41 protein-coding genes and 1 tRNA gene are annotated in these 46996 nt (G+C 60.3%); 23 read left to right on the plus strand and 19 right to left on the minus strand.

The window, feature by feature from the left end; all coding sequences use genetic code 11:
• Positions 1–9: 9 nt before the first annotated feature.
• Genes AC559A_RS08590 through AC559A_RS08600 form a run of 3 tightly spaced genes read right to left on the minus strand, consistent with a single transcriptional unit; the run spans position 10 to position 2617 of the window.
• Entirely contained in the window at positions 10–333 is a 324-nt protein-coding gene (locus tag AC559A_RS08590; protein ID WP_028572068.1) for a nucleotidyltransferase domain-containing protein, read from the minus strand.
• The gene (locus AC559A_RS08595; RefSeq protein ID WP_051434505.1) at positions 306–758 is read right to left on the minus strand and encodes a HEPN domain-containing protein; all 453 of its coding nucleotides are present in this window, start codon (positions 756–758) and stop codon (positions 306–308) included. The genes AC559A_RS08590 and AC559A_RS08595 overlap by 28 nt, the downstream gene beginning before the upstream one ends.
• Positions 755–2617 (minus strand): UbiD family decarboxylase, encoded by a 1863-nt coding sequence (locus AC559A_RS08600; protein WP_498817473.1) that lies wholly within the window; start codon positions 2615–2617, stop codon positions 755–757. The genes AC559A_RS08595 and AC559A_RS08600 overlap by 4 nt, the downstream gene beginning before the upstream one ends.
• Before the next feature lie 344 nt (positions 2618–2961).
• Here AC559A_RS08600 and AC559A_RS08605 point away from each other — a divergent pair, with 344 nt between their 5' ends.
• The 3 genes from AC559A_RS08605 to AC559A_RS08615 all read left to right on the plus strand — a co-directional run bounded on the left by AC559A_RS08605 (position 2962) and on the right by AC559A_RS08615 (position 4852).
• Positions 2962–3984, plus strand: a complete 1023-nt coding sequence (locus tag AC559A_RS08605) for a deoxyhypusine synthase family protein (protein ID WP_498817475.1) — start codon at positions 2962–2964, stop codon at positions 3982–3984.
• A 55-nt stretch (positions 3985–4039) separates the two neighbouring features.
• On the plus strand, positions 4040–4411 hold the full coding sequence (locus AC559A_RS08610; RefSeq protein WP_084031964.1) for an MliC family protein: 372 nt from the start codon (positions 4040–4042) through the stop codon (positions 4409–4411).
• 231 nt (positions 4412–4642) lie between these two features.
• Entirely contained in the window at positions 4643–4852 is a 210-nt protein-coding gene (locus AC559A_RS08615; RefSeq protein ID WP_498817477.1) for a hypothetical protein, read from the plus strand.
• On the opposite strand, the gene AC559A_RS08620 is transcribed toward AC559A_RS08615, so the two are convergent.
• The gene (locus AC559A_RS08620) at positions 4813–5517 is read right to left on the minus strand and encodes a 16S rRNA (guanine(527)-N(7))-methyltransferase RsmG (protein WP_498817479.1); all 705 of its coding nucleotides are present in this window, start codon (positions 5515–5517) and stop codon (positions 4813–4815) included. The genes AC559A_RS08615 and AC559A_RS08620 overlap by 40 nt on opposite strands.
• Before the next feature lie 136 nt (positions 5518–5653).
• Between AC559A_RS08620 and AC559A_RS08625 the strand changes: the two genes are divergently transcribed.
• From AC559A_RS08625 to AC559A_RS08650, 6 genes are all read left to right on the plus strand, one after another.
• On the plus strand, positions 5654–6613 hold the full coding sequence (locus AC559A_RS08625) for an ACP S-malonyltransferase (RefSeq protein WP_498817481.1): 960 nt from the start codon (positions 5654–5656) through the stop codon (positions 6611–6613).
• Positions 6614–6883: 270 nt separating this feature from the next.
• Positions 6884–8542 (plus strand): arginine--tRNA ligase, encoded by a 1659-nt coding sequence (argS, locus tag AC559A_RS08630; RefSeq protein ID WP_498817483.1) that lies wholly within the window; start codon positions 6884–6886, stop codon positions 8540–8542.
• A gap of 12 nt (positions 8543–8554) precedes the next feature.
• Entirely contained in the window at positions 8555–9268 is a 714-nt protein-coding gene (locus AC559A_RS08635; RefSeq protein WP_498817485.1) for an SPOR domain-containing protein, read from the plus strand.
• Between the two features lie 50 nt (positions 9269–9318).
• On the plus strand, positions 9319–9867 hold the full coding sequence (locus AC559A_RS08640; RefSeq protein WP_084031963.1) for a pyruvoyl-dependent arginine decarboxylase: 549 nt from the start codon (positions 9319–9321) through the stop codon (positions 9865–9867).
• Positions 9868–9983: 116 nt separating this feature from the next.
• Positions 9984–11117: a deoxyhypusine synthase family protein gene (locus AC559A_RS08645; RefSeq protein WP_051434503.1), complete on the plus strand. Its 1134-nt coding sequence runs from the start codon at positions 9984–9986 to the stop codon at positions 11115–11117.
• Entirely contained in the window at positions 11114–12310 is a 1197-nt protein-coding gene (locus tag AC559A_RS08650) for an NAD(P)/FAD-dependent oxidoreductase (RefSeq protein WP_498817487.1), read from the plus strand. The genes AC559A_RS08645 and AC559A_RS08650 overlap by 4 nt, the downstream gene beginning before the upstream one ends.
• A gap of 6 nt (positions 12311–12316) precedes the next feature.
• Here the strand turns inward: AC559A_RS08650 and AC559A_RS08655 are convergent, their stop codons facing one another.
• Both AC559A_RS08655 and AC559A_RS08660 read right to left on the minus strand, forming a co-directional pair.
• On the minus strand, positions 12317–13792 hold the full coding sequence (locus AC559A_RS08655) for a response regulator (RefSeq protein WP_498817489.1): 1476 nt from the start codon (positions 13790–13792) through the stop codon (positions 12317–12319).
• Positions 13793–13841: 49 nt separating this feature from the next.
• On the minus strand, positions 13842–15011 hold the full coding sequence (locus AC559A_RS08660; protein ID WP_028572056.1) for an EAL and HDOD domain-containing protein: 1170 nt from the start codon (positions 15009–15011) through the stop codon (positions 13842–13844).
• Between the two features lie 629 nt (positions 15012–15640).
• Here AC559A_RS08660 and AC559A_RS08665 point away from each other — a divergent pair.
• The gene (locus AC559A_RS08665) at positions 15641–16498 is read left to right on the plus strand and encodes a PilZ domain-containing protein (RefSeq protein ID WP_498817492.1); all 858 of its coding nucleotides are present in this window, start codon (positions 15641–15643) and stop codon (positions 16496–16498) included.
• 148 nt (positions 16499–16646) lie between these two features.
• Here AC559A_RS08665 and AC559A_RS08670 read toward each other — a convergent pair whose 3' ends face one another.
• The 11 genes from AC559A_RS08670 to AC559A_RS08720 all read right to left on the minus strand — a co-directional run bounded on the left by AC559A_RS08670 (position 16647) and on the right by AC559A_RS08720 (position 26930).
• The gene (locus tag AC559A_RS08670; protein WP_498817494.1) at positions 16647–17897 is read right to left on the minus strand and encodes an EAL and HDOD domain-containing protein; all 1251 of its coding nucleotides are present in this window, start codon (positions 17895–17897) and stop codon (positions 16647–16649) included.
• A 159-nt stretch (positions 17898–18056) separates the two neighbouring features.
• Positions 18057–18710: a lactate utilization protein gene (locus AC559A_RS08675; protein WP_498817496.1), complete on the minus strand. Its 654-nt coding sequence runs from the start codon at positions 18708–18710 to the stop codon at positions 18057–18059.
• A gap of 68 nt (positions 18711–18778) precedes the next feature.
• The gene (locus AC559A_RS08680) at positions 18779–19183 is read right to left on the minus strand and encodes a phage holin family protein (protein WP_028572052.1); all 405 of its coding nucleotides are present in this window, start codon (positions 19181–19183) and stop codon (positions 18779–18781) included.
• A 22-nt stretch (positions 19184–19205) separates the two neighbouring features.
• Positions 19206–19571, minus strand: coding sequence for a MerR family transcriptional regulator (locus AC559A_RS08685; protein ID WP_498817498.1), 366 nt, complete (start codon positions 19569–19571; stop codon positions 19206–19208).
• A gap of 145 nt (positions 19572–19716) precedes the next feature.
• Positions 19717–22152 carry a phenylalanine--tRNA ligase subunit beta gene (gene pheT, locus AC559A_RS08690; RefSeq protein ID WP_498817500.1) on the minus strand — a complete coding sequence of 812 codons (2436 nt, stop codon included), beginning with the start codon at positions 22150–22152 and terminating at the stop codon, positions 19717–19719.
• A 165-nt stretch (positions 22153–22317) separates the two neighbouring features.
• Positions 22318–23382 (minus strand): phenylalanine--tRNA ligase subunit alpha, encoded by a 1065-nt coding sequence (pheS, locus tag AC559A_RS08695; RefSeq protein WP_051434500.1) that lies wholly within the window; start codon positions 23380–23382, stop codon positions 22318–22320.
• A gap of 2 nt (positions 23383–23384) precedes the next feature.
• Positions 23385–23738 (minus strand): 50S ribosomal protein L20, encoded by a 354-nt coding sequence (rplT, locus tag AC559A_RS08700; protein WP_028572049.1) that lies wholly within the window; start codon positions 23736–23738, stop codon positions 23385–23387.
• Positions 23739–23839: 101 nt separating this feature from the next.
• Positions 23840–24040: a 50S ribosomal protein L35 gene (gene rpmI / locus AC559A_RS08705; RefSeq protein ID WP_028572048.1), complete on the minus strand. Its 201-nt coding sequence runs from the start codon at positions 24038–24040 to the stop codon at positions 23840–23842.
• Between the two features lie 192 nt (positions 24041–24232).
• A complete protein-coding gene (gene infC / locus AC559A_RS08710; protein WP_245590023.1) occupies positions 24233–24787 on the minus strand; it encodes a translation initiation factor IF-3 in 555 nt (184 codons plus the stop codon).
• Complete coding sequence (gene thrS, locus AC559A_RS08715) at positions 24744–26681, minus strand: threonine--tRNA ligase (protein WP_498817503.1); 1938 nt, start codon at positions 26679–26681, stop codon at positions 24744–24746. The genes infC and thrS overlap by 44 nt, the downstream gene beginning before the upstream one ends.
• Positions 26682–26855: 174 nt before the next feature.
• A tRNA-Val gene (locus AC559A_RS08720) sits at positions 26856–26930 on the minus strand.
• A 328-nt stretch (positions 26931–27258) separates the two neighbouring features.
• Between AC559A_RS08720 and AC559A_RS08725 the strand changes: the two genes are divergently transcribed.
• From AC559A_RS08725 to acs, 4 genes are all read left to right on the plus strand, one after another.
• Entirely contained in the window at positions 27259–28152 is an 894-nt protein-coding gene (locus AC559A_RS08725) for a formate dehydrogenase accessory protein FdhE (protein WP_498817505.1), read from the plus strand.
• Between the two features lie 67 nt (positions 28153–28219).
• Positions 28220–28846 (plus strand): molybdenum cofactor guanylyltransferase, encoded by a 627-nt coding sequence (mobA, locus tag AC559A_RS08730; RefSeq protein ID WP_498817507.1) that lies wholly within the window; start codon positions 28220–28222, stop codon positions 28844–28846.
• A gap of 51 nt (positions 28847–28897) precedes the next feature.
• Positions 28898–29761, plus strand: coding sequence for a LytR/AlgR family response regulator transcription factor (locus tag AC559A_RS08735; protein WP_028572043.1), 864 nt, complete (start codon positions 28898–28900; stop codon positions 29759–29761).
• A gap of 190 nt (positions 29762–29951) precedes the next feature.
• Complete coding sequence (gene acs / locus AC559A_RS08740; protein WP_028572042.1) at positions 29952–31868, plus strand: acetate--CoA ligase; 1917 nt, start codon at positions 29952–29954, stop codon at positions 31866–31868.
• A gap of 117 nt (positions 31869–31985) precedes the next feature.
• Here acs and AC559A_RS08745 read toward each other — a convergent pair whose 3' ends face one another.
• Both AC559A_RS08745 and AC559A_RS08750 read right to left on the minus strand, forming a co-directional pair.
• Complete coding sequence (locus AC559A_RS08745; RefSeq protein WP_498817510.1) at positions 31986–33575, minus strand: methyl-accepting chemotaxis protein; 1590 nt, start codon at positions 33573–33575, stop codon at positions 31986–31988.
• Between the two features lie 149 nt (positions 33576–33724).
• Positions 33725–34174 carry a pyridoxamine 5'-phosphate oxidase family protein gene (locus tag AC559A_RS08750; RefSeq protein ID WP_028572041.1) on the minus strand — a complete coding sequence of 150 codons (450 nt, stop codon included), beginning with the start codon at positions 34172–34174 and terminating at the stop codon, positions 33725–33727.
• A 99-nt stretch (positions 34175–34273) separates the two neighbouring features.
• On the opposite strand from AC559A_RS08750, the gene AC559A_RS08755 reads away from it, so the two are divergent.
• The 9 genes from AC559A_RS08755 to AC559A_RS08795 all read left to right on the plus strand — a co-directional run bounded on the left by AC559A_RS08755 (position 34274) and on the right by AC559A_RS08795 (position 46749).
• A complete protein-coding gene (locus AC559A_RS08755) occupies positions 34274–35545 on the plus strand; it encodes a glutamate-5-semialdehyde dehydrogenase (protein WP_498817512.1) in 1272 nt (423 codons plus the stop codon).
• A 193-nt stretch (positions 35546–35738) separates the two neighbouring features.
• The gene (gene nadD / locus AC559A_RS08760) at positions 35739–36497 is read left to right on the plus strand and encodes a nicotinate (nicotinamide) nucleotide adenylyltransferase (protein WP_498817514.1); all 759 of its coding nucleotides are present in this window, start codon (positions 35739–35741) and stop codon (positions 36495–36497) included.
• Between the two features lie 160 nt (positions 36498–36657).
• Positions 36658–38565, plus strand: a complete 1908-nt coding sequence (locus tag AC559A_RS08765; protein WP_498817516.1) for an MASE3 domain-containing protein — start codon at positions 36658–36660, stop codon at positions 38563–38565.
• Positions 38562–39995, plus strand: coding sequence for a sigma-54-dependent transcriptional regulator (locus AC559A_RS08770; RefSeq protein WP_498817518.1), 1434 nt, complete (start codon positions 38562–38564; stop codon positions 39993–39995). Before AC559A_RS08765 ends, AC559A_RS08770 begins: the two co-directional genes overlap by 4 nt.
• Before the next feature lie 408 nt (positions 39996–40403).
• Positions 40404–40835, plus strand: a complete 432-nt coding sequence (locus AC559A_RS08775; protein WP_498817520.1) for a response regulator — start codon at positions 40404–40406, stop codon at positions 40833–40835.
• Positions 40832–42871, plus strand: coding sequence for a methyl-accepting chemotaxis protein (locus tag AC559A_RS08780; protein WP_498817522.1), 2040 nt, complete (start codon positions 40832–40834; stop codon positions 42869–42871). The genes AC559A_RS08775 and AC559A_RS08780 overlap by 4 nt, the downstream gene beginning before the upstream one ends.
• Before the next feature lie 126 nt (positions 42872–42997).
• The gene (locus AC559A_RS08785; protein ID WP_498817523.1) at positions 42998–43501 is read left to right on the plus strand and encodes a chemotaxis protein CheW; all 504 of its coding nucleotides are present in this window, start codon (positions 42998–43000) and stop codon (positions 43499–43501) included.
• A 92-nt stretch (positions 43502–43593) separates the two neighbouring features.
• Positions 43594–45843 (plus strand): sensor histidine kinase, encoded by a 2250-nt coding sequence (locus AC559A_RS08790; RefSeq protein ID WP_498817525.1) that lies wholly within the window; start codon positions 43594–43596, stop codon positions 45841–45843.
• A 69-nt stretch (positions 45844–45912) separates the two neighbouring features.
• On the plus strand, positions 45913–46749 hold the full coding sequence (locus AC559A_RS08795) for a CheR family methyltransferase (protein WP_498817527.1): 837 nt from the start codon (positions 45913–45915) through the stop codon (positions 46747–46749).
• Positions 46750–46996: the final 247 nt, after the last annotated feature.

Genomic DNA, 46996 nt, shown 5'->3' on the forward strand with positions numbered 1-46996 from the left:
TTCATGCTCCTAAATGAGCCGTGCACCGGTTGCCATGATCTCTTGAACAAATGGGTCCGGATGTTCAAGGTCTTTGCGTGAAAACGAATGAGGCTCGATGCATACGTTCATCTGCCGTGTTAGTTTCATTAAGCGTACGTCTTCATCATAACCGTCAATCTCATCCTTGTCCCAGAAGACGGCCAGGTCAATGTCACTGTCTGCCTTGGCCGTTCCTTTTGCATGAGAACCAAAAAGATATAAGCTTTGGATCGGAACACTATTTTTACGTAGTATCTGTATATACTCTTTGATGCTATTTTCGATCAGCGCTGCAATTTGTTTTTGAGCCATCGACGCATCTCCTTTATCTGGGCTACTCTTTGTAATGTGAAATCAAGACCTGCCTTGCGTGCAAATTGCTTCTTGTAATCCGGATATCTCCCTTTGATGTTGTATGTCGTCACCTCAAGTAGAAAATTTTCCTGATCAACTGTCATTTCTAAACCTGCATCTCGGGCTATTTTGAGCAGATGGTGAATACGCGGAACTTCTTTGTCAATATTTTGTACGTAAATTGCCTTGAGAAGTTTTTCAAGGACTAGATGGCCGACAAAAAGTGCCCAAGTGAAATGACCATTATCCAAAAGACTGGTCATGACGGAACAATCTTTGTCGGATTCTTGCAGCCAGTAGAGTATATGCTCGTCTCGCGTCATATTGCCACTCGCAATGTAGGGAAGCAAAGGTGTCGCCTGTAACCCGGCTCTGAGGTTCACCACAATCCCGCCAGCGGCCCTCCCTTGGCCGCGAGCATATCCACTCTTTTTTCCACTTCCGGATCCGGTTCCAAGGCCGGGGCGTGGTGGGGTTTGGCTCGGGCGTCGATGACCAGGGGGCCGGGGCAGCCCCAGTGTTTGCAGGTCATGGTTTCGCCTGCTCCATAGATGTCGCAGGCTGGGTCGGAGCGGGTGAAGGTGGTCCAGATGAAGTTGTTCAGGGTTCGGGCGACAAAGGCGCTGTCGTCGGCCACGATGATCAGCGGCCAGTCCGGGAGTTGCCCTCTGGTGTGCAGTTCGCGGCAGAATTCGGCCATGATCGGGTCCTGGGCGTGCCGGGTCCGGGTGCAGGGTGGTCCCTGGATGACGAGGATTCCGGCCAGAACGTCCGGTGCGCAGACCTGGGGCGAGCCAAAACCATCCGGTAGGTGGAGGGCGCTGGGAAAAGACGTGGGCAGGGTCCTGCGGGGCGGGCCGGCAGCGGCGATCACCACCTTGGAGCCTTCGTTCAGCCCCAGACCGGAGTAGTCCAGGGTGTCCACGGTGGTTCGGGTCTGGAAGTGCAGATCCCGGGTCCAATCCACCCGCGCCAAGACGTGGCGGAAGAAATTGGCGATGTCGTGGATGTCCAGACGGGAGTCGTCGGCTTGGTCGGCGATGAGCAGATATTTGGCCAGGGAGAGTTGGCCCTGGCCGAGAATGGCGTTGGCCTGGGTGAGCAGTTCCCGAGGCGCTCGTGCCGAATCATAGGGCACGTAGCGCTCGCTGCCCAGGGCCAGGAGCAGGGGATGCACCCCGGCTGCGTCCACGGCATGCACGGCCCGGACTCCCGGGAGCACGGTCGGAATGGCGTCACCGGTGAGTTCGTGGATCAGCGCGCCGAAGGTGGTGTCTTCCTGGGGCGGGCGGCCTACGGTAGTGAAAGGCCAGACCGCGTCCGGGCGGTGATAAACCCGGTCCACGGTGAGCACCGGGAAGTCGTGTTCCAGGCTGTAGTAGCCAAGGTGGTCGCCGAAGGGACCTTCGGGCAGGGTTTGGGCGTCTTTGACCACGCCGGAGATGCAGAAGTCGGCCTGAGCAGGCATGGGAAGACCGTTTGCGGAGCGGACCAGTTCCAGTCTGCCGCCGCCAAGCATCCCGGCGAAGCTGAGTTCCGGCATACCCTCGGGCAGGGGCATCACCGCGGCCAGGGTCATGGCCGGCGGTCCGCCGATGAACACGTTCACCCGCAACGGCAGGCCGCGCTGCAAAGCCTCGGCATGGTGCACCCCGATGCCCCGGTGGATCTGGTAGTGCAGGCCCGCTTCCCGGTCGGGAGCGTACCGCCCGCCGGAGAACTGGACCCGGTACATGCCCAGGTTGGAATGCATCCAATTGTTTTGGCCTGGCCTGCCCGGGCTTTCGGAGTAGACTTGGGGCAGGGTGACGAAGGCTCCGCCGTCCCTGGGCCAGGAAACCTGGTTGGGCAGGTCGGACAGGGCGCAGTTTTCGGCCAGGATCGGCCCGTTGATCACGTACTTCGGCCGGGCGTTCCACAGGGTGCGAACCAGTCCCAGATATTTCCAGGGGGCTCGGAGCGCCTCGCTCGGATCGACCTTCAGCCTGACCAGTTTATCCAGGGCCGGGAGGGTGTCCCGGAAGATGTATCTGGCTCGGTCGAGGGTACCGAATAGGTTGCCCAGCATGGGGAAGCGGCAGCCTTTGACCCTGGTGAAGAGCAGGGCCGGTCCTCCGGCCTGGTAGACTCGGCGCTGAATGACCCCGGCTTCCAGGTACGGGTCCACCGCCACGTCCAGCCGGACCAGTCTTCCGGCAGCCTCCAAATCGCGAATGCATGCTTGCAGCGTGTCGTATCCCATGACGGTCTTGTACGCGACCGTGCTTGCAGCGTCCAGATTCGGAGCCTTGCACTTCCCCGATTCCATATCCTGAGTGGATCTTGAACGAAATCGAAATCGTGATCGAAATCGAGCCTCATGGCCAAGAAGATGACGTAATCCCGATGATGCACAATTTTTCTTCCGATTTCGATAGCGATTTCGATTTCGCTTGATGTTGTTCTCTCCGTTGCTTCCGAGAGGAAATCAGCCCAGGACTGAGGCGCCTCGAAAATTGACGGAAGTCTTGGCACCGACTATCCCAAGCATGACGTATGCCGCAATCGGCAATTCACCCTACTTTTTGTTTCAAAGGAGACTTGGTCATGTGTTCGGCTGAGAGTACGATATCCAAGAAATCAAGCGATACCGCCAAACTCGGACCGGTGGGATCGTTCATTACGAACCATTATCGGCATTTCAACGCAGCGGCCTTAATCGACGCGGCAAGGGCCTATGACGATTTTCTGGCCGGCGGCGGAAAGATGATGATCACCCTGGCCGGGGCCATGAGCACCGCTGAGCTGGGGTTGTCCCTGGCCGAGATGATCCGTCGGGACAAGGTGCATCTGATCGTCTGCACCGGGGCCAATCTGGAGGAGGACATCTTCAATCTCGTGGCCCACGATTTTTACGAACGGGTGCCCAATTATCGGGACCTCACCCCCCAGGACGAAGCGGAACTGCTGGCCCGGCACATGAATCGGGTCACGGACACCTGTATCCCGGAAATGGAGGCCATGCGCCGGATCGAGAAGGCCATGCTCCAGGTCTGGGCCGCGGCGGACGCCAAGGGGGAGCGCTACTTTCCTCATGAGTTCTTCCGCCAGATCCTGGCCGCCGGAGACCTGGCTCCGTCCTACCAGATTGATCCGAAGGATTCCTGGATGCTGGCGGCCATGGAAAAGAACGTGCCCATGGTCGTGCCGGGTTGGGAGGATTCCACCTTGGGCAACATGTACGCCGCGGCCGTGCTGCGGGGCGAGGTCAAAAACGTGCACACCGTGCGCACCGGGATCGAGTATATGACCTGGCTGGCGGATCACTACACCCAGACCACGAAGCAAAATCCCCTGGGCATGTTTCAGATCGGCGGGGGAATCGCCGGGGACTTCCCGATCTGCGTGGTGCCCATGCTTCACCAGGACATGGAGCGGACGGATGTTCCGCTGTGGGGGTATTTCTGCCAGATCAGCGACAGCACCACCAGCTATGGCTCCTATTCCGGGGCCATCCCTAACGAGAAGATCACCTGGGGCAAATTGGGCGTGGACACGCCGAAGTTCATTATCGAGTCCGACGCGACCATCGTCGCGCCGTTGATCTTTGCCTATTTGCTTGGCTGGTAATTTTCTCGACGCGATCTTGGGAAGACCGGCAGGAGAGATGAATAAGGAGCGGAGCATGATACGGACAGTCGGAGTCTTCACCTGCTTGGCCGGCCTGCTGATTGCCGGTTGCATCTGGAATCGGGGCGGACGTGATCTTGGCGAACTGACCGCGGTTCCGATCTCCGAGGTCGCGTACCTCTGTATCGGCGAAGCACGGCTCACGGCCAGCTATTATGTACTCTCCGACAAGACGCTGCATTTCGTTCGCTTGGATATGCCGGACGGCGAGATGGTCACCTTGCCCAGTGCTCTTTCGGCTTCGGGGTCCAGGTATACCGATGAACGGGAGTACGTCTGGTGGGTCAAGGGCCGGGAAGGCTTTTTGGAGAAACGCGGGGATGACGGGGGCTGGCGGCTGTATCTTGAGGGATGCCGGGAATTGTAAAGAAGGTAACCACGGGGCGCAGGGGGAGCACGGGGAAAGGCAGTCTGGTTCATGTCCGCCCCCTGATCCCCGTGTGCCCCGTGGTTCATTTTTTCCCCCGTTATTGTCGGCGAAAAGACGTGCGGCGCTCTTTACGCCACGGCTGTTTCCTGCCATGATACTCGTTTTTTACGTCTATCCGAATCTCAAATAAATATCAGCAAGGATCACCAAGGCACGACAATGCTTCCCATGGATTGTTTGCGGGAAATCGAGGAACTGCTTTCCAGCGGCCGGTTGGTTCAGGATTTTCAGGACGGATGCGAGAACGATCGGTTCGTGATCCTGGAATTCCTGGAAACGTTGATGGACCTGGGCGAGGCCGCGGACGCCGCGGCCACGGAGGCCATTTTCAAAGGCTCCTATCTGGAGATGACGGCGGCGGCCAAGGACCAGAAATAACGGTTTTTGTCGCCGGAAGGATAGCCCCGGGCGGCCTGAAGGGACCAGCCTTCCGGAAGGGGTTCGGGCGGGGTCTCGTTGGCCATGATCAGGACCAGCCCCTTGGGTGCCAGCCAGGGGCGGACCAATTCCAGAAGTCGGGGCCAGGGCAGAAAGGCCCGGCTCAGGCACAGATCCACGGGAGCCAGGGCGGGCAAGGCCTGTTCGGCCCGTTCCGGTCGAACCATGGTCCGGCGCAGCCCCATGGCCGCGACGGCCTGGAGCAGAAAGGCCGTGCGCTTGCGGCGGATTTCCACCAGATGATACGTTCCCTGCGGCCAGAACAGCCGCAAGGGCAGGCCGGGCAGCCCGGCCCCGGCGCCCAGATCCACGGCCAGAGGTTTTTTCGGTTGATTACCCGTGGGGCTATTCGGAGCGTTTTTCAGCAGGGGCAGGGTGTCCAAAAAATCGGCCAACAGCCAACTGTCCGCCACCAGGTCCGTCAGGACGGTCCTCCAATCACCGGGTCCGACCAGATTCATGCGTTGATTCCACTGGAGCAGCAGCCCGAGATACCGGCTTAATCCCAGAGCTTGCTCCGTGGTCAGCGTCCGACCGAGGTCGGCGGCCAGGGCGGTAATCTGGTCCGGTGTCGGCGGAGTCGGGGAGGTGGTTTTGGCGGCCATGGGGCGATCCATGGCCGATCATGTGGGAAAATGCAAGAGGGGAGAGAGGGATGAAGGCTGAGACCTGGGAGCTGAGGTTTGAAACCGTGGTTTGAAAGTTGAAGCGGAACGGGAACGTACTGTTATGGACAAAAATATGAGTGAATCAACATCGAAAATCGTGGTTGTCTTTCCCGGTCAGGGGTCCCAGGAGCCGGGCATGGGAAGGGACGTGGCAGAGCGGTTCCCCGAGGCCATGGAATTGTGGAAGCGGGCGGAAAAGGCGGCGGGAGCGCCGCTGCGGGAGATCTATTGGGACGGCGCGGAACAGGACATGGCCCGGACCAGATATCTCCAGCCGGCCATGACCGCGACCACCCTGGGGTTGTGGATCGTGGGCCATGAGCGTTTGCGGGTGGACGGTCTGGCCGGTCACAGCCTGGGAGAATTCGCCGCGCTGGCCGCGGCGCGGGTTCTGGATATTCCGGCGGTCCTGGAACTGACTGCGTTGCGCGGTCAGTTGATGGACGAGGTCGGGGCGGACCAAGGCGGCAAGATGGCCGCGGTGCTCAAGCTTTCCCAGGAGGTGGTCCAGGAAATCGTGGACGCGGTCCGGGGCGAAAGCGGCCGGGAACTGCGCATCGCCAACCACAATTCTCCGGCCCAGTTCGTGATCAGCGGGACCGCCGACCTGGTGGGCCAGGCCGCGGCCCTGGTCAAGGATCGCAAGGGCCGTGCCGTACCCTTGGCCGTGAGCGGGGCCTTTCATAGCTCTTTGATGGCCGAACCGGCCAAGGAGTTCGCCGGAGCATTGAAGAAATTGGATTGGCGCGCGCCGCGCATTCCGGTCTACTTCAACGTTACGGCGGCCGTGGAGCCTGATCCCGCCCGCATCCAGACCCTGGTGGCGGAGCAGATGACCTCTTCCGTGCTCTGGACCCAAAGCATTTTGGCACAGTGGGATGACGGGGCCCGAACCTGGATCGAGCTTGGCCCCAAAGGGGTTCTGAGCCGGCTGGCTGGCGCGATTCTGGCCAAGGTGGACGAGCCCTGGGAGGCGAAGAGCATCTCCAGCCTGGAGCACCTGGAAGCGCTCGGTCCGACCGCCGGGAGTTGAGCCCGAGCCAGCAACTACTCAGCACAGAGAAATTCTGTTGCCGGAGTCGGAATCGGAATCGGGATCGGGATCGAAAACGCTGGGGTGCGTTCTAAATTCTTCCTGTTTCGATTCCGACTCCGATACCGACCCCGACACCGATTGCCGATGCAAGATCGGACACAAAATGTACTGAGTAGTTACAAGCCAAAGCCAAAGTATGACGTGAAAGGACACGGCCGTCGGGAGGCCGAAAAAAGAATCATCAACAAGACGAGACGACGCAACCCAATGCGAGCACAAAATTATTTGCGGGAATTGTTGACGCCCTTTCTGACCGAACACGGCCTGGAGTGGACCCCTGCCACGACCCTGGAACCACCGAGGGACAAGCGTTTCGGGGATTTGGCCACGAATATGGCCTTCACCCTGTCCAAGAAAGCCGGAAAGAACCCCCGGCAGATCGCCCAGGATGTGGAACAGCGCTTGGCCGGCCTGGGCCACGGACGATTGGCCAAAGTGGAGACCGCCGGTCCGGGGTTCTTGAATTTCACCCTGGCCCCGTCTTTCTGGCAACAAGGCGTCCTGGACATCCTGGACCAGGGCGATGAATACGGACAGACCGACCTGGGTCGGGGTCGCAAGGTCCAGGTGGAGTTCGTCTCCGCCAACCCCACCGGCCCGCTGCACATCGGCCACGGGCGCGGGGCGGCCCTGGGGGACAGTCTGGCTCGTATCCTGCGGTTTATGGGCCACGACGTGACCACGGAATACTACCTTAACGACGCCGGTCGCCAGATGCGGCTCCTGGGGGCCTCGGTCCTGTCCCGGTATCTGGAATTGCTCGGGCGGGAAGCGGTTTTTCCCGAGGACGGGTACAAAGGGGAGTACATCCGGGAGTTGGCCCAAGGATTAGCGGACCGGGACGGAGAGCGGACAGCGGACCTTCCGGAGCAAGAAGCCCTGGACGTGGCCCGTGAATACGCCGTGGACCAAATCCTGGCCGGAATCCGCCAGGATCTCCAGGACTTTCGGGTGGAACACCAGGTCTGGTTCTCCGAGTCCGGCTTGATCCGGGACGGAGCCGTGGAACGGACCCTGGAGCGATTGCGGGCGGATGGGCTGGCCTACGAGCAGGACGGGGCGCTCTGGTTCGCCAGCACCCGGTATGGGGACGACAAGGACCGGGTGCTGCGCAAGTCCGACGGCTCGTTGACGTACCTGGCCTCGGACATCGCCTACCACGCGGATAAGTTCGAGCGCGGCTTCGATCTGGTGGTGGACATTTGGGGCGCGGACCATCACGGCTACGTCGGCCGGATGAAAGCCGCGGCCCAGGCTCTGGGCCGGGCCCCGGAGGACTTGCAATGCATTTTGGTCCAACTGGTCAACCTGCTCCGGGCCGGAGAGCAGATCGCCATGTCTACTCGGGCCGGGGAGTTCGAGACCCTGGCCGACGTGTGCGCCGAGGTGGGGCCGGACGCGGCCCGGTTTATCTTTCTCAGCCGCAAGAGCGACAGCCATCTGGACTTTGACCTGGAACTGGTCAAACGGCAGACCATGGACAACCCGGTCTACTACGTGCAGTACGCTCATGCCCGGATTCATTCCCTGCTGGCCAAGGCCGGAGAAGCCGGAGTGATTCCTTTGCGGCCGACCCTGGAGACGCTGGCTCTGCTGGACGGAGAAGGGGATATGGAACTGCTCAAAGCCCTGGATCAGTTCGGCGATGTGCTGGTTTCCGCCGGGGTCACCCTCAGCCCGCACCACCTCAGCCACTATCTGTTGGATATGGCCGGAAAGCTGCACCGCTACTACACCACGCATCCGGTCCTGGCCGCGGGGGCGCCGGAATTGGTTCAGGCTCGGCTGGCCTTATGCCGGGCCGTGGCCCAGGTGTTGCGTAACGGGTTGGGTTTGCTGGGTGTGAGCGCACCGGAGAAGATGTAGGCCGATTCGGATATGGCGCAGAAGAACTCCAAACCCTCGACTTCCCCCGGCGGAAAGAAGAAACGCTGGAGGTTTGAACTGGGTCCCTTTGGGATGCTCGGCGTGGGATTGGTGGGCACTTTGGTCATGGCCTGGGCGTTCATTTTGGGCATTCTGGTTGGCAGAGGATACCATCCGGAGTCGGTGATTCCGGAAATCGGTTGGGAGTCCGCCAAACTGCCGACGCTCTCCACGCCGCGAACCGTTTTGCAGCCCGAGGAACTGCGATTTCACGAGACGCTTCAGGAACGGGGCAGCCAACCCTCCCCTGAAGCGCCCCGCCGAGTCGAACCGCCGCGGGTTTCGGCTCCAGTCCGGCAGACTCCTCAGGCCCAGCGGGAGGCCGCGCCTGATCACGCCCCGGCTCCGGTCGTCGCCGCGCCCGAACCGACTGGCCCGACTGGACAGGCAGGGCTTGCGGAACCTCTGGAACCGGCGGGACCGCGTTTTGAGTTCGTCTATCAAGTGGCCTCGTTTCAGAATGACAGCCAGGCCAGGGCGTTGCAGCAAAGCATTGCCTCCACGGGACTGTCGGCGTCCGTGGAAGCTGGAATGGTCAATGATCGGCAATGGTATCGGGTGTTGGTCACGGTGCGCGGCTCGCAGGCCGAGGCGGACCTGGCCAAGTCGCGGCTTCAGGGTTTGGGCATCGCGGACCCTTTCCTTCGGGCCAAAAAATCCTTATGAGGCATTTCACTTCTTCGGGAGTGGAAACATTTTGTTTAGGAGGATCGAATATGATCAATTTTGTACCACGGCAGGCATTTTTCACCAGGGGCATCGGCAGACACAAAAACAAACTTCAGTCGTTCGAGTTGGCGTTGCGCGACGCCGGGATCGAAAAGCTGAATCTGGTCTATGTGTCCAGTATCTTCCCTCCAAACTGCAAAATGGTCACAGTGGAAGAAGGGGTGAAGCAGCTCAGTCCGGGACAGATCACCTTTTGCGTGATGGCCCGTAACGCCACGAACGAGAAGGGGCGTTTGGTGGGGTCGGCCGTGGGCATGGCCTTTCCGGCCAGCAAGGAGCACTACGGCTACATTTCCGAGCATACCGCCTTTGGGGCCGATGAGCAGGAACTGGGCGACTTTGCCGAAGACCTGGCCTCCACCATGCTGGCCACAACCCAGGGCGTGGACTTCAACCCGGAGACCGCTTATGACGAAAGACGGCAAATCTATCTGATGAGCGGGAAAATCATCGACTCGGCCTCGGCCCCGGTTGTGACCATGGGGCAAGCCGGGGTCTGGACCACCACGGTTTCCGCCGCGGTGTTCCTCCCCTGAAGCCGCACTTAAAAAACGCCGTTAACGGGCCGAGGTGAATCCGCTTCCCTCGGCCCTTTTTTTTGGGGGCGGTTCCGTTTTTCATGGAGCAACGCCAAGGAGAAGCTTTAGACGACATGAACATTCGACGTATCGATACCTTGCACAGTGGAGAGGAAGACGGCTTGACGCCCCTGAAAACCCTTGATTTGGATGCCGTGGAGGATTTCGACGAACTGGTGACGGCCATGTCCCGCACCGCGTTCGGCGGGCGCTGTCTGGGTGAGGCTCTGGACGTTCTGGAGGCCATGGTCAGCGATCCGGAATGCTTGGTGGTGGGGACCTTTTCCGGGGCGATGACCGTGGCCAAGATGGGCAAGGTGCTGTGCCGGATGATCGACAACGGCTGGCTGGATATCATCGTGTCCACCGGGGCGCTGATGGCCCATGGATTCATCGAATCCATCGGACTGCGCCACTATAAGCACGAACCGCACCGGATGAACGACGCGGCGCTGTTCGAAAAGGGCTACAATCGGGTTTACGACACCCTGGAACCGGAAACCAATTTCATGCAGGCCGAACGGGTCATCGCCCGGGTGATGGAAGAAGTGGGTGCCGACGCCCATTTGAGTTCGGAGAGTCTGTGCCGGGCCATCGGTCGGCATTTGACCGACAATTATGACGGCCCGGGTATCCTCAAAAGCGCCTTTGCCAAGGACGTGCCGGTGTATATCCCGGCCTTCACGGATTCGGAGCTGGCCTTGGACGTGGCTTCGTACATGTTGCGCAACCACCCGGAGTGGCAGTCCCTGGACATCGACGAGCCGGGCAAGCTCCCCTTTCAGTTCAATCCGTTTCTGGACCTGTTCAGCTACACCAAACGAATTCTGGGGGCCAAACGGATCGGGATCTTCACCATTGGTGGAGGCGTGCCCCGGAACTGGGCCCAGCAGGTCGGGCCGTTTCTGGAAATTCTCAGCCAGCGCGTCGAGTCCATGAAGACCACGGCCCGGCGCTTTCACTACGCCGTGCGGATCTGTCCGGAACCGGTGCACTGGGGCGGTTTGAGCGGCTGCACGTACCAGGAGGGCGTCTCCTGGGGCAAGTTCGTCGCGCCCAAGGACGGCGGGCGGCACGCGGAGGTGCCCAGCGACGCGACCCTGGTCTGGCCTTTGCTGATCAAGGCCCTGGAACAACGTTTGGCCAAGCGTGGGGCCGGCCACGCCGCCGAGGCGAGCTCTGACACCGCGCGGGAGAAACAAGCATGAAGCGCTTCGTGATCATCGGCAACGGGCCCGCGGCCAACAGCGCCGCCGAGGCGATCCGTAAACAGGATCAGAGCGCGTCGGTGGTGATGTTTTCCCGCGAATCCCAAGGCCACTACTACACCCCGGCCTTGCCGGAATTGGTGTCCGGGGAAAAGGCCGCGGAAAAACTGATTGTCCATGGCCCCCAGTGGTATGAGCGACTTGGAATTGACTTGCGATTGGACTGCCCGGTCCAGGACGCCAGCCCTGAACGCCGTCTCGTGACCACGGCGGAGGGCGAGGAGGTAGGCTACGACGCTTTGCTCCTGGCTACGGGCGGCAACGCATTCGTTCCGCCCATTCCCGGAACCGACGATCAGAAGGTGACATCGAAAGTGTTCACCTTGCGGACCATGGCCGATGCGGAGAGGATTAAGGCCGTGGCGGGCAAGGGGCGACGGGTTGCACTGATCGGCGGGGGCCTGTTGGGGTTGGAGGCTGGAAACGGCCTGCGCCGGACCGGCGCCCATGTGGAGGTGGTGGAGGTTTTCCCGCGTCTGCTGCCCCGGCAGACCGATCTCCAGGGAGCGAAGCTGCTTCAGGAGTTGCTGGAAAACATGGGATTCGCCTTTCACCTGGGCAGGAAGACCGAACAGATCGCCCGGATGCCTGACGGCCTGGAGATTCGCCTGGACAACGGAACTCGTTTGACGGCGGACATGATCCTGATTTCCGCCGGGGTGCGTCCGGAACTGGGACTGGCACGGAAGCTCGGGTTGGCCGTGGACAAGGCCGTGCTGGTGGACGACCGGATGCGGACCTCCTTGGCGAATGTATACGCCGCCGGTGATGTCTGCGAGCACCGGGGCCGGTATTACGGGATCTGGCCGGCGGCGGTGGAGCAGGGCCGGGTCGCCGGAACGAACATGGCCGGAGGGCCGGCGGAGTATGCGGGCACCATGCCGAGCAACTCCTTGAAGGTGGCCGGAATCGCCCTGACCGCTTTCGGCGAGATCGACGCCGAGGGCCGCCACGAAGCCCTGATCTTCCAGGACCAAGCAAAAGGCCTGTACCGCAAGGTGGTCCACGATCAGGGCCGGATGCTCGGCGGGATTTTTCTCGGCGACGACCAGGGGGCCAGGGCCGCGCTGGCGGCCATGCGCCGGGATCAGGTCGTCAGCCCCGAAATCCAAGCCCTGTTTCCGGTGGAATAGCTCTTATCATCCGCCTAAAAAAACTGACCTGTTCAGGTCTTCCGGTACCGCCGCGGGAGGGCTGGGCAGCACGACGCTGATTGTCGTTCCGGCATCCTCGGAAGATGTCGCGGAAATTGTTCCTCCCTGGGTTCTGGCGATCAGGGCCGCGGAGTAGGCTCCCAGGCCGGTGCCGTGGCGCTTGCCTGCGGTGACGTATTTTTCAAAAAGCCGGTTCCGGATGGCCGCCGGAATCGCGCCCTGGTTGTGGATGGTGATGAGCGAACCGTCATGGACCGTCTTCAGGCCGATGGTGATCGTGCCGCCTTTGGGTGAGGCCTCCGCCGCGTTCTTGAGCAGGTTGGAGAGCATGGACAGGCAGAGCAGTTTTTCTCCGAATACGAAAAAGCGTTCGTCCGATGTCGTTCTCGAGGTCGGCCTGCGTCCATTGAGTTCCATTTCCACCCGCAGTTGCATCACTCTGACGAATTGGTCGATTTGGGGGAGAATCTCCCGCATCAGGGCCATGACTTCCACGGGCTCGGGGTTCAGTTCGTAGCTGCCCTGCTCCATCTTGAACAGATCCAGGGACAGGTTGATCTGGTTGAGCATGTTGTGGCCGGCATCGCGGATCATGGTCAGCGATTCGACCATGGTTTCCGATAGTCCGGCCTGATGCAGGAGCATGTCCGGAAGGCCGATGATCGCCCCCAAGGGCGATTTGAGGTCATGCCTGACGATTCGCTCCACGTCGGCTTTGAGAAATTCCAGATGTTGGCGGGCCGTGATGTCCACGGCCACGTAGAGCGAGGTGTCCGTCGCCACCGGGGATATGGAAATCTCCCAGGTCTTTCCGGCGGCCTCGATTTGGAGCGGGGTATCGATGTTTTGCAGTTTCTCGGCAAGGGTCACGGATTCGTGAATTTCGCGGCGCACCGGTTTCGGAAAAAATGGCCCGTTGGCCGACTTGTTGGGCGTGATGTCCATGAGCTGAGCTTCGGAGTTGGCGAACAAGACCTGGTATGTGGCGGTGTTCAGCAGCACCAGGGGGTAGGGCAGGCTGTTCAGGATCAGTTCCCGCAGTTTGCGCTGGGTCATGGCTTCACGCTGGAAGCGGATCGTCTCGTTGCAGCGTTCCAAGGTCCCCAGCAAGTCCTGAATGGAGACGGGTTTGGAGAGAAAGCCGTCCGCTTTGAGCTGGATGGCGCGTTTCAGGATGCGTGAGTCCTCAAAGCCGGTGATCAGGACGATCTGGGTGATGGGAGACAGGGAGCGGATGGCCTGACCCATTTCCAGACCGTCCATGCGGGGCATTTCCATGTCCGTGAGCACGATGTCCGGGCGGCTGCGGGCAAATTCGAAAAATCCTTCGTGGCCGTCCCTGGCGCAAAGAACCTGGTGGACGTGAGGGCGGAGCATTTCTTTCAGAAATTCCAGGATGACGGGCTCGTCTTCGACGCAAAGCACGGATATGTCGAAGTAGATTGAGGGCTGGTCAGTCATGGGGATGCTCGTTGATCAGTTTCGAGTTTGCGTGGCAACTTCGAGGAAGTCACCCGGCCATCCGGAAAAATTCTTCGGCCCAGGTCATGGCTTGGGCGTAACAGGTGCCGACCTGGATCGGATTCAGGTCCAGTTGAGCCGCCAGGACATCCACGCGGTCCCATTGACCCTGTTCAAATTGGGCGGCCAGTTCCAGCCAGGGAGCAAAGGGGCTTGGGCGGCCGCAGAGTGTCGCCTTGAGGGCGTCGGTCAACGGCAGGAAGTCCACCAAGTCCGGCATGGACATGTCGAACATGACGTCCAGCAGGGAAAACAGGCCCAGCAGGAACAGTTCGTCAGGGTCCACGTCCGAACGGTCTGAACCCGCGAGTTCCAGAAATCGCGCTCGGTGGGCCGAGAGCAAGGGAAGCTGGGAGGTTTTTTCAGGAGGACAGAGATCCGTGAGAATGACCATGCGCAACCAGATTCTGGCTTGTTTCGCGCCCAGGTAGGCGACGGCCCGCTGCACCGTGGTGATGGGCTGGATCACGCCGAAAAAGGGAGAATTGAGAAACTTGAGCAGCCGATACGTCAAGGACACGTCGTTTTGGAGGGTCTTGGCGATTTCATTCCAGTCTACATTTTTGTTGTTCAACATTTTCAACAATTTCAGCCGGACGACCTGAATGGAGGAAAGCTTTTTCGAGGCAATGACTTCGGGCTTCTGGAAGAAAAAGCCCAGAAAGAACTCCGCCCCCAGCCGCTTGGCCTCGGCAAAGGCCTTCGGCGTTTCGATCCGTTTGACCAGGACCGGAATGCCGGTTCGGGTCGCGGCGTTCATGGCTTGGGTGAATGCCTCCGAGGACTCGATCAGGGCGTCCACGATAAGGTAATCCGCTTCGGCCAGGACGTGATGACAAGAGTCCAGCGGACCGTCCAGGGCCAGCCGGTAACCCGTCGCGCGTAGTTCGGTGATTACGCCGGGCACAGTCCCGTCCCGGCAAAGGCTGGGGGTCAGCTTGATGATCATGTTGTGCGGCGGCAGGGCGTAGGGGACCTCGTGGACCAGGGCCGTGATCGAAAATTCCATCAGCAGGTATGTGTCGCGGGCCGGCCCCAGACTCGGGGATGCCGCCGCTTCCAGGACGACTTGCACCGTGGCCTGGTCTTGGTCTTCAAACCGCGCGGACTCGGCCTGTTCGCAGTCCCTGTACAACAGTTGATAGCCCCACAGTTTCATGTTCCGGTCGAATATGGGATGGCGGGCGAAAAAGCAGGATTGTACGGATGGAGGTGGTGGGGGAGATGAGCGCATTACCGGGTATTCCTTCGTAATTTCATGGATTGGTCACGCGCTGGGCATACTCTCATCGGAGCGCGGATCGCCGTGCTGGTTTATTGAAATTTTACTTGCCCGCGGGGGGGTGACCGCTTCAGGGCCGCGGATTTGGTCAGCGGCTCTGATCGTGTTGCCGTCATGGTGTACATTGAAAGTGTCCGGTCGACAATTGCCGAATGTCCGTTTTCAGCGGGACGAGCCCTGTTCGCCGTTCTATCGACGAATGCTTGGCAGGGCAGATTTGTTCTCGATCCTCACCCGCTATCTGAATCGGTATCGAAATCGTGATCGAACATATCCAAAAAGACGGCGTTATCAGGGGGTATGCACAATATTTCCGATTTCGATCGCGATTTGGATTTTGATGAGAACAGATTTGCTCTGTTCGACCTGGGGAACGGGCTTGACGTAAAGCAAGTTGGCATGACAATCATAAAAGGGTTTGATTGACGATTTTTTGGCATCTGGTGTACCCAAGAAGTTATTTCGGATTGCTTCCTTTAACCGCGACACAAGGAGCCGCTCATCTGATGGACATCTGTACAACCGTAGCCGCGGCTGAAGCCGGTGAACTTCTGGAACAGGTCATAGCGGAGCGGGCCAAACTGATCGTTATCCCGACGCTTCTGAGCCGTTCACCCAAGTCCGTGGCGGGGATGATTTCTTCCTTTACCAAAAAAAATATCAACCTGGAATTGACCTCCCTGGGCGGGCTGACCATGGCCAACTGGCTGCGCGACGAGGTCGCCTGCTATTTTCAGTTGAACGACAGGGCCAAGGCCTGCGAATTTTACTACAACTTCACTTCCCCCGTTCTTTCCCTGACCAAGCAGCCCGGAGGATATGTCTGCGTCCTGCGGACTCCCGAGGCCCTTTCCCTGGGTCAGCGGCGGTCGAGCATGCGCATCTTTCCCAGGCCGGAACATGTCTTGGGCTTTTCTCTCTGGCCTCAAGGGCAGTTCATGGTCAAGTGTCCGGAGACGAACAAGGTCAAACTGAATCCGCCGATGATCAACAACGACCATCTCCAGGAAAAACAGGTCCAACTCCTCGACCTCTCGGCCGGAGGGATGAAAGTCAACCTCCGGCATTCCGGATTGAAGGACGTGATAGAGGCCTGGGAGGACATGCCCGGGGTGGTGATCTGGTTGGTCCTGCATGATCCCAAGAAAGGCTGCAACATGACGCTCTGGTTCAAGGGGCGAATTTGTTACACCCAGGTTGACCACGCTTCCAAAGACATCGTCAGTGGCCTTGAACTGACGGCCGAGGGCATCAAGGAAAAAGGCGGCAAATTGGTTTGGCGGGCGGTGGAGCGTCGAATGATCAAAGATCTGGCAGCCTGGACCTACGAGCGATACCTGGAGACCACCCGAGGCACTCGCTGATCAAAAGCTTGTTCCGCGCTCTCAAATTCTTGGACCCGCAAACCGTTCCAACGCGACACTTCGACCACAGCTTGCACAGGGCTGGACTGTCGTTGGCCACGACCACTGTTTGCGACGAATACGGCATGGGATGGGGAGGTGTTTGGGGTCAGTAGGCATGTTGGAAGAACGTCTGGGTCCAATCCACGGCTTCGGCGTAACTGGAGGCTACCCTGAGCGGGTCCAGGCCGAGTTCGTTGATGCAGGCGTCCGCTTCGTCCCAGTTCGAGCGTTCAAAGGCGTCGGCCAGTTTCAACCAGGGCAGATACGGGCTCCCCGCTTGTCGGCACAAACCGGCTTTGAAATCGTCGTCCAGGGGGAGGTTGCGCAGGATGTCCGGCATGGGCAGGTCCAACAAGGCTTCCAGCAGGGAAAGCAGGCCCAGCAAGAAGAGGGACTCCGAGGTGACGTTTTCAGGAGAGCGTCCGGAGGCCGCGGACTGCAGGAACTTGCCGCGCAAGGCGGCGGAAAAGGGCAGTTCGTGGGTTTTGCCGGGCAGGGTGGTTTCCTTGACCAAAATGACTTCAAGCATGTGCCGGACGTGCTTCAGGCCGATGAAGGACAGGGCCCTGCGGATGGAAGTGATCTTGGTCACCGGGCTGAACCGGGGAGAGTTGGCGTACCGCAGCAGGCGATAGCTCAGCGCGACGTCCTTTTCCAGAATATCGGCCAACTTGTCCGGATTGGGCGGGTCCTCGTTGAGAATCGCGAGAAGTTTAAACCGCAAGGCGTGGTGGGGTGTCAGGCGCGGCCCGTGGAAGGTTTCCGGCTTTTGGAAAAAGAAGCCTTGAAACAAGCTCACGCCGTGACGCTTCAATTGTTCGAAAATCGCATGGGTCTCGACCCGCTTGGCCATGACCAGGACATTCGCGGCGTGGGCGGCGTGGATCATGCCGGGAATTCGATTTTCCGGAACGGTCATGGCGTCCAGAATCAGGATGTCGAGCCCAGAAACCTCCGGCACGACAGCTTCGGCGTCGTCCTCCCAGGCCAGAAGATACCCAGCCGTGCGCAATTCCTGAAGCTGTTTCTGGATGGATGATTCGGCCCGGGAGCCGATATATTTGACCACGGTTTTGCCCGGAGGCATGGCAAAGGGTGCGCTCCGGACCACATTCTCCCTGGTGAAGGTAATCAGGTTTTTGGTCTGGCCATGGGGATCGAGGAGCGGATTCATCGCGATGTTGCGAATGATCTCCAGGGTGGCTTCCTCGCCATCCTCAAAGCTGGCGGCCACCGAGGCGGCGGTGGCCCGATGGAAAAGCTGGTAGCCCCAGATCTTTTGGGACCGATCAAAGATGGGCTGTCTGCCGACAAAGAAAGGAAGCGGTCCCCAGTTGGCGCTCAGATCGGTTCGCACGGCATGATCTCCGAATGACTTGATATGTCGGCTGGTGCCGGATTTTGTTGGTCGAGACGTGGGAAAAGCTTCTTAACAGTTGAAAAAGCCGGATTGCTAAGCTGGTCGGGAACTCTGACCGGCTTGCCTTTCCCCGTGGAACTACGGTGGCGGCGCCGGCTACAGCCCGAGATCCTCGTTGACCAGAACGACCTTGATCCGTCCTTTGGGAAAAGATTTTTCGGTGATCGTCCAGGTGTTACAGATTCGTTCAGGGCTTTTGCAGTCCTCGCAGAAGCCCGTTTTGACGCAAGGCGTCTTCATCTTTAGGCGGGCGGCATTGGCCGGGGCGACGAATCCCTTGACCCGGAGCATGGCCTCCTCCACATCCACGCACAGTTTGTTGCGACCCACCAGAACCACCACATGGCGAGGGCCGAAGACCAAAGCCCCGACCCGATTGCCGTACATGTCCAGGTTGATCAGCTGGCCGCTCTCGGTCAGGGCGTTGGTCCCGGTGAAATACAGGTCGCAAAGCAGGGCCTGACGGCGCAGTTCCTGTTTTTGGCCCTTGTTCAGGGACGGGTCGGAGGTGTCCAGCACCTTCAGACCCTTGCGCTGCTTCAGGGCTTCCGTGATCCCCGAATCGGAGAAGGTTACGGAACCGCCCCAGGCCACCACATCGGGATTTACCGCCGGGAGGATCACGTTCAGGACGGTCTCCCTGGCTTGGACCAGATTCTCCACCAGGTAAGTCTCGAAATTGTTGCTTTCCAATCCTTCTTGGGCCTTGTGCAGGCGTTTGTTCCAGAACTGCGTCAAATAGTCGCTCATGGAGATGCTCCGATACGTGGTTTGTTGAGGGGAGATTCAGCGGTTCACGGTTTCGATGGTCGGTGGGGTCATGGTTCCCAGCGTCCGTGGTTGCGGCGCATTTCAATGTGTTCCACGCGTTCCACTCGGCCACGATCGCTGATGAAGGAATTGAGCAGCCAGCCCACGAGGCTGATGATCAGCGAGCCGAGCAGGGCTGAGCCGAATCCGGTCACATGAAAGGAGCCGACCACGCCGGAGACCATCATCAAGAGCAGGGCGTTGATCACGAACAGGAACAGCCCCATGGTCAGGATGGTCGCGGGCAGGGTCAGGATGATCAGGATCGGGCGCAGGATGGCGTTGAGAATACCGAGTACGGCAGCGGTGACCAGGGCGGAGAGAAAGCCCGCTGTCTGAATTCCCTCAACCAGATAGGCCGCGGCCAGAATCGCCACGGTCAGCATCAGCCAACGCAGAAAAATGCCGGGCATGGTGGTCGTCTCCTCATTGGTGTCAGGGGCGGCGGCGAGCGCCGGGTCGCGCGGGAGCGGTCAGGATGGCCCGGATGTCCTGAAGTTCCTGGATGATCCCGGTGGTCAGCTCATGAACCTGGGCGCTTTCCGTCAACCGGCGTCTCGCGCCGTCGATGGTCAGACCGTCTTCGTGGAGCAGCTTTTGAATCCTTCGCAATACGGTCATGTCGTCCTGGGTGTAGAGTCGCTGGCCTTTTTCGGTGCGCAGGGGGGCCAGCTGGGGAAATTCCGTCTCCCAATAGCGCAGCACGTACGGCTCAAGGCCAAGCTCTCGGGCCGCCTCGCCGATGCGCAGGCGCTTCGGGCCCGGGGAGATTTCAGGAAACATCCGTTGGGTGCTGGGCATGGCTGGTCCGCTGGATGTGGATTGCGGGAGATTCCGATTCCAGGGCGTTTACAGGCCCAGGTCGCTCACGGCCCAGCCTATAGCAGGAAAACGGAGAAAGAGCCAGGTGGGGGAAAAGAGGGAATTCTCTTTTCCCCCTTTTCTCTCAGGAAAAACGGACCGGGAGTTGTTCCTGGAGGCGGGAGCAAAGTCCCTGGTGGAGCTGGTCGATTTCCTCGTTGGTCAGGCTACGTTCCGGGTGGCGGTAGGTCAGGCGCAGGGTGTGGCGGACTTCGTCGGCTTCGGGCTGGGTTTTCGGAAGGAAGCGGTCCACCAGGATTACGTCCTGGAGCAGCTTGATGTCGGTGGATTGAATGGCCTCTTGAATCGCGGCGCAGGTTACGCTCTGTGAACTGATCACGGTCATGTCTCGGCGGACAGGAGGAAAGGTCGGCAGGGCCGTGAAGCTTTGGACCGACTCGGCCCAGCGACGCTGGAGCAGATCCAGATCGATTTCCGCCAGGAACAGTTCACGCCGGGCGTGGCAGGATTCGGCGATTTCCGCACGGACCTGGCCCAGCCAGCCGCAGGATTCACCGTCCAGCAGGATTTCCGCGCAAGGCAGGCAAATGGAATGGTCGGCCAGGGTCCGGAACGTGGCGGCGGGCAGGCGCAGATGGCGCAGGAGGTGTTCCACCATGCCTTTGAGGTCGAAGACGTCCACGGAATTCGCCACGGACTCCGTGGGATGGGGCCAGCCTTCGGGGTGGCGCTGGCCGGTCAGGGCCAGGCCCAGGCGTGAGGGCTCCCGTGCCCCGGTTTCGGAGCTTGCATCGGGCTGGAAGACTACGGCGGTTTCGAAAAGCCGCAGGGTGGTGTTGCCCTGGGTCAGGTTGTGCCGCACGCTTTGCAGCAGGCCGGGGGCGAGTTGGGGCCGCAGGACGTTCTGATCTTCGGAGAGGGGGTTGCGCAGGGCAATGGTCGTCTCGGCGTCGGCCAAGTCGCCCATCAGACCCATCAGGGTCAGTTCCTGGGTGGAGACGAAGCTGTAGTTGACCACCTCTGTCAAGCCCAGGCCTTGGCCCCAGGTTTTCACCCGGCGGGCAAAGTCGGTCCTGGGAGCCAGTGAGGCCAGTTGGTCAAGGGATTTGGCCGCCCGGGGCAGGACCGCGGGAATGCGGTCCAGGCCGTAGCAGCGGCCGATCTCCTCGATCAGATCCGCTTCCCGCTCCAGGTCCCGGCGGGAGCCGGGCGGGGTGACGTGCCAGACGGGCTGGTCGTCGTCGGCCACGGCGCAGCCCAGGGCTTGCAACGTGGTTTTGCAGAAAGCGTCGTCCAGGGACAGGCCGAGCAGTTTCGTGGCCCGCTGGGGGCGAAAGGCGATGCGGGGGGCCTGCCAAGGCCGGGGCTCGCTTTTGACCGTCCCGCGCAGCACCGAGCCGCCGGCGGTTTCTCTGATCAGGGCCATGGCCCGATCCAGGGCTAAAGCCGAGCCGGGCTGGTCCACCCCGCGCTCGAAGCGGTAGGAGGATTCGCTGGACAGGCCCAGGCGGCGGGAGGTCTTGCGGATGGAAATGGGATTGAAGACCGCGCATTCCAGAAGAATGTCCGTGGTCGTCTCCGTGACTTCGGAGTTGGCGCCGCCCATGACCCCGGCCAGGGCCACGGCCTTTTCCGCGTCGTTGATCAGCAGATCTGTGGCCAGCAGCGTGCGTTCCTTACCGTCCAGTGTGGTGAACCGTTGGCCTTCCTCGGCCCGGGCGACCCGGATGGCCGGGCCTGCCAGCTTGGCCAGGTCGAAGGCGTGCAGGGGCTGGCCAAACTCCATGAGAATGTAGTTGGTCACGTCCACCACGTTGTTGATGGGCCGTTGCCCCACGGCCAGGAGTCGGCGTTTCAGCCACGCCGGGCTGGGAGCGATGCGGATGCCCTGGATGATCCGGGCCTGGTACAGGGGGCAAAGGCCCGGATCGTCAATGGCTATGGACACGGCTTCGGAGCACTCGGAGCCTTCCTCGGGCAACCGAGATTGAGGCGGGTTCAGGGGCAGATTGAACTCCGCGGCCACTTCCCGGGCCAGACCGAGTACGCTGAGGCAATCGCCGCGGTTCGGCGTGATGGATATGTTCAGAACTTCGTCTTTCAGGTCCAGGACTCGCAACAGGCTGTGCCCAAGGTTGAAGTGGCCCTCCAGGACCATGATCCCATCGCTTTCGTCGCCCAGGCCAAGTTCGATCTCCGAACAGATCATGCCCAGGGAGGTCTCTCCGCGAATCTCGGTCGCGACGATTTCCTTGCCGTCCGGAAGGATCGCGCCGGGCTTGGCCACGGCCACGAGTTGCCCCCGGGCCACGTTGGGCGCGCCGCAAACAATGGGCAACGTTTTAACCTGGCCGATGTCCACCTTGCACAGGCTGAGCCGGTCCGATCGCGGATGGCGGTCGCATTCCAGGACCCGGCCCACGACGACATCGGCAAGATGGGCGAAGGGGCGGATGATCTCTTCCACTTCCAGACCAAGCATGGTCAGGCGGTCGGCCAATTGTTCGGCCGAACCTTCATATGGCGTGAACTCGCGCAGCCAGTTCAGACTTAAAAGCATGGGGAACCTCGGGGGGCAGGGGACAGAAGTCAGTTGTCGGGCGTCAGTTGTCAGAAGTCAGGACTCAGAAGGCAGAAGATCGCGTGAACTGATCCTTGGGCGGAAGGGTGATTTCCGGGCAAAGAAGATGCGGTCGGTTCTTCACGCCCCTGAAGACTGGCCGGATCAGCCGAATTGGGAGACGAACCGGACGTCGTTTTCGAAGAACATGCGCAGGTCGCCGATGCCGTATTTGAGCATGGCCACCCGCTCCACGCCCAGTCCGAAGGCGAAGCCGGCGTACACTTCCGGATCGTACTCCACTGCCGTGAAGACCGCCGGGTCGATCATGCCGCAGCCCAGGATTTCCAGCCAGCCGGTCTGCTTACAGACCCGGCAGGTCTTCCCGGCGCAGACGCCCCGGCCGCCGCAGAGCATGCAGGAAATGTCCACTTCCGCGCTGGGTTCGGTGAAGGGAAAGAAGCTGGGGCGGAAGCGGACCACGGTGTCCGGACCGAAGATTTGATGGACAAAGGCGGTCAAGGTGCCGCGCAGGTCGGCCATGCTTACGTCTTTATCCACGAGAAAGCCTTCGATCTGGTGGAACATCGGGGTGTGCGTCAGGTCGGAGTCCCGACGGTAGACCTTGCCCGGCGCGATGGCTGCCACGGGCGGGGTCTTGCGCTGCATGGTGCGCACCTGCAAGGGCGAGGTATGGGTCCGCAGCAGGGTGTTTTCACCAATATAGAACGTATCCTGCATGTCCCGGGCCGGGTGGTCCGGGGGCAGGTTCAGGGCCTCGAAGTTGTAGAAGTCCGTTTCCAACTCCGGGCCTTCCACCACCTCGAACCCCAGCGAAACGAAGGCTCGGCAGATTTCCTCGGTAACCAGGGTCACCGGGTGGAGGCTGCCCAGCCAGTGGGAGCGCCCGGGCAGCGACGGATCGAAGCGGGCCAGAAGCTCGTGCTCCTTGCGCCGTTCCAACTCCCGCAGGCGGGCTTCCATCCGTTCCTGGAGCAGGGCCTTGACCTGATTGGCCTTCTGGCCAAGGGCAGGACGCTGATCCGGAGGCGTCTTGGCCAAGCCGGACATCAACCCGGCCAAGCGCCCCTTGCGGCCCAGGTAGGCCACGCGGATGGATTCGACTTCAGCGGCGGTGTCGGCTGAACCCAGGCCCTGTTCCAGGGCCTGGGCCAGTTCGTCCAACTGCTCGGCCAGGCCGCTGGAGCGTTCCGGGTTCGAATCGGTCATGATCAGACCAGCTTGGCTTTGGCCATTTCGGCCAACTTGCCGAAGTGTTCCTTTTCCCGAACAGCCAGGTCGGCCAGGACCTTGCGGTTCAGTTCGATGCCGGCCTGGGACAGGCCGTGCATGAATTTACTGTAGGACAGACCGTGGACCCGGGCCGCGGCGTTGATGCGCACGATCCACAGGGCGCGAAATTCACGCTTGCGAACCTTGCGGTCGCGGTAGGCGTACGCCAGGGCGCGCTCCACCGTGACGCGAGCGGTGCGGTACAGTCTGCTTCGGGCGCCGCGATAGCCCTTGGCCATATCCAAATATTTCTTATGCCGGCGGTGGGCCGCCAAGCCGCGTTTTACACGCATGGACTCAACCTCCTCGTTGGTGAAAGGCAATCAAAACCGTGTTTAGGCCCGTGTTTGAAATTCTCAACCACGGGCCGAAGAATCATTGATAAATCCAAACCCTATTTCGCAAAAGGGATCATCTTGCGCACGGACTTCACATTGGCCGGCGCGAGGATGGTGTCCTTGCCCAACTGCCGTTTCCGCTTCGGGCTTTTCTTGGTCAAAATATGGCTCATGAAGGCCTTGCGGCGCTTGATTTTCCCGGAGCCGGTCAACTTGAACCGCTTGGCGGCGCTTTTTCGTGTCTTCATCTTCGGCATGGTAGTTCTTCTCCTTACGGACTGAATGGACAAATATGTATCGTCGTCCGTGGCTTTCCACGGCGTTCCGGATTATTTCGAGGAACCGGCGGCTTAGGCAATCCGGGCCACGGCGGGGATATCCGCTCGCAACGGTTCATCTCGTTGGTTCGATTGACCGACTCGTCTGCCGGGGACGTCCCAGGCTTCGCCCTATTTTTTCTTTTCCACGGCGCTGAGCACCATGTTCATGGTGCGTCCTTCCATGGACGGCTGCTGGTCGATCTTGGCGTCTTCGCCCAACTCTTCCAGGACCCGCCTCAGCACCATTTCACCTCGGTCGCGGTGCATCATTTCCCGCCCCCGAAAGGCCACGGTCACCTTGCACTTGTCGCCGGCTTCCAGGAAGCGGCGGATGTGCTTAAGCTTGGTTTCAAAGTCGTGATCGTCCGTCTTGGGGCGGAATTTGATTTCCTTGAGTTGGATCAGGGTCTGCTTCTTTCGGCCTTCCTGCTGCTTTTTTTGCAGCTCGTACTTGTACTTTCCGAAGTCCATGACCCGGCAGACCGGAGGATTCGCTTCCGGAGAAACCTCCACCAAGTCAACTCCCTGACTTTCCGCGTACTGGAGAGCCTCGGCCAGAGGCAGAATTCCAACCTGCTTGCCGTCCTCCCCGATGACTCGAACTTCTTGAGCCCGGATCTGCTTGTTGCAGCGGGTACGTTTAACCGAGGTAATAGGGCATTCCTCCGCGTTTGAAAGGTTCACTGGACTCGTCCCTGATCATGGCCGCGATCTGATCCAGAGACTGCTCGCCGCGATTCTCGCCGGTCCTGGTGCGGACGTTTACGGCCTGGGACTGGGCCTCCCGTTCGCCGATCACGAGCATGAACGGGATTTTTTGCATCTGGGCTTCGCGGACCTTGTAGCCCAGTTTTTCATTGCGCAAATCCGTTTCCACCCGGAATCCTTCGGCTTGCAACCGCCGGACGCACTCTTCGGCCCAAGGGTTCTGGGCGTCCGTGACCGTGAGAATCCGGGCCTGAACCGGGGCCAACCAGACCGGAAACGCTCCGGCGTAGTGCTCCACGAGAATCCCCAGAAACCGCTCCAGGGCCCCCAGGATCACCCGGTGGAGCATGACCGGCCGATGGCGATTGCCGTCTTGACCGGTGTAGTAAAGGTCGAAGCGCTCCGGCAGGGTGAAGTCGCACTGAATCGTCGAACATTGCCAGCGGCGATCTAGGGCATCCTTGAGCTTGATGTCAATCTTCGGTCCGTAAAAGGCGCCGTCGCCGGGGTTGACGGCATATTCCAGCCCCAGGGTTTCCAGAGCGTTGGTCAGGGCGGCTGTGGCCCGCTCCCAGTCCGCGTCCGAGCCGATGGACTTCTCCGGGCGGGTGCTCAGGGCCACTTCGTATTCGAACCCGAAAAGCGCCATCACGTCCTGGACAAGGTGCAGGATGGCGATGATTTCATCCTGAAGTTGATCCGGGCGGCAGAGGATATGGGCGTCGTCCTGGGTAAACTGGCGGACCCGAAGCAGACCGTGAAGCACGCCGGACTTTTCATGGCGCTGGACCGTGCCCAGCTCGAAAAAACGCAGCGGCAGATCCCGGTAGCTGCGAACCTGGGACTTGTAGATCAACATGTGGGCCAGGCAATTCATGGGCTTGACGCCGTAGGCCTGTTCGTCGATCTCGGTGAAGTACATGTTTTCCCGGTAGTTGTCGTAGTGCCCGGAACGCTCCCAAAGTTCGCGACGCAGCATCTGCGGACCCTGGACCAACTGGTAGCCCCGGCGCAGGTGCTCCCGACGTTCGAAATGTTCCAAGAGGAAGCGCAGCATGGCTCCTTTGGGATGAAAAATGGGCATCCCCGGTCCGGCCTCTTCGCAAAAGCTGAACAGGTCCAATTGAACGCCCAGCTTGCGATGGTCGCGCTTCTTGGCCTCTTCCAGGCGATGCAGGTATTTCTGGAGGTCCTTTTCCGAGGCAAAGGCCGTGCCGTAGATCCGCTGGAGCATGGGCTTGGATTCGTCGCCGCGCCAGTAGGCCCCGGCCACGGAGGTCAGTTTGACCGCCTTGACGAATCCGGTGGACGGCACGTGCGGGCCTCGGCAAAGATCCGTGAAGCCGCCGTGTTCGTACAAGGAAACGGTACCGTCTTCCAAGGCGTCCAAAATTTCCAGTTTATAGGTCTCGCCCATGCTTTCGAAAAGATTCCGGGCGTCTTGCTTGGAGATGTTTCGGCGTTGGAAGGGCTGATTTTGGGCGATGCTCTTGGCCATCTCGGCTTCGATGGCTTCCAAGTCCTGGGGGGTGAAGGGGCGTTCGAAATCGAAATCGTAGTAGAAGCCGTTTTCAATGTCCGGGCCGATGGTCACCTTGGCCGTGGGAAACAGGCGCTGGACCGCCTCGGCCATGATGTGGGCGGCGCTGTGGCGGATCATGGTCAAGCCCTCGGGGCTGGACATGTCCACTGCTTCAAGATTGGTGCATTGGGCGGGATCGACGGGAGTGTGAACGTCGAACAGGCCCGCGGCGCAACGGCATCCGACGGCGGTCTTTAACTTCTTTTTGCTCAACGCGCGGGACAAAATTTGACCGCAGTTCTCGCCTTCGCCGATTTCCAACTGCTGGTCACCTATTTCGATATACACTCCCGATACTCCTTGTCCGGAACTGAACCGTCCGGAGCCCGACCATCCGAAATCATCAGAGCTGACATCTTTTTCAAAAACGTCGAGACGAGCTCATTTCGGCAATTTCGCGCTGATTTCGAATGGTCTTCAAATAAAGCAGGGAGGCCTGGGCCTCCCTGCGTGGATGCGTGATGGTAGGCACGAGGAGATTTGAACTCCTGACCCCTTGCGTGTCAAGCAAGTGCTCTCCCCCTGAGCTACGCGCCTGTTCCTGTTCGCGGTTCCTGCTCGCGATGATGCTTGCGGCAAAAAGGGTCTTTGCCTTTCGTTCGGGAAAAAGTCAAGCTTTTGCCGGAAAAAAATGTATCTTTCTTGTCCGTATTTCCATGCAGCGGCCATTGGAGGAATTCTGGCTAATCGATTGATTGTCCTTGGCTGTTCAATTATGGCTTCGAAAAAGATTGTTTGATGGAAGTGAAACGATTCCGGGTGGAGCCCATGCCCATAGGGGCCATATTAGGGTCCATATCGGGAAGACCACCTGATTCGTCTTTGAAATTATGATGTTGTTTTTATCCAGGAGGAAAACTTGATCATGACTGACTTGGCAAAGGAAGAACAACGTTTTGCACGAAAGATCGGCGCGTTGCGCGCGAAAGGCAATTTCCCGACGGCCATGCTGAACCTTTTGGAAACAGTGGGCGGAAGACAGTTTCAGGCCATGGTCGAGCAGACGTCCAAGGACGATGCTTCGACCGGATTACCCGATTTGACGGCTCCTGAGCGGCATGTTCAGGGCGCCAGCTTGTTGCCGCGAGCATCCTTTTCTCTGGACCTGGAACCGGCTCGGGTCCTGTTGACGGCCATCCTGGAGGATGTCCGGGCCGCGGGATCGGAGCTGGAGATCGGCGCGGACCGGGTGATGGAAGCCCTGGAGACCGAGGAACTCAGTGTCGAACGTCTGTTTCGGGCATATTTGGATGAGGATCAGGAATTTTTCGCCATTTGGGCTGAAAAAACTCCGAAAACACCGAAATTGTTGTTCTTTCTCGCTCAAAGTGCTTTGACGCCGTTCATCAAAAGCTTGGCTCGCCGGATCGTCGAAGCACGCCCGTTGAACGGTGTTTGGGAGCACGGCCACTGTCCGGTTTGTGGGAGCCTGCCGTATCTTTCCAGCCTGGAAACCCGCGAAGGGCTGCGGAAGATGCACTGTTGTTTTTGTCAAACCGCGTATCGCGTCGCGCGGATCGGATGTGTTTACTGCGGCGAGCGGGACCCGCAAAAGCTGCACTACTTCGACGTTGAAGACCTGCCCGGATTCCGGGTCGATCTTTGTGATCAGTGCCGGATGTACGTCAAAACCGCCGACTTTCGGCAGTTGGACAGGATTTCCGTCCCGGTGCTGGACGACCTGGAATCCTTGGCCATGGACGTGCTGGCCCAGGCCAGGGGCCATGTCCGGCCGACCCTGTCGGCATTCGGTTTCTAGCCCTGATTTACGGGCTGCCGTCGACCAATCCGGACATATCCACTGGCCGCAAGCGAGGGTGACGAACATGAATCAGGGAGGATCGCCGGCCGGAGTCGTGCTGGCCGGCGGCAAGAGCAGTCGACTGGGTCATGACAAGGCGCGGATTGTTTTTTCCGGGGTCAGTTTGCTGTCCCGGTCCGTGGATCTGCTGAAGCGCCATTGCGACATGGTGCATGTCGTCGGAAGACTTTCGGAAGACCACGGACTGAATGTGCCGAGTTTTCTCGACGCCGTGCCGGGGCGCGGTCCGGGAGGAGGGATTGCCACTGCCTTGAGTCGTCTTGGTCGGCCATGTTTGGTGCTGTCCTGCGACCTGCCCCTGATGGATGATCGGACGTTGCGCCGCCTCAAGACCGGGTGGCGGGAGAAGCCGGACACGGCCTTGATGACCACCTTCCAGCAGGAAGACACCGGGTACATCGAGGCTCTGGTCGCGATGTACGAACCCGAGGCCCTGCCTCTGTTGGAGCGGGCGTTTGACCAGGGGCTGTATCAACTCAACCGGATTCTGACCGAGTCGATGCGGCACCATATTCCCTACCCACGGTCCGAAGCTACGCCGTTTTTCAACGTCAACCATCCCGCTGACCTTTCCATGCTGCGCCATCTGGAGACGACGGCGAACGGCTCTTGGGAAAAGGGGGCCGTTTAAAGCGGTATTTCAACCGTCAACCATCAAACATCAACGAGTTACGGTGATGTCATGAGTGAACTCCGCGTACTGCTGATCCATCCCGATCCCCAGTTGCGTCATGAACTGCGGCGGCAACTGAGAGAGATGGACGGGGTGAAGGTGCTGGGGGAGGCCGTTTCCGCATTTGAGGCCATGGAACTGCTGGAAGGGGTCGGCTATCATGCCTTTTTTCTGGGACTGGATCTGCCGGACGGAGTCAGCGGCCTTGAACTGGCCCAGATTCTCGGGCAGCGCAAGCGTCGTCCGGCCATGGTCTTTTTGGCCGCGGATGAAGCCCACGCCTTCAAGGCTTTTGAACTAGGGGCCACGGACTACCTGCTCTGGCCCTGCACCGACGAGCGATTGAAGCGCACGTTGGCCCGACTGCGCCGACTCCCGGCTGACGCGCACATTGCCGAGCCCGAGGGCAATTCCAGAAAATCCAGGGATTTTGAGGGCGATGAAGAGACCTTGCAGATTTCCATGGGCGAGGAAGAAGAAGACAATTTCCTCAAGGCCCTGCGTCAAGCTTGGGACTACAACCAGGCCCGTCCGGTGGAGATCGAAAAGCTGCCCATCACTCTGGACGGCCGGGTCATTCTGGTGCCCTACAGCCAGATCGTCTTCGTGGAGGCCTACGAAGACTATAGTTTCGTGCATACCAATCAGGACAAATACCTGACCTCGTTCCGCTTAAAGTACCTGGAGGACCGTTTGCGGTCGCACCGTTTCTTTCGGGTGCATCGCAAGTTTCTGGTCAACCTGGAATTGGTTACGGAAATCGCTTCCCTGCCGGGCAGCAACTTCATGCTCCGGACCACGGGGAAAAAGCGCATTGAACTGCCGGTCAGCCGCCGCCGCATCGCGGATTTGAAGCAGATTCTCGGCCTCTGAGTTCGCGGCGGCCTTGCCGTTTACCCTTTCCCCCTTCCCTTTCGCCGATAATCAATGCGGTTTTCCGGCTGGTACGTGTTCTGGATGCAGCCGTACCGGGAACCACAATGGGATGGTTCGTTATCGGTCCGTGCGCCATGCGCACGTCATGTCACGACGTTCATAAGCTCACCGCCAAGGAGGAGACATCATGTCACAAGACGGCGCTCTGGAAACCTTGCTTCACGAGGATCGCGTCTTTCGGCCTTTGCCGCAGATGGTCATTGAGGCCAATGCCAATCCCCAAACCCTGGAAAACGCCCGCAGACAGGCCGTGGACGATCCTTTGGCTTATTGGGAGGAGGCCGCCAAGGAGTTGGAGTGGTTCCGGAAGTGGGACAAGGTTCTGGATGACAGCGACGCCCCGTTCTACAAATGGTTCACCGGAGCCAAGTGCAACATCGTGCACAACGCTCTGGACCGACACATCAAGACGGGCAACAAGAACAAGTTGGCCATTATCTGGGAAGGCGAGGCCGGCGATTCCCGGAAGATGACCTATTTTGAATTGTACAGGGCGGTAAACAAGTTCGCCAACGCTTTGCGCTCCCTGGGCGTCCAGAAGGGCGACCGGGTTCTCTTGTACATGCCGCCCTTGCCGGAAACCGTGATCGCCATGCTGGCCACGGCCAAGGTCGGGGCCATCCACAGCATGGTCTTCGCCGGGTTTTCGGCCAAGGCCATGCGCGACCGGATCGAGGACGCCCAGCCCAAGGTCATCGTCACCGCGGATGGCTTCTACCGTAACGGTCGGGCCGTGCACCTCAAGTCCATTGTCGACGAGTCCTTGATGGGACCCAATTGCGACAGCGTGGAGACGGTGGTGGTCGTGCACCGGGCTAATGTTCAGGTGGAAATGCAGGAAGCCCGTGACCTTTGGTACGAAGAACTGGTCCGTGCCGAGAGTTCGGAATCTCCCACGGAATCCATGGACTCCGAGGACATGCTCTTTTTGCTCTACAGCTCCGGGACCACGGGCAAGCCCAAAGGGATCGTGCATACTCATGGCGGCTACCAGGTGGGCATCAACCGCACCCTGAATTGGGTCTTCGACATCAAGCCCACGGACATCTTTTGGTGCACCGCGGACGCCGGCTGGATCACCGGACACAGCTACGTGGTCTACGGTCCGCTCATCGCCGGGACCACCTCGGTCATCTTCGAAGGACACCCGCTGTATCCCCAGGCCGACCGGGTCTGGGACCTGATCGCCAAGTACGGCGTGACCATCCTCTATACCGCGCCGACCCTGGTTCGGATGCTGATGCGCTTCGGCACCCAGTATCCCAAGAAGCACGATCTGTCCTCGCTGCGTATCCTCGGCTCGGTGGGCGAACCCATCAACCCCGAGGCCTGGGTCTGGTTGTACAAGAACATTGGCCGCTCCGAGTGCCCCCTGGTGGACACCTGGTGGCAGACCGAGACCGGCTCGATCATGATCAGCCCGCTTCCGGTAAGCGTGCTCAAGCCGGGTTCCTGCACCAAGCCGTTGCCGGCCATCGACGCGGACGTGGTGGACGAGAAGGGCAACCCCGTGCCTCCGGGCAAGGGCGGGCTGTTGATCATCCGCAAGCCTTGGCCGTCCATGGTCCGGACCCTGTACAAGGACCCGGAGCGTTACAAGCAGACCTACTGGGAGAAAATCCCCGGCGTGTATCTGGCCGGGGACATGGCCCGCAAGGACGAGGACGGATACATCTGGATCCAGGGCCGCTCGGACGACGTGATGAACATCGCCGGACACCGCCTGGGTTCCGCGGAGTTGGAAAGCGCGTTGGTGGCCCACAAGGCGGTGGCCGAGGCCGCGGCCATCGGCATTCCGGACAAGATCAAGGGCGAGGTGGCCAAGGCCTTTGTCACCCTGACCGAAGGCTTCGAGCCGTCCGACGACCTGGTCAAGGAACTCAAGGTCCACATCCGCAACGAACTCGGCCCCGTGGCCATCGTCAAGACCATCGAGTTCCGGGAAAAACTGCCCAAGACCCGCAGCGGGAAGATCATGCGCCGGGTGCTCAAAGCCGAGGAACTCGGCCAGGAAGTGGGGGATACCTCCACGTTGGAAGACTAGCAGGGACGTTAGGAGGCACGGCACGCCGTGCCTCTGCCTACGCCATCACGCCAAAAAGGCCGGTGCGATCATCGCACCGGCCTTTTTGGCGTTTGGAACGGGAGGGGCAGGCAATTATCACTCCGCCGGACACTCGTCTTTCGCCTGGGCCCGCATGCCGTCGATGATGGTGTTCAACTGGGCGGCCATGCGGGCCAGTTCGGAGACGGCCTGGGCGGACTGGTTCATGACTTCGCTGGTTTCCGCGGAGATGCGGTTGATGTCCTCCACTCCGCGGTTGATTTCCTCGCTGGTGGCGGACTGCTGTTCCGCGGCCGTGGCGATGGAGCGAACCTGGTCCGCGGCCTGTTCGGCCAGGGCCAGGATTTCCTGGAGGGTCGCGCCGGAGGTGTTGGCCCGGGCCGTGGCTTCGGCAACCGCCTCGGCAGCCTTGTCCATGCCTTCGATATTGGTTCTGGTTCCCTGCTGAATGTCCGAGATGGCCTGTCCGACCTCCTTGGTGGCGTTCATGGTTTTTTCGGCCAGCTTGCGCACCTCGTCGGCCACCACGGCGAATCCGCGTCCCGCGTCTCCGGCCCGGGCCGCCTCGATGGCCGCGTTCAGGGCCAGGAGGTTGGTCTGGTCCGCGATGTCCTCGATCACGGTCATGATCCGCCCGATCTGGTCCGCTTGTTGTCCCAGCCGACCGAGGTTGGCCTTCAGCTCCTCGGACTGTTGCTGGACCTTGTTGATGGCCGCCACGGATTCGCCCACCACTTTCGCGCCCTCCAGGGCCTTGATCCGAGACAGGTCCGAAGCTTCGGCGGCCTGGGAGGCGTTTCTGGCCACCTCCAGGACCGTGGCGTTCATTTCCTCCATGGCTGTGGCCGTTTCGCCGGTTCGGTCCCGCTGCTGCTCCGCGCCCCGGCTGGCCTGCTCCACCTGGGCCGCCAACTCTTCGGCGGCCGAGGCCATGGAGTTGGAGACCTGGGTGGCCTGTGATGCCGCCTTGGAGATGATCTCGTTTTGCTCGCAGATTTCAGCTTCCTTGGTTTTCAGGGCCGTCATGTCCACGTAGAGGCAGAAGCCGCCGATGCACACGCCGTCCAGATCGTACAGGGGGCAAACATTGGCCAGAACGTGGCGCACCCCGCCTTTGTGTCCGGTAATGCTCACCTCCAGATTGCGAAAGACCTCGCCGGTCTTGATGGCCTTGCCCACTGCAGTCTGGCGTGAGGGGTCGTTATAGAAGATTTCCGCCAGAGTCCGGCCAAGCTGTTTTTTCGGCGGGCCGTCGATCTGAACCATGTCCAGGCAGGCTTGGTTCGTAAACAAGGCCCGCTCCTTGGTGTCCACCAGCAGGAACGGCGTGGGCAGTCCTTCGATAATTCCTTTGCTCAGCCCTTTTTCGTGCTTCAGGGCATGGGACACGGCCTCCAGGGCCGCGAACAGTCCGGGCAGGCTTTTGGCTCCAGGGCTGGATTCCAGGGTATTTTTTTGGAAATTGCCTTCCGCGAGATTCCCCAACACCACGGACGCCTCGGCAAGCGCGCGGCTCTGGAGCATCAGCGGCGTCCCCACGGCGAGCAGGGCGACAAGACCGGCCGCGGCCGTCGTGACGGCTCCGGTGAGTCCGGACGCACCGCTCAAAAACGTGGCGAACACGGCGCCGACAATGACCAGGATGCCGATCACAATGGCTGGAACGGCAAATTTTGAGGTGTCCATCAGACCTGCCTCCTTGGCTGTCTGGGGTGAGTGGAAATCGCCAAAGTGAACGCAAGGTTGAGGGCGAAGCGCGCTTCCCTGCTTTTCCGCCGCATTTCAACCAGTTTTCAAAAAGAATGTAAAGCCCGCGAGGAGTTGGGGGCGTCGATCTATGGGTCGGAGGGATCGGCGGTCTCGAAGATCGCCTCGGTGGGTCCTTGCAGGAGCAGGAAATCCACGGCCTGGACGGCGATGAAGGCGATGTCCGGGCCGTTCAGAAAGTCTTGCAGGTGCGGCAGGCGTCGGCGAAGGATGTCCGCGACGGTGCGGCATTGTTCCAGATCTTTGAGTATTTCGGCCCGGCCATGTACGGTCAGGGCCTTGGTTTCCCGGCGGTCCTGCACGGGATGCGCAGCCCGGTCGTCCAGAAGCAGGCTGACTTCCGGATTGGCCTGGATGTTTGCGAACTTGGTGGTGTTGCGGTAGGTGGCCAGGAAAAAGGTCGAGCAATCCTCGGATGGAACGAAGCCCATCAGAGAGGCGTGCGGCGCGTTGTTTCGGGAGGTGGCCAGAACGCAGGCGTTCTGGCTCTGAATCAGTTCGCGGATGGAGTCGTGCATGGGCGATTCCTCGGTTCGGTATGGGGGCGTCAGGCAGGGCTATCAGGAAGGACGGCGCCGGGCAAGCCGGTGGCCGACATCATCAAGGTTGGAGGGGATATGGCGAACGAACTGCAAGAAAAGATGGTCCGGTTGGCGATGCGGGCCCGAGATGCGGCCAGGCTGACGGCCAATGCCGAGGGCAGGCGCAAGGACGAAATGTTGCGGGAGCTGGCCCGGCTGTTGCGGGACCGGGCCGGGCAGGTGCTGGAGGCCAACCAGCGGGACGTGGACGCGGCCCTGGCCGCCGGGTTGGACACGGCCCGGGTGGATCGGCTGCGGATGACCGAGGCGACCGTGGAGTCCATGGCCCAGGCCTGCCTGGAGGTCATGGCTCAGGCCGATCCGGTGGGCGAGATCGAGACCATGTGGCAGCGGCCCAACGGGCTGCGCATCGGGCGGATGCGCGTGCCCCTGGGCGTGGTGATGATGATCTACGAATCCCGGCCCAACGTGACCATCGAGGCCGCCATCCTGACCCTCAAGGCCGGTAACGCGGCCATCCTGCGGGGCGGCTCCGAGGCGTTTCATTCCAACCAGGCCCTGGCCGGTCTGATCACCGAGGCGCTGCGCGCCGCCGGCCTGCCCGAGGCCGCGGTCCAGTTGGTGCCGGTCACGGACCGGGAGGCGGTGGGGCATTTGCTGAAGCTGGACGAGTATATCGACGTGGTCATCCCGCGCGGCGGCGAATCCCTGATCCGGGCCGTGGCCGACCAGGCCACCATGCCCGTGCTGAAGCATTACAAAGGTGTGTGCCACATTTACGTGGATCAGGGCGCGGATCTGGACAAGGCCCTGGAGATCGTCTTCAACTCCAAGGTGCAGCGCTGCGGGGTGTGCAACGCCTTGGAATGTCTCTTGGTGCATCAGGACGAGGCGCGAATGTTTCTCCCCAAGGTGGCGGAACGGCTGGGGGCTGCGGACGTGCGCTTCAAGGCCTGTCCGGAAAGTCTGCCCCTGCTGCAATCCAAGGCCGACGCCGAACCGGCCGATGAGAGCGATTGGGGCCGGGAGTTTCTGGCTCTGGTCCTGGCCGTGCGGGTGGTCCGGGACATGGACCGGGCCCTGGAGCACATCGCCCTTTACGGCTCCAACCATACCGAGGCCATCCTCACCAGGGACCACGACCGGGCCATGCGCTTTCTGCGTGAGGCCGACGCCTCCCTGGTCCTGGTGAACGCCTCCACCCGGTTCAACGACGGCGGCCAGCTCGGCCTGGGCGCGGAAATCGGGATCAGCACGTCCAAACTGCACGCTTACGGCCCCATGGGCGTTCGGGAATTGACCGGCGTGAAGTTCGTCGGCCTTGGTCAGGGGCAGGTCCGGGAATGAACTTCGTTCCATTTTGCCTTCAAAAAGATATTTTCGAGTCTCGGCGCTGGAGCCAGGTTCGAAATCGAAATCGAAATCGAAATCGAAATCGAGAAAAACAGGTATGTCGTTGGATGACGACGATGGCGATTTCGACTCCGAGTGCGCCGCGGCTTTTTGCGTCATGCTGAACGTGAAATGGAAGTGACGGCAGATGAAGGTCGGCGTTTTCGGTGGGTGCTTCAACCCCGTGCATCACGGCCATCTGCGTCTGGCCATTGAAGCCCTGGAAATCCTTGGACTGGACCGGGTGGAACTGGTTCCGGCCGCTATCCCGCCGCACAAGGGACAGCGGGATCTGTTGCCCTTTGGCCTGCGTTGTCGCCTGGTGCAAAAGGCTCTTCATGGGCTTCCCGATTTGCACTGCTCCCTGATCGAGGGCGGCCGGCCCGGTCTGTCGTACACTGGAGACACGCTGGAAGAGCTGGCACGGGCAATGCCCGGAAGCCGGCTCTTTTTTTTGCTCGGCGTCCCGGATCTGCTGACCCTGCCGTCCTGGAAAGACGGTCTGGCCCTGACCCGCAAGGCCCATTTCGTGGCTGTGGCCCGACAGGACATGGCCCTGAAAACGACGCGGACCTTTGTCCGCGAGCATTGGCCCCGAAGCGGCGAACCCCTTTTGCGTGAGCGGGGTTGGCGACGGGTCTGGGAGTGGCCCCTGGAGGGGGACGCACGGTCGATCCTGTTGATCCGCCCCCCTTATCTGGACATCAGCGCGACCATGATCCGGGACTACTGGAGCGCGGGCCGGGATCTCCGGTTTCTCCTGCCGGACCCCGTGCTGGCCGAATTGATCCGGAAGCGGCATTTGGTGGAGCGGTATTGGGCAAGGCAAGAGCCCGGGAGCGATGTCGGCCAAGCCGACCACGCCAAGCCCGACCCGCTAAAAGGTGGTTGCATCCATGGCCGATGAATCGTCGCGAGATCAGGAGGAGCGGGACAGGCGAGACTGTCGGAATGGGCAGGATGGGAGCAGGTCGGTGTCGTCATGCCTTACCTGCGCGTTTTCTTCGAAAGGGCCGGGCACGGAATGTAAATTTTCCGAGTATCTCTGGTACATCCTCGGATGTGCGATGCTCGGGCTTTTGATCATCGTCAGCCGATACAACGCCACGCTTTTTCACGGCATGGCGGAAGTCTTTTCCATTGCCGTGGCCTGGGCCTTGTTCATGCTGGTCTGGAACGCCCGGCGCTTCATCAACAACGACGCCCTGCTTCTGCTGGGATCGGCCTATCTGTTCATCGGTTTCATCGACCTCCTGCATGTCCTGGCCTTGCTGCGACAAGACCTCTTTTTCGATGCGCTGGCCGCGGACCTGCCCACCCAGCTCCGGCTCGCCGGTCGGTACATGGAAGGGCTGGCCCTGCTGCTGTTCGCGCTTGTCCTGGGCCGCGGCTTGCGTCCCTTCATCGGTCTGCTCTTCTGGGCCGGCATGACCCTGTTCCTGCTGGGCGTCATTTTTTATTGGCGGGTGGGGCCGGTCATCTATCTGGACGGCGGTGGGGCGACTTCTTTCAGGTTTTGGAGTGAATTCGTCGTCTGCCTGTTTCTACTGGCCGCCCTGGCGGCGCTTTTCCGTCGTCGCGGCCTGCTCGACGTCAAGGTTTACGGGCTGATCTCCCTGGCCGTGATCGCCTCTCTGGCGGCCGAGTCCACGTTCATCTTCCAGGGGGACGTCGACGTTCATTCCAACGTCGTCGGCCATCTGCTGAAAATCATCTCGTACATGTTCGTCTACCTGGCCCTGATCCGTTCCGGATTGATCCGCCCTTTTGATCTGCTGTACCGGAATTTGGAACGGGAAAAGGCCGAACTGCTGACAACCAGACAGCATCTGAACCTGATTTTCGACACGGCCCCGGCCCTGATTTGGCAGAAGGACCGCCATGGAAAATATTTGCAGGTGAACAAGGTTTTTTGCCAAGCCGTCGGGTTGGAGCGGGAGCGGATCGTCGGCAGAATCGACCAGGACGTCTTTCCACCCAAGATCGCGCTGAAATACAACCAGGACGACCAGGAGGTGCTGCGCACGGGCCGCGACAAGATCGGCATTGAGGAGCAGTATGTCAGTGCCGCGGGGAAACTGGGGTGGGTCGTGACGGACAAGATGGTCTATCGGGACCGGGACGGCAATATTGCCGGAATCATCGGCTTTGCCAAGGACGTTACCGATAGCAAGCAGGCCCAGATGCGCGAAAAGACCCATCAGGATCAACTGGCCCAGGCCGCCAAGATGACCGCGCTGGGCACCCTGGTGGCCGGCGTGGCCCACGAGGTGAACAACCCCAATAACTTCATCATTCTGAACACGCCGTTGTTGGAGGAAGTCTGGGCCGACTCCCTGCCGGTCCTGGAGGCGCACCATGCCGGCCATCCGGAGTTCATGCTGGCCGGGATGCCCTATCCGCGGATGCGCGACAACGTGGCCAGGCTGTTCTCGGGCATCCATGAAGGCAGCAAACGGATCAAGCGGATCGTCGCAGAGCTGAAGACCTTTGCGCGGCAGGTTCCCTTGGACATGGTCGGCGAGGTGCGGCTCAACCAAGTGGTCGAGGCGGCCCTGACCATGCTCCGCAAGACCATCGCCGAGCATACCAGCCGGTTCGAGACGCGACTGGACCCGGATATCCCTCCGGTGCGGGGCGACTTCCAGAAACTGGAGCAGGTGGTCGTCAATCTGCTGATCAACGCCTGCCAGGCCCTGCCGGACAAGGACCGCCGGATTGTCCTGGAAACCTATTTCGAACCTGCCGAGGAAGCCGTGGTTTTGCGCATCACCGACGAAGGAGAGGGGATCGTCCCGGAAAACATCGAACGGGTCTGCGATCCGTTCTTCAGCACCCGGCACGGTATCGGCGGCACCGGCCTGGGCCTGTCCATCACCTCGTCCATTATCCAAACCCATAAAGGCCGGATGACCTTTGATTCCGCGCCGGGTTTGGGGACCACCGTGACGATTTTTCTCAAGGCGGCATCATGAAGTCGAGCACTGAATCCGCATGGCCGATCTTTCTCGTGGATGACGAAGAGCCGCTCTTGGACAGCCTGGGCATGACCCTGCTCGCCGCCGGTTTTGGGAACGTGGAAACCTTCACCGACGGCCAAGCCGTGCTGGACCGGCTGCCGGATGTCCGGTGCGCCCTACTTTTGCTGGACCTGTTCATGCCGGGCAGGGTGCCTGGAGAAGAGATTCTGGAGCGCTTCCGTTCCGAGGCCCCTCATGTTCCCGTGGTGGTGATCACCGGCGTGGACGAGGCCGGGACTGCCGTCCGGTGCATGAAGGCCGGAGCCTTCGACTACCTGATCAAGCCGGTGGAGCAGGCTCTGCTGCTGGCCACGGTGCGTCGCGCCCTGGATCATGCCCGGCTGCTGCGTCAGAATATTCATTTGCGCGACAAGCTCCTCACGGAGCGCCTGGATCAACCCGAGGCGTTCAACGGGATCATCACCGAAAATCGCCGAATGCAGGCCATCTTCCGGTACATGGAAGTAATCGCGCCCACCGTCGAGCCGGTGCTGATCACCGGAGAGACCGGGACGGGCAAGGACCTCATGGCCACGGCTCTGCACCGGCTCAGCGGACGCGGCGGGCCGTTTGTCGCCGTCAACGTGGCCGGGCTGGACGACAACATGTTTGCGGACACGCTGTTCGGCCACGTCAAGGGGGCGTTCACCGACGCCGGACAGGAACGGCGGGGCATGGTGGAGCAGGCCGCGGGCGGGACGCTGTTTTTGGACGAGATCGGCGATTTGTCCCTTGGCTCGCAGGTCAAGCTCCTCAAGTTGATCCAGGATCACGAGTACCTTCCACTGGGCGCGGAAAGGCCGCATCGGAGCAGGGCCCGGATCGTGGCGGCCACCAACCAGGACCTGGAAATTGCCGAACGTAAAGGGTTGTTTCGCAAGGATCTGTTCTACAGGATCAACACCTATCACGTGCACCTGCCTCCCCTGCGGGAGCGGGGGCGCGACGTCCTGCTGCTGGCGGAGCATTATCTGCGTCAGGCTTGCGATTCTTTGAAGGTCCCGTGTGGACGAATTGATCCATTGTTGGCGGACCGGCTCCTGTCCCATCCCTTTCCGGGCAATGTCCGGGAACTGCGCTCCCTGATCTTCAACACCATGGCCCAGGGAGGGGTTCAGGCATTGGAAAAGAATATGGCCGCCCTGATCAAGACCCCCGTCCGTCACCCCGATGTTCCGGCCTCGGCACCAGAACCGGGCCCTGCACAGATACCGGCACAGGGAACGGACATCCTCTTCCCCGATCCCCTGCCGACCATGGACCAGACCCTTCAAGAGCTGGTCCGGGAAGCTCTGCGCCGTTCCGGCGGCAACCAGGCCGCCGCCGCCCGAATGCTCGGCATTTCTAGGCAGGCCATGCACCAGCGGCTCAGTCAGCGGCGCTGAGGCTAAATAATATGAAATCCCTAAGGGATGTCGTCGTATAGCCGGTGGTTTCAACCACCGGAAAATGGGTACCACATTTATGAGTCCTGAAGGGACGGCGTAACTTCCTTCTTCTTCCTTCTCCTGCGTCAATCCAGCTTGACGGAAGCCATCTGTCAAGTCCTCTTGACCTCACCATCCATCACGCCCCAAAAACTCTCTTTCCCCATATTCCTCCTGGTGGTCGTCAATCTGGCTTGACACCGTCGCCGATATGGCGCGCGCCAAAATCACGGGCAATACATCTGTATTTCAATTGGTTGGATTGTACACGCTCCCTGGCACGGCAAATGCTTTGGACAGTCATGGCGCCATGTCGGTCAATCAGGGCCGAACATGGTGGAAGGCAACCATTTGAACAGGTGCACCGTGTCCCAAAAAACGATCCTCATCGTGGACGATGAAGAAGAGGTCCTCTTTTCCCTCGGGCTTGTACTGCGTCGGGCCGGTTACACCGTGCTGGAGGCCGGGCACGGCATCGAGGCCTTGTCCGTGATGGCCGAGGCCGTTCGAACCGGACAAGGGGTCGATCTGGTGATTACGGACCTCAGGATGCCGTATATGGACGGCCCGGAGTTGCTGGCCGCCATGCATCGCAGGGGATTTACCTCGAATGTCATGGTCATGACTGGGTATGCCCACGACGTGCTTGCCGCGGAATGGCAATGCACGGGATGCCCAAAAATTATCTACAAACCCTTTGAAGCCGAGGAACTGCTGCGGGAGGTCGCCGGGGCGCTGGATCGTGATCCTGTACCGGCTGGTCGCGTAACCATTCAAAGACTGGAGGGAGTGCAATGAAGAACATGAAACTCGGGCTGAAAATCGGCATGGGATTTGGGATATTGATCCTCATCTCCTGCCTGTTGGGCGGGCTGGCCGTTTGGAACATGAACAGCGTGGGGCAAGACTCCGAGCGGCTGGCCAAGGCCTATGTGCCGGAAGTGGCCGTGGCCAACCAGATAGAGCGGAATGCCCTGCAGGTGATGTACGCCATCCGGGGCTATGGATTCACCGAGCAAGCGAACTATCTGGAAGAGGGGCGCAGGGAACTGGACGAACTGCGTAACTCCCTGGCCGACGCCCTGAGGCTCTCCGAGCAACAGAGTCTGCCAGCTCTGCGGGACAAGGCCCGGACAGCGGAAGAGCGGGTTAAGGAATATGCTACGCTGGTGGAACAGACCACCTCCTCCATCCAGGCCATGAACGCGGACCGGCAGGCCCTGGATGCTGGCGCGGCCCTGTTCATGCAAAACGCCGAGGACTTTCTGACCTCCCAGAACGAGGCCATGACTCGTGAAATTAATCAAGAAACAACCCCTGCGGCTCTGCGGGAACGACTGGATAAGATCAATCTGATCAACGATATCCTCGACGCGGGCAATGCTCTGCGAATCCAGGTCTGGAGGGCTCAGGCAGAGCGCGACGTGGCCCAGGTGGAGCAGGCTATGGACCGGTTCGGCGTTATTGAACGTCACCTGGAAACCATTCGAACTACAACCCGTCAGGAAGCCAATCTCCGGCAGTTGGCCGCGATCCGTGAAGCTGCCGACGCGTATCGCACCGCCATGGTTTCCTTGGTCAGGAACTGGCGGACCTTGGATCAGCTCGGAGACAGGCGTACCGAAACGGGTTACCAGGTCCTGGCGGTGGCCCAGGAGACCGCTCAGTTGGGTATGGATCAGACCCAGGGTATTGCCAACGATGCCGTGACCAACCTCGGGCAGGCCTCCTTCGTGATGCTGGTCGGCCTGGGTATTGCCCTGCTTTTGGGAATCATCATTGCCGTGTTCCTGACCCGGGCCATTACCTTGCCCGTGGGCAAGGGCGTGCGCTTTTCCGAGGATCTTTCCGAAGGTGAGTTGGATGCCAAGTTGGATGTGGACCAGAAGGATGAAGTCGGGATGCTGGGTCAGGCCATGCAGGCCATGCAGGCCAAGCTTCGAGAGATCGTGGGCGAGGTCAAAGCTGCCTCGGAGAACGTGGCTTCCGGTAGCGAGGAGCTTTCGGCCTCGGCGGAGCAGATGTCCCAGGGGGCTACGGAACAGGCCGCTGCCGTGGAAGAGGTCTCTTCGAGCATGGAAGAGATGACCGCGAATATCAGGCAGAACGCGGACAACGCGGCCCAGACCGAGAAGATCGCCCTGCAGGCGGCCAAAGACGCCCAGGAAGGCGGGCAGGCCGTGTCCCAGACCGTGACAGCCATGAAGCAGATCGCGGAGAAGATCTCCATCATCGAGGAAATCGCCCGGCAGACCAATTTGCTGGCCCTGAACGCGGCCATCGAGGCGGCCCGGGCCGGGGATGCGGGCAAGGGGTTCGCGGTCGTGGCCGCCGAAGTGCGCAAGCTGGCCGAGCGCAGCGGCTCCGCGGCAACGGAGATCAGCGAACTGTCCAGGTCCAGCGTGCAGGTGGCCGAGCAGGCCGGGGAAATGCTGGTCAAGATCGTCCCGGACATCCAGCGCACCGCGGAACTGATCCAGGAGATCAACGCGGCCAGCCGGGAACAGAGCATCGGCGTGGAGCAGATCAACAAGGCCATCCAGCAACTGGACCAGGTCATCCAGCAGAACGCCTCGGCAGCCGAGGAAATGGCCTCCACCTCCGAGGAACTGTCCAGCCAAGCCGAGGAACTCCAGGCCACCATGGCCTTCTTCAAGATGAGCGGTTCGGGTACGTTGTCCGGATCCCGAAAGACCACCGGGCGCGCCACGCACACCAACATGCTTGCCCCCGCCTCTCGCAAGCCTGCTCCCGTGGCCCAATCGGCCAAGACGGGCGGACTGGCCTTGAACATGGGGCCGGACAAGGGTGACGACGAGTTCGAGAAGTTCTAGGGCGGAATGGGTTCAACGGTTCAATGGTTCACGGTTCAACGGTTGGGGTCGTGCTCTTCGCCTCATCAACCGTTGAACCGTTGAACCGTGAACCCCTGAACCATAAAAATCCCGGAGGAAAACGATATGGACGAAAAACAGAGCAAGAATCTGAATCAATACCTGACCTTCACCCTGGACAAGGAACTGTACGCCATGGACATCGCCAAGGTTCGGGAAGTCCTGGAGTACACGGACATCACCCGTGTGCCCCGGACCCCGGAGTTCCTGCGCGGGGTGATCAATGTTCGGGGGCGGGCCGTGCCCGTGGTGGACATGCGCCTCAAGTTCGGCATGAGCCGGACCGAGCGAACCGTGAACACCTGCATCATCATCACCGAAGTGGACGTGGACGGCGAAACGACTGTTCTCGGAGCCCTGTCCGACTCGGTCCGGGAAGTCTTCGACCTGGAGCCCGACCAGATCGAACCCGCCCCACGGCTGGGCACGCGGATCAAGACCGAATTCATCGAAGGCATGGGCAAGCAGGGCGACGAGTTCATCATCATCCTGAACATCGACAAGATTTTTTCCGCGGATGAACTCTCCGTGGTGCTGGGGGTCGGAGAAGAGGAAGCCAAGGCGGCGTAGTCCGCCTCAGAGACCACGGTTCTCCGGATCGCGGATGGTCGCGGTCCGGGGAACCGAATTAGGATATCACCTTTTCGGTCGCGGAGGTGGAGATGGCTCGGAACACATGTGTCGTGCTTTTTGTCGCCGTGCTCTGCCTTGTCGGTTCGGTCCGGGATGCTCTGGCTGTTCATGCCGAGCCTCGCGTGCTGTTGATCACCTCCTATCACCAGGGCGACGATTGGAACGACGGCGTGGTTCGCGGGATTCAGGACATCCTGGAGCCGCCGGGCAACGTGGAACTGGCGGTGGAGTATCTGGATGTCCGTCGCCGGAGCATGGAGCCGGACTACCAGACGGCAATCACCAACTTTCTGCGCGGAAAGTACCTGGAAACGGCTCCAGACTTGATCATCGTCGCGGACGACGCGGCCCTGGACTTTCTGATTGCGGTCCGAGCGGAGCTGTTTCCCGACGTTCCCGTGGTGTTTTGCGGGATCAACAATTTTACCCCCCAACGCATCCAGGGCCAGACCAACATCACCGGAGTCAATGAGGTGGTAAGCATCCGGTCGACCATGGAACTGGCCCTGCGGTTGTTCCCGAAAACTGAGCGGATACTGGCCATCATGGACGAGCATTCGGCTGTCAGCCGGGTGAATTCGGACTATTTTCGAGCCGTGGCCGAAGCCTTTCCTCCGGGCATCGAAATCCAGGAGTTGCTGAATCTGACGGTTCAGGATGCTCCAGGGCGCCTCTCAACGATTCCTCAAAACAGCGTCCTGCTGCGTCTGACCACGCTCCTCGATCCAGAAGGGGGCTACATGCCCCTGGACCAAAGCATGCGGCTCATCGCCGGGGCATCGCCGGTACCGGTGTTCACGGTCTGGGATTTCGACATGGGGCACGGCGCTCTGGGCGGTGTCGTGGTCAGTTCCCTGGAGCAGGGCCACGCGGCTGGCAAGCTGGCCTTGGATATCCTCGCCCATCCAGGCGTCGCGCTTCCCCCCGTGGTCATGGAAAGCCCCAATGTGGCACTGTTTGATCATCAGCAGATGCTTCGTTTCGGTCTTCCTGAAAACAAGCTCCCCGCCGACGCTCAGATTCTGGGCAAATCTCCAAGTCTGTATGCCGAATTCATGGTCTGGTTCTGGATAGGCTTCCTGGTCATCGCGTTGCTGGTTGCTCTGGTTTTGGTTCTTCTGGCGTGGATCGCTTATCGTCGGCGAGTGACCGCCAAACTGAAGGAGAGCGAAGATCGATATCGACGCATTGTGGATACCGCCAAGGAAGGCATCTGGGTGCTGGACGGAGACTTCAAGACCACGTTCGTCAACCAGCGCATGGCTGATATGCTGGGCTGTACTCCGGAGGAGGTATTGGGCAATCCCAGGGATGTGTTTATGTTTGCCGAAGACATTGCGGACCATGAGACGCGGATGCAAAGGCGGACCATGGGGACATCGGAAAGCTACGAGCGGCGATTTCGGCGTAAGGATGGAACAACGCTCTGGACGCTTGTTTCCGGTACGCCTCTGCTGGATGCCCAGGGCCGGATCGTCGGTTCCTTCGGCATGTTCGCGGATATCTCCACACGCAAGGCCGTGGAGGAGGAGCTCCGGCGCACCAGCGAGGCCCTGCGCAAGGCCCTGGCTGAAAAGGACATGTTTTTCTCCATCATCGCCCATGATCTGCGCTCGCCCATGACCGGCCTTCTGGCCTTCGTGCGACAGTTTTCCGAGGATGTAAGGGCCTTCTCCCTGGAGCACCTGCGAGAACTCGCCCCCAGGATAAAGCAGTCAGCGGAAGACCTGTTTTCACTGCTGGATAACCTTTTGGAGTGGGCCACCATGCAGCGCGGGGTAAGCAAATTCGAACCCGAACCCCAGGAGATGGAAGACCTGATCTCCACGAACATCGAGCTGGCCCGCCCGACGGCGGATCAGAAGGATATCGCCCTGCACCGCGTGGTCGTGCCCGGACTTCGCGTTCATGCGGACCGGCACATGCTGAACACCATGTTGCGCAACCTGATTGCCAATGCGATCAAGTTCACCAATCCCGGCGGGAACGTGACTGTTTCAGCGGTACAGGACGGGGATTCGGTTCAGATTCGCGTCCAGGACGACGGGATCGGCATGGACCAGGAAACCGTGGTGAAAATTTTCGCCATTGATCAAAAAACGACCCGGGCCGGAACCAGAGGGGAGCGGAGCACCGGACTGGGCCTGATTCTGTGCAAGGAGTTCGCGGAAAAGCATGGCGGCCGGATCGAAGTGGAAAGCCAACCCGGCAAAGGGTCGACGTTTATCATCGTCTTGCCGCGGAATAGTGACACTCGTCCCCTCCAGGCACGTTTTTAGACCATTTTCCGCGAAATGAACCGACATCATCTTACGTGACATCCGACACAAAGGCAGGATAGTTGCATATTGGAAGGCATTGATCCGTCACTCGGACAGATCCTCGAGCATCTTCTGGAGAACCGAGGGATCGATTTTTCCGGCTACCACCCGGCCATGCTGGAACGCCGCGTCAAGCAGCGTCTGCGCGTCGCGGGATGTGGGGACGTTGCCGGGTATCGCGCCTTTTTACTGAACAACCCAGGTGAAATCGACAACCTCCTGGATGCGATAACCATCAATGTCAGCCGGTTTTTCCGGGACACCCTGACCTTCGAGCTGATCGCCGATCAAATCCTGCCGGCCCTGGCCAAGGCGAAGATGAACAGGAACGAGGCGTCGCTGCGCATCTGGTCCGCCGGCTGCGCCCGGGGCGAGGAACCGTATTCCATGGCTATGCTGACCCGTGAGCTGCGCAACAAGGAAGGCTGGCCCGAGCATGTGCATTGTTTTGCCACGGACATTGACCCCAAGGCCCTGGGCGCGGCGGGCAAGGCACAATATACTTCGGAAAGCCTGAAGAACGTGAAATTCAGGCTGTTGAACAAGTATTTTTCACGGCAGGGCGAATTGTTCGCTCTGAACCCGGAGATCAGGGAGATGGTTTCGTTCTCGCAGTACGATTTGCTGGACAAAACGCGCGGCGTTCCCCCGGAAAGCGTGTTCGGCGGCTTCGACCTGGTGCTGTGCCGCAACGTACTGATCTACTTCAACCTGCATTACCAGGCCAGGATATTCGAGCGGCTTCATCGCGCACTGAATCCCAATGGATTTCTCGTGTTGGGCATGGCGGAAGCCCTGCCGGAGAAGTATCGGAGTCGTTTCCAGCGGGTGTTCGCGTTCAGCTCGATCTATGGCAGACGGTAGGAGACAAAAAGGGGTTCTTCGACGTTTAATGTGGAATTGACTGACCACAATCTGTTTAGGTAGCCCTCTCCGCAGGAGGGCTTGCCATGTTTGCTGAAGAAATTTTTGCCTTGGGCCTGGGCCTTACGCCGCCTTGGAAAGTTATGAGCCAACATCTCGACACAGAGGATACTCCGACCAAGCTCATGTTAGAGATCGGAGCCGAGCGAGGTGCCCTGTATCCGTGTCCCAAATGCGGTTCCGCATG

It is taken from the genome of Desulfonatronum zhilinae, from assembly GCF_900182865.1.
Taxonomy (GTDB): Bacteria; Desulfobacterota; Desulfovibrionia; order Desulfovibrionales; family Desulfonatronaceae; genus Desulfonatronum; species Desulfonatronum lacustre.

Coding starts and splice junctions, on each gene's coding strand:
- acs (WP_028572042.1), top strand. CDS start 29,952: ATGTCACAAGACGGCGCTCTGGAAACCTTGCTTCACGAGGATCGCGTC.
- nadD (WP_498817514.1), top strand. CDS start 35,739: ATGAAGGTCGGCGTTTTCGGTGGGTGCTTCAACCCCGTGCATCACGGC.
- AC559A_RS08675 (WP_498817496.1), bottom strand. CDS start 18,710: ATGAGCGACTATTTGACGCAGTTCTGGAACAAACGCCTGCACAAGGCC.
- AC559A_RS08615 (WP_498817477.1), top strand. CDS start 4,643: ATGGATTGTTTGCGGGAAATCGAGGAACTGCTTTCCAGCGGCCGGTTG.
- AC559A_RS08745 (WP_498817510.1), bottom strand. CDS start 33,575: ATGGACACCTCAAAATTTGCCGTTCCAGCCATTGTGATCGGCATCCTG.
- AC559A_RS08640 (WP_084031963.1), top strand. CDS start 9,319: ATGATCAATTTTGTACCACGGCAGGCATTTTTCACCAGGGGCATCGGC.
- AC559A_RS08735 (WP_028572043.1), top strand. CDS start 28,898: ATGAGTGAACTCCGCGTACTGCTGATCCATCCCGATCCCCAGTTGCGT.
- AC559A_RS08645 (WP_051434503.1), top strand. CDS start 9,984: ATGAACATTCGACGTATCGATACCTTGCACAGTGGAGAGGAAGACGGC.
- mobA (WP_498817507.1), top strand. CDS start 28,220: ATGAATCAGGGAGGATCGCCGGCCGGAGTCGTGCTGGCCGGCGGCAAG.
- AC559A_RS08660 (WP_028572056.1), bottom strand. CDS start 15,011: ATGAAACTGTGGGGCTATCAACTGTTGTACAGGGACTGCGAACAGGCC.
- AC559A_RS08765 (WP_498817516.1), top strand. CDS start 36,658: ATGCTCGGGCTTTTGATCATCGTCAGCCGATACAACGCCACGCTTTTT.
- AC559A_RS08590 (WP_028572068.1), bottom strand. CDS start 333: ATGGCTCAAAAACAAATTGCAGCGCTGATCGAAAATAGCATCAAAGAG.
- AC559A_RS08655 (WP_498817489.1), bottom strand. CDS start 13,792: ATGACTGACCAGCCCTCAATCTACTTCGACATATCCGTGCTTTGCGTC.
- AC559A_RS08750 (WP_028572041.1), bottom strand. CDS start 34,174: ATGCACGACTCCATCCGCGAACTGATTCAGAGCCAGAACGCCTGCGTT.
- AC559A_RS08635 (WP_498817485.1), top strand. CDS start 8,555: ATGGCGCAGAAGAACTCCAAACCCTCGACTTCCCCCGGCGGAAAGAAG.
- AC559A_RS08680 (WP_028572052.1), bottom strand. CDS start 19,183: ATGCCCGGCATTTTTCTGCGTTGGCTGATGCTGACCGTGGCGATTCTG.
- AC559A_RS08650 (WP_498817487.1), top strand. CDS start 11,114: ATGAAGCGCTTCGTGATCATCGGCAACGGGCCCGCGGCCAACAGCGCC.
- AC559A_RS08605 (WP_498817475.1), top strand. CDS start 2,962: ATGTGTTCGGCTGAGAGTACGATATCCAAGAAATCAAGCGATACCGCC.
- AC559A_RS08610 (WP_084031964.1), top strand. CDS start 4,040: ATGATACGGACAGTCGGAGTCTTCACCTGCTTGGCCGGCCTGCTGATT.
- pheS (WP_051434500.1), bottom strand. CDS start 23,382: ATGACCGATTCGAACCCGGAACGCTCCAGCGGCCTGGCCGAGCAGTTG.
- AC559A_RS08685 (WP_498817498.1), bottom strand. CDS start 19,571: ATGCCCAGCACCCAACGGATGTTTCCTGAAATCTCCCCGGGCCCGAAG.
- AC559A_RS08780 (WP_498817522.1), top strand. CDS start 40,832: ATGAAGAACATGAAACTCGGGCTGAAAATCGGCATGGGATTTGGGATA.
- AC559A_RS08620 (WP_498817479.1), bottom strand. CDS start 5,517: ATGGCCGCCAAAACCACCTCCCCGACTCCGCCGACACCGGACCAGATT.
- pheT (WP_498817500.1), bottom strand. CDS start 22,152: ATGCTTTTAAGTCTGAACTGGCTGCGCGAGTTCACGCCATATGAAGGT.
- AC559A_RS08665 (WP_498817492.1), top strand. CDS start 15,641: ATGGACATCTGTACAACCGTAGCCGCGGCTGAAGCCGGTGAACTTCTG.
- AC559A_RS08600 (WP_498817473.1), bottom strand. CDS start 2,617: ATGGGATACGACACGCTGCAAGCATGCATTCGCGATTTGGAGGCTGCC.
- AC559A_RS08770 (WP_498817518.1), top strand. CDS start 38,562: ATGAAGTCGAGCACTGAATCCGCATGGCCGATCTTTCTCGTGGATGAC.
- rplT (WP_028572049.1), bottom strand. CDS start 23,738: ATGCGTGTAAAACGCGGCTTGGCGGCCCACCGCCGGCATAAGAAATAT.
- AC559A_RS08625 (WP_498817481.1), top strand. CDS start 5,654: ATGAGTGAATCAACATCGAAAATCGTGGTTGTCTTTCCCGGTCAGGGG.
- AC559A_RS08725 (WP_498817505.1), top strand. CDS start 27,259: ATGACTGACTTGGCAAAGGAAGAACAACGTTTTGCACGAAAGATCGGC.
- AC559A_RS08790 (WP_498817525.1), top strand. CDS start 43,594: ATGGCTCGGAACACATGTGTCGTGCTTTTTGTCGCCGTGCTCTGCCTT.
- AC559A_RS08755 (WP_498817512.1), top strand. CDS start 34,274: ATGGCGAACGAACTGCAAGAAAAGATGGTCCGGTTGGCGATGCGGGCC.
- AC559A_RS08785 (WP_498817523.1), top strand. CDS start 42,998: ATGGACGAAAAACAGAGCAAGAATCTGAATCAATACCTGACCTTCACC.
- rpmI (WP_028572048.1), bottom strand. CDS start 24,040: ATGCCGAAGATGAAGACACGAAAAAGCGCCGCCAAGCGGTTCAAGTTG.
- argS (WP_498817483.1), top strand. CDS start 6,884: ATGCGAGCACAAAATTATTTGCGGGAATTGTTGACGCCCTTTCTGACC.